Origin of the sequence: Salmonella sp. SAL04213 (assembly GCF_046550535.1) — a bacterium.
Lineage (GTDB): Bacteria > Pseudomonadota > Gammaproteobacteria > Enterobacterales > Enterobacteriaceae > Salmonella > Salmonella enterica.
Genome location: NZ_JBGDXS010000009.1, coordinates 1 through 57,671 on the forward strand (window position 1 = coordinate 1; position 57,671 = coordinate 57,671).

The 57,671-nt window shown below is 52.5% G+C and carries 52 protein-coding genes, 2 tRNA genes and 5 pseudogenes (1 of these 59 running past the window's edge); 47 read left to right on the plus strand and 12 right to left on the minus strand.

Annotated features, from left to right (window positions below):
• Window positions 1-259 precede the first annotated feature (259 nt).
• A tRNA-Asp gene (locus ACLJPQ_RS18595) sits at window positions 260-336 on the plus strand.
• A 164-nt stretch (window positions 337-500) separates the two neighbouring features.
• On the plus strand, window positions 501-1,304 hold the full coding sequence (dkgB, locus tag ACLJPQ_RS18600) for a 2,5-didehydrogluconate reductase DkgB (protein WP_080185185.1): 804 nt from the start codon (window positions 501-503) through the stop codon (window positions 1,302-1,304).
• 20 nt (window positions 1,305-1,324) lie between these two features.
• Here dkgB and yafC read toward each other — a convergent pair whose 3' ends face one another.
• Window positions 1,325-2,239 (minus strand): DNA-binding transcriptional regulator YafC, encoded by a 915-nt coding sequence (gene yafC / locus ACLJPQ_RS18605; protein WP_001647892.1) that lies wholly within the window; start codon window positions 2,237-2,239, stop codon window positions 1,325-1,327.
• A gap of 104 nt (window positions 2,240-2,343) precedes the next feature.
• On the opposite strand from yafC, the gene ACLJPQ_RS18610 reads away from it, so the two are divergent.
• The 3 genes from ACLJPQ_RS18610 to ACLJPQ_RS18620 all read left to right on the plus strand — a co-directional run bounded on the left by ACLJPQ_RS18610 (window position 2,344) and on the right by ACLJPQ_RS18620 (window position 5,299).
• Window positions 2,344-3,519 (plus strand): MFS transporter, encoded by a 1,176-nt coding sequence (locus ACLJPQ_RS18610; protein ID WP_080185184.1) that lies wholly within the window; start codon window positions 2,344-2,346, stop codon window positions 3,517-3,519.
• Between the two features lie 131 nt (window positions 3,520-3,650).
• Window positions 3,651-4,451, plus strand: a complete 801-nt coding sequence (locus ACLJPQ_RS18615) for an endonuclease/exonuclease/phosphatase family protein (protein ID WP_138010027.1) — start codon at window positions 3,651-3,653, stop codon at window positions 4,449-4,451.
• 77 nt (window positions 4,452-4,528) lie between these two features.
• Window positions 4,529-5,299 (plus strand): class I SAM-dependent methyltransferase, encoded by a 771-nt coding sequence (locus ACLJPQ_RS18620; RefSeq protein WP_000207236.1) that lies wholly within the window; start codon window positions 4,529-4,531, stop codon window positions 5,297-5,299.
• A gap of 55 nt (window positions 5,300-5,354) precedes the next feature.
• On the opposite strand, the gene mltD is transcribed toward ACLJPQ_RS18620, so the two are convergent.
• Both mltD and gloB read right to left on the minus strand, forming a co-directional pair.
• Complete coding sequence (mltD, locus tag ACLJPQ_RS18625) at window positions 5,355-6,722, minus strand: murein transglycosylase D (RefSeq protein ID WP_000644706.1); 1,368 nt, start codon at window positions 6,720-6,722, stop codon at window positions 5,355-5,357.
• A 71-nt stretch (window positions 6,723-6,793) separates the two neighbouring features.
• Window positions 6,794-7,549 carry a hydroxyacylglutathione hydrolase gene (gloB, locus tag ACLJPQ_RS18630; protein ID WP_001052773.1) on the minus strand — a complete coding sequence of 252 codons (756 nt, stop codon included), beginning with the start codon at window positions 7,547-7,549 and terminating at the stop codon, window positions 6,794-6,796.
• Between the two features lie 34 nt (window positions 7,550-7,583).
• Here gloB and ACLJPQ_RS18635 point away from each other — a divergent pair, with 34 nt between their 5' ends.
• Entirely contained in the window at window positions 7,584-8,306 is a 723-nt protein-coding gene (locus ACLJPQ_RS18635) for a class I SAM-dependent methyltransferase (protein ID WP_000801238.1), read from the plus strand.
• On the opposite strand, the gene rnhA is transcribed toward ACLJPQ_RS18635, so the two are convergent.
• Window positions 8,303-8,770: a ribonuclease HI gene (gene rnhA, locus ACLJPQ_RS18640; protein WP_000917872.1), complete on the minus strand. Its 468-nt coding sequence runs from the start codon at window positions 8,768-8,770 to the stop codon at window positions 8,303-8,305. The genes ACLJPQ_RS18635 and rnhA overlap by 4 nt on opposite strands.
• Window positions 8,771-8,833: 63 nt before the next feature.
• Between rnhA and dnaQ the strand changes: the two genes are divergently transcribed.
• A complete protein-coding gene (dnaQ, locus tag ACLJPQ_RS18645; protein WP_001670675.1) occupies window positions 8,834-9,565 on the plus strand; it encodes a DNA polymerase III subunit epsilon in 732 nt (243 codons plus the stop codon).
• A gap of 133 nt (window positions 9,566-9,698) precedes the next feature.
• Window positions 9,699-9,775: transfer RNA gene (locus ACLJPQ_RS18650), tRNA-Asp, on the plus strand.
• A gap of 319 nt (window positions 9,776-10,094) precedes the next feature.
• Here the strand turns inward: ACLJPQ_RS18650 and ACLJPQ_RS18655 are convergent.
• From ACLJPQ_RS18655 to tagK, 6 genes are read right to left on the minus strand one after another with little or no spacing between them, the layout of a single operon-like run.
• Window positions 10,095-11,150 carry an ImpA family type VI secretion system protein gene (locus ACLJPQ_RS18655; protein ID WP_080185183.1) on the minus strand — a complete coding sequence of 352 codons (1,056 nt, stop codon included), beginning with the start codon at window positions 11,148-11,150 and terminating at the stop codon, window positions 10,095-10,097.
• A 10-nt stretch (window positions 11,151-11,160) separates the two neighbouring features.
• Complete coding sequence (gene tssG, locus ACLJPQ_RS18660; RefSeq protein WP_000145239.1) at window positions 11,161-12,156, minus strand: type VI secretion system baseplate subunit TssG; 996 nt, start codon at window positions 12,154-12,156, stop codon at window positions 11,161-11,163.
• On the minus strand, window positions 12,153-14,036 hold the full coding sequence (gene tssF / locus ACLJPQ_RS18665) for a type VI secretion system baseplate subunit TssF (protein WP_000371508.1): 1,884 nt from the start codon (window positions 14,034-14,036) through the stop codon (window positions 12,153-12,155). Before tssF ends, tssG begins: the two co-directional genes overlap by 4 nt.
• 15 nt (window positions 14,037-14,051) lie before the next feature.
• Window positions 14,052-14,546: a type VI secretion system baseplate subunit TssE gene (gene tssE, locus ACLJPQ_RS18670; protein WP_000108007.1), complete on the minus strand. Its 495-nt coding sequence runs from the start codon at window positions 14,544-14,546 to the stop codon at window positions 14,052-14,054.
• Window positions 14,543-15,367, minus strand: a complete 825-nt coding sequence (locus tag ACLJPQ_RS18675; protein WP_000750546.1) for a type VI secretion system accessory protein TagJ — start codon at window positions 15,365-15,367, stop codon at window positions 14,543-14,545. Before ACLJPQ_RS18675 ends, tssE begins: the two co-directional genes overlap by 4 nt.
• Complete coding sequence (tagK, locus tag ACLJPQ_RS18680; RefSeq protein ID WP_000806680.1) at window positions 15,354-16,256, minus strand: type VI secretion system-associated protein TagK; 903 nt, start codon at window positions 16,254-16,256, stop codon at window positions 15,354-15,356. Before tagK ends, ACLJPQ_RS18675 begins: the two co-directional genes overlap by 14 nt.
• Before the next feature lie 367 nt (window positions 16,257-16,623).
• On the opposite strand from tagK, the gene tssH reads away from it, so the two are divergent.
• The 30 genes and pseudogenes from tssH to ACLJPQ_RS18830 all read left to right on the plus strand — a co-directional run bounded on the left by tssH (window position 16,624) and on the right by ACLJPQ_RS18830 (window position 46,010).
• Window positions 16,624-19,263 (plus strand): type VI secretion system ATPase TssH, encoded by a 2,640-nt coding sequence (gene tssH / locus ACLJPQ_RS18685; protein ID WP_080185182.1) that lies wholly within the window; start codon window positions 16,624-16,626, stop codon window positions 19,261-19,263.
• A 99-nt stretch (window positions 19,264-19,362) separates the two neighbouring features.
• The gene (gene tssB / locus ACLJPQ_RS18690; protein WP_000996815.1) at window positions 19,363-19,905 is read left to right on the plus strand and encodes a type VI secretion system contractile sheath small subunit; all 543 of its coding nucleotides are present in this window, start codon (window positions 19,363-19,365) and stop codon (window positions 19,903-19,905) included.
• Window positions 19,906-19,928: 23 nt separating this feature from the next.
• Window positions 19,929-21,437, plus strand: a complete 1,509-nt coding sequence (gene tssC, locus ACLJPQ_RS18695) for a type VI secretion system contractile sheath large subunit (RefSeq protein WP_000013884.1) — start codon at window positions 19,929-19,931, stop codon at window positions 21,435-21,437.
• A gap of 14 nt (window positions 21,438-21,451) precedes the next feature.
• Window positions 21,452-21,610 carry a BPSL0067 family protein gene (locus ACLJPQ_RS18700; RefSeq protein WP_223228256.1) on the plus strand — a complete coding sequence of 53 codons (159 nt, stop codon included), beginning with the start codon at window positions 21,452-21,454 and terminating at the stop codon, window positions 21,608-21,610.
• Window positions 21,611-21,622: 12 nt separating this feature from the next.
• A complete protein-coding gene (locus ACLJPQ_RS18705; RefSeq protein WP_312038673.1) occupies window positions 21,623-22,069 on the plus strand; it encodes an STY0301 family protein in 447 nt (148 codons plus the stop codon).
• A gap of 253 nt (window positions 22,070-22,322) precedes the next feature.
• Window positions 22,323-22,808, plus strand: coding sequence for an Hcp family type VI secretion system effector (locus ACLJPQ_RS18710; protein ID WP_000312802.1), 486 nt, complete (start codon window positions 22,323-22,325; stop codon window positions 22,806-22,808).
• Between the two features lie 67 nt (window positions 22,809-22,875).
• Window positions 22,876-23,068: pseudogene (locus tag ACLJPQ_RS18715) on the plus strand (type VI secretion system lipoprotein TssJ); the annotation flags it as partial.
• 42 nt (window positions 23,069-23,110) lie between these two features.
• Window positions 23,111-23,596, plus strand: a complete 486-nt coding sequence (locus ACLJPQ_RS18720; RefSeq protein WP_001081550.1) for a type VI secretion system amidase effector protein Tae4 — start codon at window positions 23,111-23,113, stop codon at window positions 23,594-23,596.
• Window positions 23,581-23,964, plus strand: a complete 384-nt coding sequence (locus ACLJPQ_RS18725) for a type VI secretion system amidase immunity protein Tai4 (RefSeq protein WP_000379146.1) — start codon at window positions 23,581-23,583, stop codon at window positions 23,962-23,964. The genes ACLJPQ_RS18720 and ACLJPQ_RS18725 overlap by 16 nt, the downstream gene beginning before the upstream one ends.
• 142 nt (window positions 23,965-24,106) lie before the next feature.
• The gene (locus ACLJPQ_RS18730) at window positions 24,107-24,592 is read left to right on the plus strand and encodes an Hcp family type VI secretion system effector (RefSeq protein WP_000119443.1); all 486 of its coding nucleotides are present in this window, start codon (window positions 24,107-24,109) and stop codon (window positions 24,590-24,592) included.
• A 66-nt stretch (window positions 24,593-24,658) separates the two neighbouring features.
• Window positions 24,659-25,195: a type VI secretion system lipoprotein TssJ gene (gene tssJ / locus ACLJPQ_RS18735; protein ID WP_020898423.1), complete on the plus strand. Its 537-nt coding sequence runs from the start codon at window positions 24,659-24,661 to the stop codon at window positions 25,193-25,195.
• Window positions 25,196-25,198: 3 nt separating this feature from the next.
• Window positions 25,199-26,542 (plus strand): type VI secretion system baseplate subunit TssK, encoded by a 1,344-nt coding sequence (gene tssK, locus ACLJPQ_RS18740; RefSeq protein WP_000118732.1) that lies wholly within the window; start codon window positions 25,199-25,201, stop codon window positions 26,540-26,542.
• Window positions 26,539-27,843, plus strand: a complete 1,305-nt coding sequence (tssL, locus tag ACLJPQ_RS18745) for a type VI secretion system protein TssL, long form (protein WP_000132483.1) — start codon at window positions 26,539-26,541, stop codon at window positions 27,841-27,843. Before tssK ends, tssL begins: the two co-directional genes overlap by 4 nt.
• A gap of 4 nt (window positions 27,844-27,847) precedes the next feature.
• Window positions 27,848-28,621 (plus strand): Rap1a/Tai family immunity protein, encoded by a 774-nt coding sequence (locus ACLJPQ_RS18750; protein ID WP_080185181.1) that lies wholly within the window; start codon window positions 27,848-27,850, stop codon window positions 28,619-28,621.
• Between the two features lie 202 nt (window positions 28,622-28,823).
• A complete protein-coding gene (sciR, locus tag ACLJPQ_RS18755) occupies window positions 28,824-29,255 on the plus strand; it encodes a Shiga-like toxin A subunit SciR (protein WP_077905250.1) in 432 nt (143 codons plus the stop codon).
• A gap of 33 nt (window positions 29,256-29,288) precedes the next feature.
• Window positions 29,289-33,158, plus strand: coding sequence for a Type VI secretion protein IcmF (gene icmF / locus ACLJPQ_RS18760; protein ID WP_079959425.1), 3,870 nt, complete (start codon window positions 29,289-29,291; stop codon window positions 33,156-33,158).
• Window positions 33,158-33,925, plus strand: coding sequence for a TagF domain-containing protein (locus ACLJPQ_RS18765; RefSeq protein ID WP_080185180.1), 768 nt, complete (start codon window positions 33,158-33,160; stop codon window positions 33,923-33,925). The genes icmF and ACLJPQ_RS18765 overlap by 1 nt, the downstream gene beginning before the upstream one ends.
• Window positions 33,926-33,967: 42 nt before the next feature.
• Complete coding sequence (locus ACLJPQ_RS18770; RefSeq protein ID WP_000528839.1) at window positions 33,968-34,438, plus strand: glucosaminidase domain-containing protein; 471 nt, start codon at window positions 33,968-33,970, stop codon at window positions 34,436-34,438.
• Window positions 34,423-34,896: a hypothetical protein gene (locus ACLJPQ_RS18775; RefSeq protein WP_000491748.1), complete on the plus strand. Its 474-nt coding sequence runs from the start codon at window positions 34,423-34,425 to the stop codon at window positions 34,894-34,896. Before ACLJPQ_RS18770 ends, ACLJPQ_RS18775 begins: the two co-directional genes overlap by 16 nt.
• Before the next feature lie 163 nt (window positions 34,897-35,059).
• Window positions 35,060-35,470 (plus strand): glucosaminidase domain-containing protein, encoded by a 411-nt coding sequence (locus ACLJPQ_RS18780; protein ID WP_138010028.1) that lies wholly within the window; start codon window positions 35,060-35,062, stop codon window positions 35,468-35,470.
• Window positions 35,455-35,916 (plus strand): hypothetical protein, encoded by a 462-nt coding sequence (locus tag ACLJPQ_RS18785; protein WP_023198935.1) that lies wholly within the window; start codon window positions 35,455-35,457, stop codon window positions 35,914-35,916. Before ACLJPQ_RS18780 ends, ACLJPQ_RS18785 begins: the two co-directional genes overlap by 16 nt.
• Before the next feature lie 8 nt (window positions 35,917-35,924).
• A pseudogene (locus tag ACLJPQ_RS18790) lies at window positions 35,925-36,053 on the plus strand (cytoplasmic protein); the annotation flags it as partial.
• Between the two features lie 49 nt (window positions 36,054-36,102).
• Window positions 36,103-36,834 (plus strand): hypothetical protein, encoded by a 732-nt coding sequence (locus ACLJPQ_RS18795; RefSeq protein WP_000040883.1) that lies wholly within the window; start codon window positions 36,103-36,105, stop codon window positions 36,832-36,834.
• 89 nt (window positions 36,835-36,923) lie between these two features.
• Window positions 36,924-37,265 (plus strand): hypothetical protein, encoded by a 342-nt coding sequence (locus tag ACLJPQ_RS18800; protein WP_000872892.1) that lies wholly within the window; start codon window positions 36,924-36,926, stop codon window positions 37,263-37,265.
• A 201-nt stretch (window positions 37,266-37,466) separates the two neighbouring features.
• Window positions 37,467-37,593, plus strand: a pseudogene (locus tag ACLJPQ_RS18805) (hypothetical protein); the annotation flags it as partial.
• A 35-nt stretch (window positions 37,594-37,628) separates the two neighbouring features.
• Window positions 37,629-37,763: a hypothetical protein gene (locus tag ACLJPQ_RS18810; RefSeq protein ID WP_001518591.1), complete on the plus strand. Its 135-nt coding sequence runs from the start codon at window positions 37,629-37,631 to the stop codon at window positions 37,761-37,763.
• A gap of 534 nt (window positions 37,764-38,297) precedes the next feature.
• On the plus strand, window positions 38,298-40,523 hold the full coding sequence (locus tag ACLJPQ_RS18815) for a type VI secretion system Vgr family protein (RefSeq protein ID WP_138010029.1): 2,226 nt from the start codon (window positions 38,298-38,300) through the stop codon (window positions 40,521-40,523).
• 2 nt (window positions 40,524-40,525) lie between these two features.
• Window positions 40,526-40,948: a DcrB-related protein gene (locus ACLJPQ_RS18820; RefSeq protein ID WP_023181850.1), complete on the plus strand. Its 423-nt coding sequence runs from the start codon at window positions 40,526-40,528 to the stop codon at window positions 40,946-40,948.
• 41 nt (window positions 40,949-40,989) lie between these two features.
• Window positions 40,990-45,561: a DUF6531 domain-containing protein gene (locus ACLJPQ_RS18825; protein ID WP_080185201.1), complete on the plus strand. Its 4,572-nt coding sequence runs from the start codon at window positions 40,990-40,992 to the stop codon at window positions 45,559-45,561.
• Window positions 45,561-46,010: a hypothetical protein gene (locus ACLJPQ_RS18830; protein WP_080091385.1), complete on the plus strand. Its 450-nt coding sequence runs from the start codon at window positions 45,561-45,563 to the stop codon at window positions 46,008-46,010. Before ACLJPQ_RS18825 ends, ACLJPQ_RS18830 begins: the two co-directional genes overlap by 1 nt.
• Window positions 46,011-46,254: 244 nt before the next feature.
• On the opposite strand, the gene ACLJPQ_RS18835 is transcribed toward ACLJPQ_RS18830, so the two are convergent.
• The gene (locus ACLJPQ_RS18835; RefSeq protein ID WP_223229579.1) at window positions 46,255-46,662 is read right to left on the minus strand and encodes a SymE family type I addiction module toxin; all 408 of its coding nucleotides are present in this window, start codon (window positions 46,660-46,662) and stop codon (window positions 46,255-46,257) included.
• 136 nt (window positions 46,663-46,798) lie between these two features.
• Here ACLJPQ_RS18835 and ACLJPQ_RS18840 point away from each other — a divergent pair, with 136 nt between their 5' ends.
• The 8 genes and pseudogenes from ACLJPQ_RS18840 (at window position 46,799) to ACLJPQ_RS18875 (ending at window position 57,105) form a co-directional block, all read left to right on the plus strand.
• On the plus strand, window positions 46,799-47,215 hold the full coding sequence (locus ACLJPQ_RS18840) for a DUF2195 family protein (protein ID WP_001596567.1): 417 nt from the start codon (window positions 46,799-46,801) through the stop codon (window positions 47,213-47,215).
• Between the two features lie 23 nt (window positions 47,216-47,238).
• The gene (locus ACLJPQ_RS18845; protein WP_023994364.1) at window positions 47,239-47,760 is read left to right on the plus strand and encodes a DUF2778 domain-containing protein; all 522 of its coding nucleotides are present in this window, start codon (window positions 47,239-47,241) and stop codon (window positions 47,758-47,760) included.
• Window positions 47,761-48,156: 396 nt separating this feature from the next.
• On the plus strand, window positions 48,157-50,391 hold the full coding sequence (locus ACLJPQ_RS18850; protein ID WP_023138335.1) for a type VI secretion system Vgr family protein: 2,235 nt from the start codon (window positions 48,157-48,159) through the stop codon (window positions 50,389-50,391).
• 59 nt (window positions 50,392-50,450) lie between these two features.
• A complete protein-coding gene (locus ACLJPQ_RS18855) occupies window positions 50,451-50,909 on the plus strand; it encodes a DcrB-related protein (protein WP_000186513.1) in 459 nt (152 codons plus the stop codon).
• Between the two features lie 15 nt (window positions 50,910-50,924).
• The gene (locus ACLJPQ_RS18860; RefSeq protein WP_170917823.1) at window positions 50,925-55,613 is read left to right on the plus strand and encodes an RHS repeat-associated core domain-containing protein; all 4,689 of its coding nucleotides are present in this window, start codon (window positions 50,925-50,927) and stop codon (window positions 55,611-55,613) included.
• 1 nt (window position 55,614) lies between these two features.
• Window positions 55,615-56,121, plus strand: a complete 507-nt coding sequence (locus ACLJPQ_RS18865) for a hypothetical protein (RefSeq protein ID WP_000472591.1) — start codon at window positions 55,615-55,617, stop codon at window positions 56,119-56,121.
• Between the two features lie 62 nt (window positions 56,122-56,183).
• Window positions 56,184-56,672, plus strand: a pseudogene (locus tag ACLJPQ_RS18870) (RHS repeat-associated core domain-containing protein); the annotation flags it as partial.
• 1 nt (window position 56,673) lies between these two features.
• Window positions 56,674-57,105 carry a hypothetical protein gene (locus tag ACLJPQ_RS18875; protein WP_170917822.1) on the plus strand — a complete coding sequence of 144 codons (432 nt, stop codon included), beginning with the start codon at window positions 56,674-56,676 and terminating at the stop codon, window positions 57,103-57,105.
• Window positions 57,106-57,171: 66 nt separating this feature from the next.
• Here the strand turns inward: ACLJPQ_RS18875 and ACLJPQ_RS18880 are convergent, their stop codons facing one another.
• Complete coding sequence (locus ACLJPQ_RS18880; protein WP_080184620.1) at window positions 57,172-57,429, minus strand: SymE family type I addiction module toxin; 258 nt, start codon at window positions 57,427-57,429, stop codon at window positions 57,172-57,174.
• 136 nt (window positions 57,430-57,565) lie between these two features.
• Here ACLJPQ_RS18880 and ACLJPQ_RS18885 point away from each other — a divergent pair.
• Window positions 57,566-57,671, plus strand: a pseudogene (locus tag ACLJPQ_RS18885) (RHS repeat-associated core domain-containing protein); its annotated part runs 67 nt beyond the window's last position; the annotation flags it as partial.

Consider the following 57,671-nt stretch of genomic DNA (forward strand, 5'->3'; position numbering starts at 1 on the left):
GAAGTGAAACGCCGTAGCGCCGATGGTAGTGTGGGGTCTCCCCATGCGAGAGTAGGGAACTGCCAGGCATCAAATTAGAAGTATGGCATTAACTTTCGGGGCAGTTCACTACTCGACAGAGAGTAGGACAAAAGCGAAAGCTTTTGAACGTTGCGAAGCAACGGCCCGAAGGGTGAATCACGAAGTGATTCATAAACTGCCAGGCATCAAATTGCAGTAAACCGGGATGAAAATCCGGATTGTGACAAAGAAATTCGGTGGAGCGGTAGTTCAGTTGGTTAGAATACCTGCCTGTCACGCAGGGGGTCGCGGGTTCGAGTCCCGTCCGTTCCGCCACTTATTAAGAGCCCTGAGCATTAGCTCAGGGCTTTTTCTTTGCATGTCATTTAATTATTGCTCAATTCGCAAAAATCCTCTGCATTTCTCGCTCTTTTTCTGCAAAGCGCTGAAGGTCATAATCCCCTCAGTTAACGAACATAGTGATTAAAAAGAGGAATTCTATGACTATCCCTGCATTCGGTTTAGGTACTTTTCGCCTGAAAGACGACGTGGTTATCGCTTCTGTTAAAACGGCGCTTGAACTGGGCTACCGTGCTGTCGACACTGCGCAAATCTATGATAATGAAGCGGCTGTTGGACAGGCGATTGCTGAGAGCGGCGTACCGCGTAATGAGCTGTACATCACCACCAAGATCTGGATTGAAAACCTTAGCAAAGACAAGCTAATCCCAAGCCTGAAAGAGAGCCTGAAAAAACTGCGTACCGATTATGTCGATCTGACGCTGATCCACTGGCCATCTCCGGGTGATGCCGTGTCTGTCGAAGAATTTATGCAGGCATTGCTGGAAGCTAAAAAACAAGGGCTGACTCGCGAAATTGGCATTTCAAACTTCACCATTCCGTTGATGGAAAAGGCTATTGCCGCGGTGGGCGCAGACCATATAGCCACCAACCAGATTGAGCTATCTCCGTATCTGCAGAATCGTAAGGTGGTTGACTGGGCGAAAGCGCACGGTATCCACATCACCTCTTATATGACGCTGGCATACGGTAAAGCGCTGAAAGATGAAGTGATTGCACGCATTGCGGCTAAACATAATGCGACCCCGGCGCAGATTATTCTGGCATGGGCAATGGGTGAAGGTTACTCCGTGATCCCTTCATCCACCAGGCGTGAAAACCTGGCAAGCAACCTGCTGGCACTGGAACTGCATCTGGATGCCGAAGATAAAAATGCGATCGCGGCACTGGACCGCAACGATCGTCTGGTTAGCCCGGAAGGACTGGCTCCTGACTGGGATTAATTACCCGATCCTTTGTACCTTTAACCCTCTTTCACAGCTCCTGCGGGAGCTGTTCTTATATATTCGCTCAAAAAGTCGATAAATGCCCGAATGCGTGTGCTGACGGCGCGATCGCTGTAGTAAACGGCGCTGAAAGGCATTTCTACCGGCAGACGTTTATCGGCCAGCAGTTCCACCAGTTCTCCCCGTGCGATCTCTTTATCAATCATATAATCTGAAAGACATGCAATGCCGTTACCGTTCAGGCAAAGCTGTTTTAACGTTTCTCCGCTGTTGGAAGAAATCCCACATTCGATCTCATGGAGCTGCCCATCGCTACAGGCTATTGGCCAGGTATTGAGCGAGATGGGTTCAGAGAACCCCAGGCACAGATGCCGTTTTAACTCTTCAACGGTCTCTGGCTTGCCAAAACGGGCAATATAATCCGGTGAGGCGATAATCTTACGATAACTGGTAAATAACGGACGCGCGCGCAGACTTGAATCTGTCAACGTGCCTGCGCGTATCGCAACATCCACTTTTCGTTCAATAAGATTGATGAACGTTTCTGAGGAGACAAGAGACAACGTTATTTCCGGATACCGTTCACGAAAAGGTTTAATCAGCGGCATCAGGAAATGCAGCATTACCGGCGTTGCCGCATCAATACGCAGTAAGCCGCGCGGGGTATTACGCGACTCCATGATTTCCGTTTCTGCGGCGGCCATTTCTTGCAGTATCTGCTGCACGCGCCTGAAGTATCGCTCTCCTTCTTCAGTCAGGCTCAGCTGTCGGGTCGTACGATTAAGCAGACTGACGCCGAGCTTCATCTCCAGCTTTTTAACTGCCCGGCTGACAGCGGAATTGGCCTGTCCAAGCTGCTCTGCCGCCCGGCTGAAGCTGCCGCTTTCCACGACAGCGACAAAAATTGCGAGTTCTTCGGAGGTGGCTTTCATTTTTGCTCCTGAAGCAAAATTAAATTGATATTTTGGCTATTTTTGTCATTAAAACATCCAGGCATACTGCGTGTCATCTGATTACTGCTGTTATGGAGTTATGTATGCCTCTCGCTTTATTTGCACTGACTATAAGTGCTTTCGCTATCGGTACGACTGAGTTTGTGATTGTCGGCCTGGTGCCGACCATTGCTCAACAACTGGCTATCTCGTTACCTTCCGCCGGAATGCTGGTTTCAATCTATGCGCTGGGTGTGGCTATTGGCGCGCCGGTGCTAACCGCGCTGACCGGACGCCTGCCGCGTAAACAGTTACTGGTCGCGCTGATGGTCTTGTTTACGGCGGGGAATTTGCTGGCATGGCAGGCACCGGGCTATATGACATTAATCGTCGCCCGTCTGCTGACGGGCCTGGCGCACGGCGTGTTCTTCTCGATTGGATCTACCATCGCGACAAGTCTGGTGCCAAAAGAGAAAGCGGCTTCTGCGATCGCTATTATGTTTGGTGGTTTAACGGTAGCGCTGGTCACGGGCGTGCCGCTGGGAACATTTATCGGTCAGCATTTTGGCTGGCGTGAGACCTTCCTTGCGGTATCACTGTTAGGCGTGATTGCGCTGATGAGCAGTCAACTGCTGATCCCGACCAACATTCCCGGTCGGGCGGCCGCCAGCATTCGTGACCAGGTAAAAGTACTGACTCATCCTCGTCTGTTGCTGATTTACGCCGTTACGGCGCTGGGCTACGGCGGGGTATTCACGGCATTCACCTTCCTGGCGCCGATGATGCAGGATCTGGCGGGATTCTCCCCGGCAGCAGTAAGCTGGATCTTACTGGGGTATGGCGTATCAGTGGCTATCGGCAATATCTGGGGCGGTAAACTGGCAGATAAGCATGGTGCCGTGCCGGCGTTGAAATTCATTTTCGCCGCGCTGTTTGTTCTGCTTATGGTCTTCCAGGTGACGGCCTCCACGCAGTATGCCGCGCTGGCTACCATTCTGGTGATGGGGGTCTTTGCCTTCGGTAACGTACCGGGTTTGCAGGTCTACGTGGTACAGAAAGCGGAACAATTTACGCCCAATGCCGTTGATGTGGCGTCAGGTCTGAACATTGCGGCGTTTAACATTGGTATTGCGCTGGGCTCCGTGATTGGCGGGCAAACGGTGGCGCATTACGGTTTGGCGCAGACGCCGTGGATTGGCGCCCTCATTGTTCTGGTGGCTTTCCTGCTGATGGGTGTCAGCGGACGTCTTGATAAACCTGTACGCATTGCACTGGAGTAAATTATTGATGTAAGCGCCTACTTACAAAACAAACTGCAATTGTTCGTTGAAAGTGAGTGCTAAAATCCCTATAACAGAAGAACCAGTCCGGTTGAGGACTGGTTGACGTTACAGAGGTTTGAAAGTCAAAAGTGCGAAAAAATACCTATGCGATGCGCTATGTTGCCGGACAGCCCGCCGAGCGGATTTTGCCGCCAGGGTCGTTTGCGAGCATCGGCCAGGCATTGCCCGCCGGGGAACCGCTAAGCAGTGAAGAGCGGATCCGTATCCTCGTGTGGAATATATTCAAGCAGCAGCGAGCCGAATGGTTATCGGTGCTGAAGAACTACGGCAAAGATGCGCATCTGGTCCTGTTGCAGGAGGCACAGACGACGCCTGAACTGGTACAGTTTGCCACCGCTAACTATCTTGCCGCCGACCAGGTTCCCGCTTTTGTACTACCTCAGCATCCGTCTGGCGTCATGACGCTTTCTGCCTCCCATCCTGTTTACTGCTGCCCTTTACGGGAAAGAGAACCGATTTTACGTTTGGCGAAATCAGCCCTGGTGACGGTATATCCCTTGCCGGATACCCGTTTATTAATGGTAGTAAATGTTCATGCGGTAAATTTTAGTCTGGGCGTGGACGTGTACAGTAAGCAGTTACTTCCGATCGGCGACCAGATTGCGCACCATAGCGGCCCTGTCATTATGGCGGGGGATTTTAATGCCTGGAGCCGCCCACGTATGAATGCGTTGTACCGCTTTGCACGTGAGATGTCGCTGCGCCAGGTGCGTTTCACTGACGATCAGCGCCGTCGTGCGTTTGGACGACCGCTGGATTTTGTTTTTTATCGTGGTTTAAACGTGAATGAAGCCTCCGTACTGGTGACGCGCGCTTCCGATCACAATCCGCTACTCGTTGAATTCAGTCCCGGCAAACCTGAGCAATAAAGGTGCGTCAGGTCTGCCGTGGGGCAGGCCTCTGCGGGTGCTGCCCTCTATTTTTCTCATAACAGAAGGGCACTACCATGACAACGCATTCCCACCATGACAATGTTGAAAAGCAGTTTGGTTCACAGGCGAACGCCTATTTACATAGCGCCGTTCACGCATCGGGTCGTGACTTAGCGCGGCTGGCGCAAAGGTTGTCTGATTTTTCCCACGCGAACGTACTGGATATGGGATGTGGGGCTGGACACGCGAGTTTTGTCGCTGCGCAACATGCCAACTCGGTCGTGGCATACGATTTATCCGCCAGCATGCTTGAGGTTGTCGCTGGAGCGGCGGAAGAAAGACATTTAAGTAATATTACTCTCCGCCAAGGCTATGCCGAAAAACTGCCCTTTGAAGATGCATCGTTTGAGGTGGTGATTAGCCGCTATTCCGCGCATCACTGGCACGACGTTGGTCAGGCATTGCGTGAGGTTTATCGTGTATTAAAACCCGGCGGCGTGCTGATTATCATGGATGTCATGTCGCCTGGACATCCTGTACGCGATATCTGGCTGCAAACGGTGGAGGCGTTACGCGACACGTCGCATGTCCGTAACTATTCCAGTGGTGAATGGCTGGCGATGGTCAATAACGCGATGCTGGTAACGAATACCGTGATAACCGATCGTTTATCGCTGGAGTTTCGCTCATGGGTAACGCGGATGCGTACGCCAGCGCCGTTGGTTGAGGCGATTCGATTATATCAGGCGAGTGCCCCGGTAGAGGTGAAGCGTTATTTTGAGTTGCAGGATGACGGCTCGTTTAGCAGCGATACTATCATGCTGGAAGCGCATAAAGCGGTATAGCAATTTAAAAGGCGCCGGGGGAAGCGGCGCCTTTTGGCTTTTTCGTCGGACAATATCAGGAGTCTGGCGTGCTATTGTCCTTCACAAACAACGTAAGCTGATCGCCCGGTTGTAGATTATCCGTATCATGGTTCCAGCGCATCACATCTTTGATATTCACCCCGTGACGTCTGGCGATACTGGAAAGCGAATCGCCTTTACGGACACGATAGGTAATGCTATCGCTATTGTTTGCCAGTCGTTGCGCGCTGCTGCCAGCGCCTACGGTCAGGCTTTGCCCGATTTTCAGGCGCGAACCACGCAGGTTGTTCCACTGCTGCAAGTCCTTCGTGCTTACGCCAAGCCGCGAAGCAATACCGGAAAGCGTATCGCCAGAGCGCACCTTATAGCTACGGCTATTCAACGGAGTATTGTCGGCGATCAGTTGGGACTGAACGGCGTCAATCTCACCGGAAGCCAGCGACTCACGCAACTGCTCGGCATGCTTTTTGGGCACCATAACATATTGCGGACCGCTTACGCCTAAGGTAGACCCTTTTACACCGGCATTAAACGTCTTCAGCTTGCTGATAGACATGCCCGCCATATCCGCAACCTGGGCCATTTCAACTGGACTGTTTAAACGAACTCGTGCCAGCGCTCGGCTTTCATCTGTTGTTGGCAGACGTACGCCGTAGCGTTTGCTGTTTTTGAGAATTTCACTCAATGCCAGCATCTTAGGTACGTAGAGTTTCGTTTCCCTGGGCAAAGAAAGCGACCAGAAATCCGTCGGTTTTCCACGCGCTTTGTTTGCTTTAATTGCCCGCATAACACGGCCTTCGCCGCTGTTATACGCTGCAACGGTTAACAGCCAGTCGCCGTCAAACATTTTGTTCAGACGCTGCATCATGTCTAACGCGGCGGTCGTAGAGGCTACAACATCGCGACGCGCGTCATAATTACGGGTCTGCTTTAAACCATAATTGCGCCCTGTGCTCGGTATGATCTGCCAGATGCCTGCGGCATTGGCGCCAGACGTTGCGTGAGGATCAAAAGCGCTCTCCACTATGGGTAGTAGTACCAGCTCCATAGGCATGTTACGTTTCTTAACCTGCCCCGCTATCCAGTACATATACGGCTCTGCCCGTAAAGTTACATCGTGGAGATAGCTCTTATTGCGTAAATACTTCTGTTTCTGTTCGCGAATCCGGCTGTTTTCCGGAATTCCCATCTTTAGCTCGTCGCCAATGAAAGCCCACAAGTCCTGATCTGGCGCGATAGACGTTCCGTCGTCCATCCATCGTGCCTGACTCGTAAACTTTCCTGCTTCCCCTTGACCAGCTGCAGAAAGGCTCTGTGCGTGCTGTTGGACGTTGCCAGTGTTCTGAGACGTCTGGCACCCCACAAGCAGGACAGAGGCGAGTAATATCGCTTTTGCCTTCATGTGTGTGTCAATAGTTGCTTAAAAGACGACCGATCATAACGGCGAAGTTAGCGAATGACAAGTAAGAATTATCAGAACGTGTCTTTCTTTGACCTTAACCATGCAAAACGCGCTTCTGGTTGTTGCAATATTGTTTCTTTGTTGATTTCGTTAATTAAATCAATATCTTCAGTTCTTAAAAAAAGATTAATCTTACGCTCATTTTTAAGAATAACGGGTAATGTCATTTGTTTTTTTACACGTAACTCTTTAACTTTACGATAATATTCATTTATGAACGAATCGTGCGGAAGTATGCTCAATGCGAACTTAATGTTAGCTAAAGTGTATTCGTGAGCGCAGCAAATGAGCGTGTCGTCAGGCAGAGAATTAATTTTCATAAGTGACTGATACATCTGTGATGGCGTGCCTTCAAACAGTCGACCACAGCCGCCAGAAAACAGCGTGTCGCCGCAGAATAAGTAAGGGTGGCTAAAGTAACAGACGTGTCCTAACGTGTGGCCCGGCGTGGCAAAAAGAGTAAATTTCTCGCCTAAAACGCGAATAGTATCGCCATCGCCAACAAGATGGGTTGCTCCCTTGTCTTGCGTTTCCGCCGGTCCATAAACCGTCATTTGCGGGAAGTGTTGCAACAGCTCTTTGACTCCGCCAACATGGTCGTGATGGTGATGCGTCAGAAAAATCGCCTCCGGCATCCACTTATGTTCAGCAATGGCCTTTAAGACGGGGGCCGCTTCGCCGGGATCAACAATCACACAGCGGCCTTCATCATTGGTCAGCACCCAGATGTAATTGTCCTGAAACGCGGGAATACTGTTAAGATTCATATATTACCTCTCAAATAATTAGCGGAAGGTTGCGATGAAACCGGCAAGGCTCTCTCAAACTGTCGTTGCGCCCGGATGTTGGGGTGAGTTGCCCTGGGGCAATTACTACCGTGAGGCGCTGGAACAGCAGCTCAATCCGTGGTTTGCAAAAATGTATGGTTTCCATTTGCTTAAAATCGGTAATTTAAGCGCAGAAATCAATTCCGAAGCGTGCGCGGTCTCTCATCAGGTGAATGTTTCATCGCAGGGGTCGCCGATGCAAGTTCTGGCCGATCCGCTACACCTTCCTTTTGCAGATAAATCCGTCGATGTTTGTCTGCTGGCGCATACTTTGCCGTGGTGTACCGACCCGCACCGTTTATTGCGGGAAGCCGACCGCGTATTGATTGATGACGGTTGGCTGGTCATCAGTGGATTTAACCCGCTGAGTTTGATGGGGTTACGTAAACTGGTACCTGTTTTACGTAAAACACCGCCCTATAATAGTCGGATGTTTACCCTTATGCGGCAACTGGACTGGCTGTCTTTACTCAATTTTGAAGTGCTACATTATAGCCGTTTTCATGTCTTACCCTGGAAAAAGCAGGGGGGGCGGCTTTTAAATACGCATATCCCGGCGCTGGGCTGTTTACAGCTTATTGTGGCCCGTAAGCGGACCATCCCGCTTACGCTTAATCCGCTGCGACATAATAAAAGTAAAACCCCTATCCGCCAGACCGTTGGCGCCACCCGGCAATATCGCAAACCGGATGGCTAAGCCTCCGCCTGGTAGCCACTATCTTCCTGCGTGGGGTTCATTGCCGCGGCGCGCGCCAGTTCATCACAACGCTCGTTTTCGGGATGGCCTGCATGGCCTTTGACCCATACCCATTTGATCTGATGCTGACCTAACGCAGCATCGAGACGTTTCCACAGATCGACATTTTTTACGGGTTTCTTTTCCGCTGTTTTCCAGCCGCGTTTCTTCCAGTTATGAATCCATTGGGTAATTCCTTGCCGCACATATTGACTGTCGGTGCTCAATGTCACTTCGCAATGTTCTTTTAACGCTTCAAGCGCGACGATCGCCGCCATCAGTTCCATACGGTTATTGGTGGTCAGCGTGTAACCTTCACTAAACGTTTTTTCATGACCGCGATAGCGTAAGATAGCGCCATAACCACCAGGCCCTGGATTCCCCAGGCAAGAGCCATCGGTGAAAATTTCTACCTGTTTAAGCATCTCTGGTAGACTTCCTGTAATTGAAATCGATAACAAAACGCAAGTCTGACATAAATGACCGATATGAGCACTGCAATTACACGACAGATTGTCCTCGATACCGAAACCACCGGTATGAACCAGATAGGCGCGCACTATGAAGGTCACAAGATTATTGAGATCGGTGCGGTTGAGGTGATAAACCGTCGTCTGACCGGCAACAATTTTCATGTTTACCTGAAGCCGGATCGGCTGGTGGATCCGGAAGCGTTTGGCGTACACGGTATTGCCGATGAGTTTCTGCTGGATAAGCCGGTTTTTGCTGATGTGGTCGATGAGTTTCTTGATTATATCCGCGGTGCGGAGCTGGTCATCCATAACGCATCGTTCGATATCGGCTTTATGGATTATGAGTTTGGTCTGCTTAAACGCGATATTCCTAAAACCAATACTTTCTGCAAAGTTACCGATAGCCTGGCGTTGGCGCGGAAAATGTTCCCCGGCAAGCGTAACAGCCTTGATGCGCTGTGTTCGCGTTATGAGATAGATAATAGCAAACGTACTTTGCACGGCGCATTGCTCGATGCCCAGATCCTTGCCGAAGTGTATCTGGCGATGACGGGCGGACAAACGTCCATGACGTTTGCGATGGAAGGAGAGACGCAACGGCAGCAAGGTGAAGCGACCATTCAGCGAATCGTTCGCCAGGCCAGCCGGTTACGGGTCGTTTTTGCCTCTGAGGAAGAGCTGGCTGCGCATGAATCGCGGCTTGATCTGGTGCAGAAAAAGGGCGGAAGTTGCCTTTGGCGGGCGTAATTTATTCCTTTTTAGGCTATAAAAATCATCCTTCGGGCGATTTTTGCAGCAACTGATTCAAAAGGTGAGAAAAAGCGTTGACGGGCGACACCGCAAACCGTAATATTCGCCTCGTTCCCAGCAGGAACATCACGGAGCGGTAGTTCAGTTGGTTAGAATACCTGCCTGTCACGCAGGGGGTCGCGGGTTCGAGTCCCGTCCGTTCCGCCAGATACAAATCTCAGGGTGTTTTTATACATCCTGTGAAGTAAAAAAACCGTATCACTGTAAAAGGGATACGGTTTTTTTTCGTCTTCAAGAAGTTCCACCGCCTATCGTGGAATCTAACGCAAATGGGCCTACGCCTGGATGACGAACAGGATATTACCGCCCCTTCTTTCACTGTCATGGTTATTTTGTCCCACTGACATTTAAGGCGCGGCCTCATGGCGGTGCTTAACCGGGATCGGGACATGTTCAGCGCAGAAGCAGACTGCGTAATGTTGATGTCACTCAGATAATCACGGAGAACCGCCAGACATGCGCATCATCATTCCAGGGCATCCCACTTCTCCAGCAACTCCACCGGGATCTCATTGATCACCTCCGAGAACCGTTTTCCCACCAGTCTTTCAGCCTGGCGTAACAGTGGGATGGTCGGGCTACTGGGTTCACTGCTCTCAAACCAGCGACGAATGCACCGCAGGCGCTCCAGCGCATCATTACGATCGCGAATTGGCCCCGGTTCAGCATTGTGTGGGAGGGATATACCGGGTGGCGCGTTGACAGGCGGCACATCCTCTGCCCGTGCCGGAACGGCATTATCCATAACCGTGCCTGCGGGAGCTGGCACTGGCGCTGGCGACGGAGGGATTTCCGGTGTGGTTGTCTGTACCACGTCAGGCAGCAGCGCTAACAACTGCCGCAGGCGTGAAAAATCTGGAGCCAGATCGCCTAATGTCTCACGCGCCCACACTTGCAGGCGTTCTGCGCTTTCCTGCGCTTCGCGAAACGCCGCCAGCGGTAATGCCCCACGGGCTTCGAGGTCGGCCAGTTGCTGGCGGACAGATTCGGGGGCCAACGCATCAGCCGGGCGGGGAGCGGATAACGCGCGCTCGACATCCCGTACCTGCAGGCGCAGGGCGGCACTGTTTGACAGCGTGATACCGCGAATGTCTGCCATCACGCCTTCGTGATCCAGCAGCGCCGCCAGGGCATTACTGCGCGCCAGCGCCGCATCTTCAATAGACTCTGCGGATGCGTCTTCGCCGGTAAGCAGCTGCGGATGGAGTGCATCAGACCAGATTACGCTCAGTTCTGCCAGTTGCGTGAGCATTTCCGCCAGTCCCTGTGCGCCAGCCTGCTGGATGCGACTGCGCAGCAGCAGGATCAACACCCGGATATCCTTACTGCGCGTGAGCAGACGGCGCGCATCACGCTCAATTTCCGGCCAGTTCACGGCTTCCGGCGTACTGACAAAATCACCATATTGCGCCTCCGCCTGGGGGGCGGCGCGGCTGAACAGCAGCAGGTACTCCGGATCGTACTCCGGATCGGGGCCGCAGGGTTGTTCCGCGCTTACCGGTTTAGTCAGGGACATATCCATATCATTACTCTCAGTGGGTTAAGCCGTGTTCAGGTTCAAAAATCATGCCGGTCACCGGACGGTCATGCATGGCTTTACCTGCCCAGGCCGTCCAGCCAAGCCGCTGCGCGCCGCCGATCACCGCAGGCGGTGCGGCATGAGGCTTCAACTGCAGCTCAATTTCCCAGCAATATTCAAAACCGATGAACGTACGCACCAGTTCTGTCAGCACGGGCAGATTGTTGCCGCCGGGCAGAAAACGCAGGTAATCCTCCAGCGTGAGCGGGCCGATAATTAGCCGGAATTTGTACTGCATATCCGGTACGGCCTGGCCGATAAGCGCCCCGTTGCCCAGCACCGAAGACTGCGCAGGCGTGCCCAGACGGGTGATTTCATCGTTCGCCACCGTTATCCAGTGCAGGGCGAACTCTTTCACCGCAAAAGGTACGCTGAAATAGTGCGCCAGCGTGGCGGCCAGCCCGTCAGGATTGCGCGATTCGCGTACCAGATGGGCGGAGGCTGCCAGGCGAACATGATCTGACAGCGGGCTTTCGGCGCTTTCCCGTAGATCCTGCCCGCTGAGACTGGCGATATAAAACGCAAAACGGTCGTGTTCCGGTTTGTCCAGCCCGCCACCAGCGGACTGGGCGCTGCGCCATGCCTGCCAGAACTGCGTCAGCCAGCGGTGGTGAAAAATATTGGAAAAATGAACCAGCGTCGGATCGTGACGACTCTCTGAGCGGTTCAGTGCCAGCTCGGTATAGTGCAGCGGCAACGGGCCGTTTGGCCCCCATAGTCCGAGGCTGTACAGGCTCAGGTGCAGGCGTCCATCCTGCCAGCTGACCTGGGCGATTTCCCGTGGCGCAAAGGTCATCGTCGGCGTCTGTCCCAGACGGAATTTTTCCATCCGTGGCTGCCAGATACTGCCTGCCGGAGTATCACAGAGCTGGGCATCCACGCGCCGCATCAGGTTCAGGAATCCGTAACGCCAGGGGGTTTTCTGCGCCTGGTCGAGAGCGCCGGTCATACGCTCCCCCGTTGCCCGGTTCTGACCGGCCAGGTCATGACATGCCCGCGTTGCATCGAGTGCAGCGTCATCTGCGAGAAGGTATTAATGGAAACATGGCGGGCAATATAGTGTTCCAGCACCAGACCGAACAGGTAAGGACTGATACCGGAAAATCCTTCTTCGTCCACGGTCAGTTCGCAACTGACGCCCCGGCCATAAACCAACAGGCCGGAGCCGGGCAGGCGGCGGGTCACTGGGGTGGTTTTGCAGCCAATCAGGCTGCGCACCTGGCGCGACTGCGGGCTGTCGTGAGCCGGGATAAACAGGTTCAGCAGATCGCGCAGCGCCTGGCCGCCGGTGCGGTGATCCAGATCGGCCAGCGGCAGATAATTAAACGACAACTGCCGGATCAGCCGCCAGGCCATTTCGCGTTCAGCCAGCGGCGGCTGCGGCGGGCGCGGCGGTCTGATAAGACCCACGCCCGCCACCGGAATCGCCGCATCTACGGTCAGATCATCCCGGCCATTACGTGGAATAAGGCAGGGCAGATCGCGGTTAGTCACCATTGCCGTGACGGTGATATGGCGCAGATTTTCCGGGTAGGGCGCTTCATGCTGATCAACCAGCGACAGGAAGACTTCCGAGCCGGTATAGGGGGTTCGGGTGCCATAGCGGCGGGCGTTTTCTGACGAGCGGCGCGGCTCACGACGCAGTGAAAAATAACGCCCGTGGTTGCCTTCGTCATTATTACGGGTGTGATACAGCGGACGAAAAATCATCTTCCGTGTGGTTTCCGCTTCCAGGCCTTCGACTTCCTGAACAGAAAACACCTCGTAATCCAGCGGACGGGTACGATCCACCACCAGATGCTGTTCCGTCACGCTGTGAGTAACTTCAATCCGGGTGGTGGTGCGGGGAAACAGGTTGATCACCGGCGTACAGAACAGGCTGAACTGTGCAGCGTCCGTCTGATGAATCAGCCAGTCCGGCGGCAGGCGGTTAAGCAGTATGACAATTTCCGCCACATTGCCCTGCACCTTTTGTAACCCGGCAGACAATCCGGTCGGGGTGAAGAAGTAAAACCGTTCCGGACAGGCGAAAAATTCATGCAGCAGATTATGGCCGTGAAACACGTTCCAGGCGAGCGGCAGCAGCCCCTGCCCTGGCTCCAGCCCTTCGTGCGCCACCGGGTGTTGAAGATTCACATTCAGTTCGCCGTCAAAGTGACCGGGTTCACCGGCCAGTGTGGCGACGGCGCTGGTATGCAGCAGCTCAAACAGGTGTGATGCAATGCGTTCTTCGCCGCAGAGGTAAAAGGGCAGCCGTGCCGGACCGGCCAGCTCGCTGAAAGTCAGTTCCCCGAAGGTTCGCAGGGTGATGCGCAATGCCCCGGCGACATGAATATTAGGCGGCAGATAGCGGTGCAGGGCGGGCATATCCGGCGGCGCGGCGGTCAGGCGTACCTCCTCGATGGACAGCGGCCACAGCGTGACGTCCTGGCTGCTGCGAAACTGGCAGGCGGTATTTTCGCCTTCCGGGATGGGGGAAACGAACGCGGTATCGCGCGGCACGGTGACCCCTTTCGCCAGGTCGCCTTCCTGCGTATCGGGATACAGCTTTACCACTGCCATCGATGGCGTGGGGGTGACGTAATTGGGGCTGACGACTTCCAGTAACCGCTGTGTGAAGCGGGGAAACTCGGCGTCAATTTTTAGCTGAGTGCGGGCGCTCAGAAAGCTGAACGCCTCGATCATGCGTTCCACATACGGGTCGGCAATATCGGTTCCCTGCATCCCCAGCCGGGCGGCAATTTTGGGATGGAGGGTGGCGAACTCAGCACCGGTCTCCCGCAGGTAGCTCAGTTCGCGGTTGTAATACTCCAGTAGCCGTGGATCCATGAATAATGCCCTGTATTAAAAGAACGTAATGCGGCTCAGCTCCATATCCAGCGCGCTGCGTACCAGAAACTCCGTGGGATACGGCTGCGTCAGAATTTGTCCGCGAATTTCAAACTGTAGCGTGTTATAGCTACCCTGCCGGGTTTTATCGAGCAAGGGCGTGACCCTGAGTGTGGCGGCGTTCAGCCGGGGTTCGAAACGGATAATGGCGCGCCGGATCGCCTCGCTGATATCGTCCCACTTATGCTCATACATAAAGCTGCCCGCCAGCGGCGGCAGGCCATAGTTGAGCACTGACGCCGCCGCCTGCGGATAGCGCCGGGCGTCGATGTCACCTTCGTGGCTAATGGTATTGAGCAAAAAGGAGAGATCCCGACGAATGATCTCCTTCAGTTGTACCGGCGTGACGCTGATATCCCGGTCAATTTTCTGATACGGAGCATTGTCACACAGCCGATCAAATAGGGTGGGCAGCAGGTGGTTAGCGGGTGTAAAACGAGACGTGCTCATGCGCCATCGTTTTCCTGAGCATGAAAGGTACAATGGGCCATGTCCAGCAGGCTGATATCGCCGTGGCTGGTCAGCCACACTTTCTGCCCCAGCGCCCGCACGGTGGTTTCGCCGGGGCCGTCCTGCCAGGCGGTTTCCCGGCACAGACGCAGGGCGTCAGATGCACTTTCCGAACCGCTGTAACGGGTAAAGAGCCAGGCGCCGTGCGTATCGCCATTCATCAGGGTAATATTAATGGGTTTCCACAGCAGATCGGTCAGGCGCGTCGGTTGCGGCGATTCCAGCGAGCGTATTTGCGAAAACGGTAGCCAGATATACACGCCGCCGGTGACCAGCTCAAGTACCGGGCCAAGGCGGGAATCGCTGTCGCTCGCCCAGTCAAATGCGCCGCCGTTCCACTGCCCGCCCGTGTCTGTTATGGCTTCCAGTGCGGTATTACGGTGTTTATCAACCTCACCGGTATCGTCATGACAGGCGAGTGCCGCCAGCAGTGACTCCACCCAAACGGGCTGCGGCAGAAGAAAACCTGGTCGTTGTTCACCCTGAAAAACGGTGTGGCGGAACATTTCGCAGCGAACCAGCTCCCGGTACAGCCGGGCCTCCTGGGTATAATTGGCCTCCATCCTGGCACATAGCTGAAGCTGGTGTAGCGCCCGCGACCAGTCTCCGGCCACACACAGCAACTGAAACAGGCTGTGGCGGCAGAGCGCCTTCGCCGGATTTTCCCGAACCTGCTGCTCCGCCATCTGAATCCCCTCCGCAATAGAGTATTCCTGTAGCAGCGCGGACAGGGTAGCAGGAAGCGTGTCAGTTTTTTTCATGGGCGGTATTTCCATTTTTCTGTGTCGGAGTGATTCGGTAGTGGCTATCGATGCCAATAATACGATGCTCACGGCGGGTCAGATCGGGCAGTATCTCGCTATGTGCGGTTTTCCCCGCCAGTTCCGGCGAGAGCAGTTGCAGGATATCGGGCATTGATTCCATCGCCAGCCAGTGCATTTCACCCTCACCGGTCGTGTCCAGCGTATCCAGAATGGCATCAATACCGGGCGCGCCTGCCACCATATCCTGTAACGTGTCGGTGTCGCCCTTTTTATCGTATAACGACGTCAAATCCTGGGTGACAGCGTCTTCATTTCGGGGAAACGGTTTAGCACGGAGGGGCTTTTCCTGCCCGGAGGGCCGCAATGCCTGCTGATATTCCTGGTAAAGCTGGTGTAGCGTGCTATCCGCTTCATGGCCGGTGTAAGAGGATGCGGTTTCCCGGACGGGAATAATATCGAACGGGTTCTGCGGATTGAGCTGTTGTTGTTTAAACCAGTCCAGATCCAGGTACTCAGCAACGGATTCAGATGACTGAACCAACTGAGGAAACGAAACATCGGGACGGGACTCATCATTGGTGCGGGCAAGGCACCAGGATGACAGACCCCATTCAATCGTATCTCCATCATTCAGCCGCATACGGTGATGAGGTTCCATCACCTGCTCATTGACGGCACAGCACAGTTCATCAGAGTGATTAACAATCCACCACGCCTCTTCGTGGCGAACAAGACTGAGCGCGATATCGTCTTTCCCATGTTGCTCAAAAAGCGGAATGTAGGGGGCGGCGGCAGTAAATACGATGTATGTCCCTGCGGGATACTGTGCGTTATCCGTTATACCCTGCGACTGTATTTTCCGTAATTCCCACATGTCTTGTTTCATTATGTCCCTTAAATGTATTTATTTTTCTGGAGGAAACGTTTAGGGAGTTTTAATTCATAAATAATTTTAACTAAATTCATAGGGAGTCATTATTGATGACACCCTTTTTATTATTTTCGTCGTGAATGCATTGTTGTATGCATAGATGTCTTTTTTGAAATATTATTTCTTTTAATTCTGCAATTGCGATTTTTATCTTGCTGTTCATTGATTATTTAATATTAACGGCTTAGTTGCTAATTAGTCCCTGATCTGTATCATTGTTTTGTTTCGATATTTTTTCGAGGCTATCAATAAAGAATTGTTTATATATTTATATGCATTGATGCATTATTTTTATGAATTTTTATGTCACAAGGCATAACACATGGAAACTCCTGTTTCACGCAGTGCGTTGTATGGAAAACTGGCCGGCCCACTATTCCGGTCGCTGGAATCGGCAACGGCATTTTGCAAACTACGCTCTAATCCCTGGGTTGAGCTGACTCACTGGCTGCACCAGTTAACACAGCAGCCCGATAACGATATTCTCCACGTTCTTCGGCATTACCAGATCCCTCTTTCTGATGTGGAGAAAGCGTTACTCCGGCAACTGGATATGCTGCCCGCCGGGGCCAGCGCCATTAGTGATTTTTCTCACCATATCGATCTCAGCGTTGAAAAGGCCTGGATGCTGGCGAGCGTCCGTTACGGCGATAACAAAATTCGCAGCGGCTGGTTGCTGCTGGCCTTGTTGACCACGCCAGAACTGCGTCGGGTACTGAGCAGTATCTGCGCGCCGCTGGCCACGCTTCCGGTTGATGAACTGACGGAAATACTGCCCTCGTTGATCGAAACATCGCCGGAAGCGCAGGAGCGCCCTTACGACGGCTCCGGCCTGGCATCAGCCATTCCCGGTGAAAGCAGTCAGGCGATTCCCAACGGCGGGCAGGACGGTAAATCCGCGCTGGCAAAATACTGTCAGGACATGACGGCACAGGCGCGCGACGGCAAAATCGACCCGGTGACGGGGCGTGAGCATGAAATCCGCACCATGACGGATATTCTGCTGCGCCGTCGCCAGAATAATCCACTACTGACTGGTGAGGCGGGCGTCGGGAAAACGGCGGTCGTCGAAGGTTTTGCCCTCGCGATTGCGCAGGGGGAAGTGCCGCCCGCGCTGCGGGAAGTACGGCTACTGGCGCTGGACGTTGGCGCTCTGTTGGCCGGAGCCAGCATGAAAGGCGAGTTTGAATCGCGTCTGAAAGGGTTACTGGAAGAGGCCGGGCGCTCGCCGCAGCCGGTTATTCTGTTTGTCGATGAAGTTCACACTCTGGTGGGCGCGGGCGGCGCATCCGGCACGGGCGATGCCGCTAACCTGCTGAAACCGGCGCTGGCGCGCGGCACCCTGCGGACTATCGGCGCCACCACCTGGAGCGAATACAAGCGCCATATTGAGAAAGATCCGGCGCTGACCCGGCGTTTTCAGGTGTTGCAGATTGCCGAACCGGAAGAGATCCCCGCAATGGAAATGGTGCGTGGTCTGGTGGATACGCTGGAAAAACACCACAACGTACTGATTCTGGATGAGGCGGTACGTGCGGCGGTACAGCTTTCTCACCGCTACATTCCCGCCCGGCAGTTGCCGGATAAGGCCATCAGCCTGCTGGATACCGCCGCGGCCCGCGTGGCGCTGACGCTGCACACGCCGCCTGCCAGCGTACAGTTCCTGCGCCAGCAGCTAAAAGCGGCGGAAATGGAACGGTCGCTGTTGCAGAAGCAGGAAAAAATGGGGATTCAGTCAGATGAGCGGCGCGATGCGCTGACGGCGCGAATTTTCTCGCTCAACGATGAACTGACTGCATCCGAATCCCGCTGGCAGCGGGAGCTGGAACTGGTACATACGTTGCAGGAACTGCGTGTCGCAGAGTCTGATGCTGATGACAAAACCACGCTGCAACAGGCCGAAACGGCGCTAAGGGAGTGGCAGGGCGACGCGCCGGTGGTGTTCCCGGAAGTCAGCGCGGCGGTTGTCGCGGCGATTGTCGCCGACTGGACCGGTATTCCTGCCGGGCGCATGGTGAAAGATGAGGCCAGCCAGGTGCTGGAACTGCCTGCCCGACTGGCGCAACGCGTTACCGGGCAAGACGGCGCGCTGGCGCAGATTGGTGAACGTATTCAGACCGCCAGGGCGGGACTGGGCGATCCACGCAAACCGGTGGGCGTGTTTATGCTGGCCGGGCCGTCCGGTGTCGGTAAAACCGAAACCGCGCTGGCGCTGGCGGAGGCTATCTACGGCGGTGAGCAGAACCTGATTACCATCAATATGAGCGAGTTCCAGGAGGCTCACACCGTTTCCACGCTGAAAGGCGCGCCCCCCGGCTATGTGGGCTATGGCGAGGGTGGTGTGCTGACGGAAGCGGTGCGTCGCCACCCCTGGAGCGTAGTGCTGCTCGACGAGATCGAAAAAGCGCACCATGACGTCCATGAACTCTTCTATCAGGTGTTTGACAAGGGCGAGATGGAGGACGGTGAGGGAACACATGTCGATTTCAAAAACACCACGCTATTACTCACCACCAACGTGGGTTCCGACCTCATCAGCCAGATGTGTGAAGATCCGGCCTTAATGCCCGATGCTACGGGGCTTAAAGAGGCGCTAATGCCGGAATTGCGCAAGCATTTCCCGGCGGCATTTCTGGGCCGCGTGACGGTGATCCCTTACCTGCCGCTGGACGAAACGTCGCGTGGCGTGATTGCCCGTCTGCACCTTGACCGGCTGGTGGCGCGGATGGGTGAACAGCACGGCGTGACGCTGACGTATAGCGAGGAACTGGTCGCACATATTGTGGCGTGCTGTCCAATGCATGAAACGGGCGCGCGGTTGCTGATTGGCTACATCGAACAGCACATCCTGCCGCAACTGTCGCGCTACTGGTTGCAGGCCATGACGGAAAAAGCCGCGATCAGGCAGATTGATATCGGCGTTAATGGTGATGAGCAGATTGTTTTTGAGATCGTTTGCTGAAACCGGCCGTTCGAAGTGTCCGTAGTGCGATTTTAAAAACTGTACCGGTATACCGCTCCCCTTGCGGCAACCAGTTGACTAAAAAGGAAATGAAGGATTATGGCTATCAACAATAGCGCGCAGAAATTCATCGCGCGCAACCGCGCGCCGCGCGTGCAGATTGAATATGACGTAGAGATTTACGGCTCTGAGAAAAAAATCGAGCTGCCGTTCGTGATGGCGGTGCTGGCCGATCTGGCCGGGAAACCGCGTGAAGAACTGCCGCCGGTGACGGATCGCAAATTCCTCGATATTGATATTGATAACTTCAATGAGCGCATGAAAGCCATTGCGCCGCGCGTGGCGTTCGCTGTGCCGAATACGCTGACGGGTGAAGGTCAGTTGATGGTCGATATCACGCTGGAAAATATGGACGACTTTTCGCCGGCACAGATTGCCCGCAAGGTGGACGCCCTGAACCAGTTACTGGAAGCCCGCACCCAACTGGCGAACCTCCAGACCTACATGGATGGTAAGGCCGGGGCGGAAAATCTGGTCAATAAACTGTTGCAGGACCCGACCCTGCTGAAAACGCTGGCGAATGCGCCGAAACCGGCCGCTACCCAGCAAGGTGTGTCAGCGGATAATGAATCAGCGGAATAACGTCGAATTTTTAAGGAATTTTCATGGCAAACAGTAATATGCAGGCAACCGACGCGGTTGCTCAGGATACCGTCTCCGCATCCGGTGAATTTGATGCGTTGCTGAATCAGGCCTTCCGACCCAAGACTACCCAGGCGGCAAAAGCCGTGGAAGCCGCGGTGCAGACGCTGGCGCAACAGGCGCTGGCGAACACGATCACCGTCAGCGATGACGCCTATAAAAGCATCAGCGCTATTATTGCGCAGATCGACTTTAAGCTGACCGAACAGATCAAACTGATTCTGCAACATCCCGACTGGCAGAAGCTGGAATCCTCGTGGCGCGGTATGGAGCATCTGGTTTACAACACCGAGACCGACGAAAAGCTGAAAATTCGCTTCATGAATCTGTCAAAAGATGAATTGCGGCGCAACATGAAGCGTTACAAGGGCATCGCCTGGGATCAAAGCCCGATGTTCAAGAAACTGTATGAAGCTGAATACGGCCAGTTAGGCGGCGAACCTTATGGCTGTATCATTGCGGATTACTACTTCGACCATACACCGCCCGATGTGGATCTGCTTGGCTCTATCGCCAAAGTCGCCGCGTCGGCCCATGCGCCGTTTATTGCCGGGGCTTCCCCCTCGGTACTGCAAATGGACTCCTGGCAGGAGCTGGCGAATCCTCGCGACCTGACTAAAATCGTCACTCAGAACCTGGAATATGCGCCGTGGAACTCCCTGCGGGCCAGCGAAGACTCCCGTTATATTGGCCTGACGATGCCGCGTTTTCTTGCCCGCCTGCCGTATGGCGCAAAAACCAACCCGGTGGACGAGTTTGATTTTGAAGAAGATGCGGATGGTTCTGACCATACTAAATACGTCTGGAGCAACGCGGCCTACGCGATGGGCGTAAACATCAACCGTTCCTTCAAACACTACGGCTGGTGTACGTTGATTCGCGGTGTGGAATCAGGCGGTGCGGTGGAAAATCTTCCCTGCCATACCTTCCCGACTGACGATGGCGGCGTGGACATGAAATGCCCGACCGAAATTGCCATCTCTGACCGCCGCGAGGCTGAACTGGCGAAAAACGGTTTTATCCCGTTGATCCACCGTAAAAACTCAGACTATGCTGCCTTTATCGGCGCACAATCGCTGCAAAAACCACAGGAATACTACGATCCGGACGCGACGGCCAACGCCAACCTGTCCGCCCGTCTGCCGTACCTGTTCGCCTGCTCGCGCTTCGCTCACTTCCTCAAATGTATCGTCCGCGACAAAATCGGTTCCTTTAAAGAGCGTGAGGATATGCAGCGCTGGCTAAATGAATGGATTATGAATTACGTCGACGCCGATCCGGTGAACTCCTCGCAAGAAACTAAAGCCCGTCGTCCGCTGGCTGCCGCTGAAGTAGTGGTGGAAGAGGTGGAAGGCAATCCAGGTTATTACGACGCGAAATTCTTCCTGCGTCCGCATTTCCAGCTTGAAGGGCTGACGGGATCGCTGCGCCTGGTGACAAAACTGCCGTCAGTGAAGCAGGGCAATGCCTGATATATATTTTATGAATGTTTAAGCGAGTGAAGACAGAGAAGATAGAGAATATAAAGAGGGATATGAAGAAAAGAATTTCGTCTCGCCCACTTTCTCGTAAAGGTGGGGTACGTAATGATGACACATATCCGAATGCCAGTAACAATGCCGAAGCTTTTTATATCATTGAGTAGGAAATACATATTATGACCATAAGCCCAACTTTTCATCTGTTACCTGGTATTGTTCTGCTCTTTTCACAATATGCTGTAGCCTGGGAAGTCAGTTGTCCGGCTGTTATTGATACTCAGTCTTCTGCTGTGAGCCTGAAGTCTGATGTCCCAGCGCCGTGGCAGCTTTCTCCCCGATATATGTCGCGTTTATGGTTAAGTAGTATTGGGGTAACGCAGGGTAAACCTGAAAACCTGATGGATCTCAAACCAGAGACTAAAAAAGTAAACGGTGAAAATTGGTCTGTATGGGAAACAGAACGTGTTAGCGATAAAGAAACCGATTGCTATTGGGTTTCGTGTATTTATGGTCATGAACAGATATGGTTGACGCAACCAATACCTGCTTCTTCTACTCGCTGTAAGACTCGTAATTTTGAGGGATCGCCAGAAGACCAGTCTGTATCTTTTATCTGTAATTAGCGATTTGAGACGTGAAAATTTCAGTACAGGTTATGGTTTTTATTATCGGAAGTTATGAAGCATTATTTATATGCATTAAATAATGCAAATTCATAAAATAACTAAATACATTATCGGTACCGGAAAAATATACAGTCTTCTGTTCTCCTGAAGTTATTGGAGAAGGATTCTGTACGGCAATGATTTATCTATAAACAAAAAGATATAGATAAAATCAGGTTTATTTTAAGTAAAACTTAATAAGGATATAAAAATGGCTTATGACATTTTTCTGAAAATTGACGGCATCGACGGTGAGTCGATGGATGACAAACACAAAAATGAAATTGAAGTACTGAGCTGGCGCTGGAATATCCATCAGGAATCCACCATGCACGCCGGTAGCGGCCTCGGCTCCGGTAAGGTCTCCGTCACCAACCTGGATTTTGATCACTATATCGATCGCGCCAGCCCGAACCTGTTCAAATACTGCGCCTCCGGCAAGCACATTCCGCAGGCCATTCTGGTTATGCGTAAGGCTGGCGGCAATCCGCTGGAGTACCTCAAGTATACCTTCACCGACCTGATTGTCGCCGTGGTTTCCCCGAGCGGCAGCCACGATGGTGAAATCGCCTCCCGTGAAACGGTGGAGCTCTCCTTCAGCACCGTGAAGCAGGAATACGTGGTGCAGAACCAGCAGGGCGGCAGCGGCGGCACCATCACCGCAGGCTACGACTTCAAGGCGAACAAAGAAATTTAACGGCTGTTTTCCCGGCCAGATGTTATGTCTGGCTGGTTTTATTATTTTGATTTTAAAGGAATTTACAGTGAATAAATGGCGTAACCCACTCGGTGGTTATGTGCGGTAGCTATGCCTTTTGCCTGCTCCTGCTTTCCGGATGCGGCAGTAGCGATTCGCTACCTGACCCCTAATCGCAGCGGCCTGACTTGAGCGTGAAAGCGTTTTACAAGGTGAATTCTGACAATCAGAAGAAAGCGGCGTCCATGAAGATACGTGTTGAGAATTAATGACCTACACAGAATTTTTAGAGGGTAAGCAAAATGAACAGACCTTCATTCAATGAAGCGTGGTTAGCTTTTAGGAAGGTGAATCATTCCGTCGCTGATGTGGGTAGCATTATTGGTGGAAACGTTGGGAAAAATATAACTGGTGGTTATTTTCAAAATGCCTGCCCTATTCGAATGAGCTATGTTTTGAATGCGACAGGATTCCCAATAGCCCGTAACTCTCCGTATGCAAAGGTTAGTGGTGCCGATAATAAATTCTATATTTATCGCGTGAATGATATGATTGATTATCTTACTCATACTATGGGCAAGCCTGATCTTATTGTTAATAATCCGAAACAGAGTGACTTTATAGGGAAGAAAGGAATTATCGTAGTAAAAGGGCATGGCTGGAGCAATGCCAGAGGACACGTTACATTATGGAATGGCAGTATCTGTTCAGATCAGTGCCACTTATTAAATGACCCAGATAATGGACCATTTGTTCCTGAAGTTGGGACTCTGTGGATACTGCCGTGAAATGGTTAATATTAGTTACTTTCAGCATAAGTGGAATGCTGGTATGGCAGCCATCCTTTGCACAAGAAGCATTGACCACACAATATTCACAGTCGGAACTCTTAAAAAATTGGGCGCTGAGTCATTGTCTGGCATTAGTATACAAAGATGATGTCGTTAAAAACGATGCCAGAGCTACGGCCAGTGCTTACCTTGAATATGGTAAACAATCTGTGGAGATTTACCATGAAATTGATGAGATTGCGAAAAAATATTCAGGGTTGAAATATAACGGTTCGATATCATCAGATTTTAATACCATGAAGTGCATAGATTTTATCCATGACAGGGAATTAAATGAATTAATTAAAAGGCGTGTCGAGAAGTAAAATTCAAAGATATTAAAAGCATACGTTCTCTTGCTCTGATGAATTTATGGGTAAGAAAGAGCTGTACAGGAATAGTTAATCTGTTCACCTAATAAAGCAGATAAATCAGGGCTTAATTTAGGTAGTTAAAAGGATAGTAGATATGTCTTATGACATTTTTCTGAAAATTGACGGCATTGACGGCGAGTCAATGGATGACAAACACAAAAATGAAATTGAAGTACTGAGCTGGCGCTGGAATATTCATCAGGAATCCACCATGCACGCCGGTAGCGGTCTCGGTTCCGGTAAGGTCTCCGTCACTAATCTTTCATTTGAACATTACATCGATCGCGCCAGCCCGAACCTGTTCAAATACTGCTCTTCCGGTAAGCACATTCCGCAGGCCATTCTGGTTATGCGTAAGGCTGGCGGCAATCCGCTGGAGTACCTCAAGTACACTTTCACAGATCTGATTATTGCAATGGTATCGCCCAGCGGAAGCCAGGGAGGGGAAATTGCGTCTCGCGAATCAATTGAACTCTCCTTCAGCACCGTGAAGCAGGAATACGTGGTGCAGAACCAGCAGGGCGGCAGCGGCGGCACCATCACCGCAGGCTACGACTTCAAGGCCAACAAAGAAATTTAACGGCTGTTTTTCCGGCCAGATTTATATCTGGCCGGATTTATTGTTTTGATTTTAAAGGAATTTACAGTGAATAAATGGCGTAACCCCACTCGGCGGTTATGTGCGGTAGCTATGCCTTTTGTACTGCTCCTGCTTTCCGGATGCGGCAGTAGCGATGCGTTACCTGACCTCGAATCACAGCGACTCGACCTGAGCGTGAAAGCCTCCGATAAGGTGAATCCTGACAATCAGAAGAAGGCCGCGCCCATTGAGATTCGTGTTTATGAACTAAAAAATGACGCCGCTTTCACGACAGCTGATTACTGGTCGCTCCATGACAACGACAAATCCGTCCTTACCGACGATTTAGTGCGTCGCGACAGCTTTATTTTGCGTCCCGGCGAAGAGAAAAAACTGCGTCGCCCGCTGAATGCGCAGACCACGGCAATCGGCGTACTGGCCGGATACCGTAACCTGGCCAAATCGGTCTGGCGGGTAACCTACAAAATCCCGGAAGCCCCGGAAAAAGCCTGGTACAGCAGCTTCATACCGGGGAAAGGAAAAGTGCAGTTGGAGGCGGAACTGGAACAAAGCGCCATTGTAATTACGGAACGGGATAAATGAATTATGAGCTGGAATGACCGCGTAGTCTGGAGTGAAGGACAATTTTTACTGCCGCAGATGTTTCAGCAGCAAGAGCGTTATCTGGAACACGTCATGCATTACCGCAGCCTGCCGCTGACCCCCTTTTTCTGGGGATTCAGCCACTACAATATTGATGGCGAAGCGCTGAACATCGGTAAACTGATACTGAAAGAGGCATCAGGGATTTTCCCTGACGGCACGCCGTTTAACGCACCGGACCACACCCCGCTGCCGCCGCCGCTGACCATCCTGCCGGAGCACCTGAACCAGCAGATTTGTCTGGCGGTACCGGTACGCGCGCCGAACAGCGAAGAAACCACGTTTGACAATAACCCGGAATCACTGGCGCGTTTCTCGGTACATGAACACGACATCCGCGACGCCAACTCGCTGGGACGTGGCGCGCAGTTATTACAGCTCAGTCACCTGCGCCTGCGGCTGCTGCCGGAAAAAGCGGTGACGGGCGCCTGGATTGGCCTGCCGTTGACCCGCATCACCGGGTTGAACCCTGACGGGCGGATAGATATCGACCACGACCTGATCCCGCCCATCATTAATTATCAGGCCAGTTCACTGATGTGTACCTGGCTGTCGTGGATCAACGATCTCATCCGGATGCGGGCCGATTCGCTGGCGGAACGGCTGACAGGCAGCGACAACCACGGCCATGAAGCAGCGGAGGTCTCCGATTACCTGCTGTTGCAAATTCTCAATCGCTTTGAGCCGCTGTTGACCCACCTGGCGAAAACGCCGCTGGCCCCGGAAGTGTTGTATCGCTACCTGTCCGAACTGGCCGGGGAACTCTCCACCTATGTGCGTCCACAAACGCGACGGCCCGCTGAATACAAAGAGTACAAACACCTGACGCCCTATGCCGGGTTGAAATCGCTGGTTGATGAGGTGCAGTTCCTGCTGAATGCGGTACTGATCCGGGGCGCGCAGCGCATCGAACTGAAAGAGGGGACTTACGGCATCCTGAATGCGGTGGTGGCTCCTTCCGATCTTGCCGATTTCAGCACGCTGGTACTGGCGATAAAGGCTTCAATGCCGACCGATGTGCTACTGCAACATTTTGCCGCCCAGACCAAAATCGGGCCATCCGATCGCCTGCCGGAACTGATCCGCTCGCATCTGCCGGGGCTGGCTTTGCAGGTTCTGCCTGTACCACCGCGCCAAATCCCGTTTCAGGCCGGATACATCTATTACGACATCCGCCGCGAGGGAGCATTGTGGGAACACATTGCCCGTTACGGCGGGATGGCCATGCATACCGCCGGGGAATTTCCGGGGCTGGAGACAGAACTGTGGGGAGTGCGCGATAAATGACAGACAGTACCCTGACGCCGCCAGCGGCGGACATGATGTCCTTTTTGTCCACCACGCCGGAGCATAAGGACAGTGAATATGAAACGCCGGTACACACCAGCCAGCGCACGGAACTCAATGTCATCGTTGAAGACGGTCCGGACAGCAAACTTCGGCTGGCTGAAATCAGCGCGGCGGCTAACCCGTTGCTCGCCGCTGCCCGGCCTTTATTGTGCGCTCTCGCAGCCATGCCCGCTAAACTGGATGCGGCCCTGGTAGAGCCTTATCGTAATCTGTTGGTACGCGAGATGCATCTGTACCAGACATTATGCGATCAGGCGAACCTGCGGCGCGAGCACGTACTGGCGGTACGTTACTGCCTGTGTACGGCGCTTGATGAAGCCGCTAATAACACAACCTGGGGACGGCGCGGCGTCTGGGCCGGAAAAAGCCTGCTGGTAACATTTCATGGTGAAAGCGAAGGCGGGATAAAACTTTTCCAGATCATCGGGCGTCTGGCGGCCAGCTTCCAGGAGCATGGCAACGTACTGGAGGTTATCTACCACCTGCTGGGGTTGGGATTTGAAGGCCGCTACAGCGTGCAGCCAGACGGGCGTAAGCAACTGGACAATATTCGCCAGCAACTGCTGACACAGCTTTCACAGCGTCGCGATCCGGTTATGCCCGCGCTCTCGCCTGACTTTCAGGGGGCGATAAGCGGACGACTGCGGCGGATGCGCCGGGTGCCGGTCTGGCTGAGCGCCGGGATAGCCCTGTTGGCGATGCTGACGCTGTTTGGCCTTTACAGCCACCGGATGGATGTGCAGACCGTCACCGTACAACAGCATATTGATGCGATTGGTATAAAACTGCCGCCGCCGCCCGTGCCGGTTCATAAGCTGCGGCTGAAAATCCTGCTGGCAAACGAAATCGCCCGTGGCCTGCTGACCGTGGACGAAGATGACCAGCACAGTAGGGTGGTCTTCCGTGGCGACGCCATGTTTGTGCCGGGACAGAAAACGGTGAGTGACGCAATCCGGCCAGTGATTAACAAAGCGGCGCGGGAAATCGCCCGCGTGGGCGGCGCAGTCACTGTAACGGGTCACACTGACAGCCAGCCCATTCATTCGGCTGAATTCCCATCCAACCTGGTGCTGTCGGAAAAACGGGCGGCGGAAGTTGCGGCGTTGCTGACCTCCGGCGGCGTACCTGCCGGACGGGTACATATCGTCGGCAAGGGCGATACGGTGCCGGTGGCGGATAACGGCAGTAAAGCCGGGCGGGCGAAAAACCGTCGGGTGGAAATTCTGGTAGTGGAGTGAATGAATGATGAAAAAATCAACCTATGATGTGTCTCATCATTCGGCAGTATGTGGCGTGACGGGGGATTATTATCGGATCTCAGCGACATATCACATAAAACGATCTATCCGTGTTTTTTTGATCATTTTATGTTGTTTATTACCCGGTGGCGTTTTTGCCGGGTCCCTGATTAACGCAGGATTCATTTCCCCCGATAATGTCAACCTCAGTATACGGGATTTTCTGGGATTTTATGCCAGTGATAACTTACAGGAAAAAGATAATACACTGATGTATGTGTTGGGGGTGGAGGATGCGACAGAAGGTAAAGCCTGGTGTGGATATGGTCAGGTTGACAGTATAACAATAAACCATACTGTGCTGACCTGGTTTGAACAGCACGCAGTGAAAAAGCCTGATGTAAGGGCTTCAATACTAATAGAGGAAGCATTAGTTAAAAATTTTCCCTGTCAGAGGACAGACTCCTCCATAAAAATTGCTTCCCGGTCATCTCCCATTTTATCCCTGACTCCGGATGCGCTTAATCTTTCAGGTAATGACTTTTTTAAATTTTGGGTGTCTGGTAATCAACGGGATAAACTCAGGGCGGGTGTCTATCTGCTCGGCGTGGAGGATGCGACAGAGAACAAACTGTGGTGTGGATACGCTTTATTTAAGACGCTAACATTAAATGAATTAGTCTATGTTTCTCTTAAAAATAAAACCAATGAGGAACTGAATTCTCGCGCGGCTGAACTTATCATAAATAAATTAATAGAGTACCCCTGTAAGATATAAAATCATTCAAGTTGCATCAAGGCGGCAAGGAAATAAATCCCCGGGAGCATACATTGGTTCGTGACTGGGGTAAGAGAGTAAAGCCAACGCACATGTAGCCTGAAATGTGACAGGTATACCCTGTGATAATGTTATCGCTGCCAGTTCAGATAAAGTCTTGGTGGTAAAGTCTTGGTAGTAAGGGATTGATATGTTTAAGATAATGGTCTGTCTGTTGGTGGGTATTCCTGCCATTTCTTATGCGCACGATTATGGGTGTGCTACGGTTGGAGCATCAATGGAGTCATCATTATTTGATGCCATAAAAAATGACCTGAATATAGATGTCGCTACTATTATAAAGGATAAAACAAAGGTAGAGATTCTTGATATCTCGCCTGTATCTAAGGTCTATGCAGAATCTCTGGCCAGGATGGATTATGAAAAAGATAAGGCCAAAAATAAAGTGGCAATATTAGATAAAAAATCCTATTTCGATAGTTACTATGAAAATCAGGTTAAATCTATCGTGGCAAAATATACCTATATTAACAAAGATAAAGAAAAAGATATTTTCATTGCATCCAGCTTCATGAATGCTGATGAGTGTTCTGTAAGATTTAATGGTTATATTACTTTATTCAGGGAATTTTAAAATATTGATTATTGGGTGGCGAGTCGAAATATAATGCAAAAATTTCTTAGTCTGCTTTTTTCCCGGCGCGCGCTGGCAGTTGTGGGCGTTCTGGTTCTGGCGCTGCTGGTCTGGTTTGTCGGGCCGCTGGTGTCATTTGATACCCTGCGCCCGCTGGCCTCCGTGGGTAGCCGGGTAGTGACCATTGCCCTGTTGCTGATGCTGCTGGTACTGTGGCTGGTCAACTGGTCGATGAGTATCATCGGCATCAGTGTCCTGTGCCTGGCGATTGGCTTCGTCACACCGCTGCTGGCCCTGGGCGATGTCCATCCGTTTGCGCCGCTGTGGGTCCGCCTGACCCTGATTGGTTTCATCCTGCTGATGTACGCGCTGTACGGCCTGTATCGGCTGTGGCGTGCGCTGCGTATGGATGAACAACTGCTGCGTCGCTTCCTGCATCCGCGCGGGGAAGAGGTACCGGTGGCAGGCGAGATCAAAGCCGACCTGCGCACCGTCAACCATATTGTCACGCAGGCCATCCGGCAGCTGCGGCAGTTGCGGGTGGATATGCCTGGCTGGCGTAAAATCTTCGAGGGAAAACGCTTTCTGTATGAGCTGCCGTGGTTCATGGTGGTCGGCAGTCCCGGCGATGGCAAAACCACGGCCCTGCTGAACACCGGATTGCAGTTCCCGCTGGCGGAGCAAATGGAGCAGACCTCGCGTATCCTGACAGTGCCGGGTGGCGGCACGCTACACTGCGACTGGTGGTTTACCAACGAAGCGGTGTTGATTGATACGGCCGGACGCTACGCCCGCCACGATGACGGTGGTGAAGCGAGCGCCGCGCAGCGTAACGCCGGAGAGTGGCAGGGCTTTCTCGGTCTGCTGCGTAAACATCGCCCCGGCGCGCCGCTTAACGGCGTGATCCTGACGCTAAACGTGGCGGATTTAACCGCACAGTCACCGGCGGAACGCCTGGCGGCCTGCGCCGCTCTGCGGGCGCGACTGGCAGAACTGCGCGAGACCCTGGGGATTCGCTTTCCGGTCTATCTGGTGGTCACCAAAATGGATTTGTTGCCGGGGTTCAGCGAGTATTTTCGCACGCTGACCAGCCATCTTCGCGCACAAATCTGGGGCTTCACGTTGCCGTACAGCCGCAGGCGAAAAGCGGGAGACCCGCAGGCGCTGCACGCCGCCTGCGCGCAGGAGCTGGCGCGCCTGACGCTGCGGTTGGATCAGGGACTGGATACCCGGTTACAGGAAGAGTACGACCTTAAAAGCCGCCAGCGGCTGTATACCTTCCCGCGTGAGTTCGCCGCCCTCGGCGAGCCGTTGCTGGAGGCTATTGAACAGATCTTCCTCGATTCAAAATTCGATGCCACGCAACTGAATAACACGCTGCGCGGGGTCTTTTTCACCAGCGCCGCGCAGGCGCAGGCCGACGCCGTGGCCGACCAGTTGAGTATCTGGCAGCGCTTTGTCCGGGCGATAAAAACCGCCCGTGGCGAATCCTCCGCCTCTCTCCCGCACGCTCTGCCGGACGGCAACCGCAGCTACTTCCTGCATGACCTGCTGACACAGTTTATTTTCCGTGAAGCGCACCTGGTGGAGCCAAACCTCCAGTGGGCCTGGCGTTATCGCCTGCTGCGCCTCGGCGGGCACCTGCTGGTACTGGTGCTGGCATTCCTGTTGTGGCAGGGGATGCAGACCAGCCAGCAGACCAACGGCGACTATCTGAATGAAATCAGCGCCCGCGCGACCCGGCTGGACGGTGAAGTGAAAGCCTACACCGGTAAACCGGCGATGGCTCCCGTCCCGGCACTGCTGGACAGCGCAAGGGAACTGTCCGCCTGGCCGGAACTGGACCCGGACGCGCCGCCGCTGACCTGGCGCTACGGCCTGTACAGCGTACCGCCGGTAACCGACAGCGTGGCGTCGCTGTACAACCGCCTGCTGGATCAACTGCTGCTGCCGCCGCTGGTGAAACGGATGGAGTATGTGCTGGCGGACGCCATTGCCCGTCAGGACAGTAAAGCTGCGTATGATGCCCTGCGCATCTATCTGCTACTGAATCTGGATAAAGATCACGAAGATAAATACAACGCGGCGGAGATCCAGTCGTGGGTGATTAACGATCTGGGGAACAGCGACAGCGTGGCCGGGTTTGGCGGGCGCGCCGCCGTGCTGACGCATATCGAAGCGCTGTTTGACGGCAGCCGGGTGGTGCATTCACCGTATGAGAAAAATGAGGCACTGATCCGCCAGGCGCGGGCATTCCTCGACGGTCACACCAGTACCGAGCGTATCTATGCGCGGGCGCTGGCGGCGATGGAGAGCGAAGCGCCGCAGGAGTTCACGCTGGTACGCGCCGTCGGCGCGGATGCGGGAACGGTGTTTGTGCGTAGCAACGGCGCGCCGTTGGATCGGGGCGTGCCGGGTATTTTTACCCGTGAAGGTTACCGGGAGCTGTTCGACAAACGATTACCGGAATTTGTGGCGGCGGCGACGGCGAACGATGGCTGGGTGATGGGCCGGGAGAGTACGCCAAAAAAGCTGACTGACAGCCTGCGCAGCCAGATACCGGGGCAGGAGCAGTCTGTCGCCCGCGAAGTCCGCCGTTTGTACCTGACGGAATATGCCCGCCGCTGGCAGGATTTTCTGGACAGTATCCATAGTATCAACAGTGCCGGGGAAGAGGGCAGTTCCGGCCTGGCCTATGATTTACAGGTGCTGCGCACTCTGGCGTCGCCGGACTCACCGCTGATGCGGCTGGGAAAAGCGGTGGTGGAGCAGACCACGCTGGTGCCGCCGCCGGACCCGCAGGCCAGACAGAAACAACTGGCGCAGCGCGCATCCGGTAACGCGGGGAAAGTGGTACAGACGGCAAAACTGTTCCAGGATATTCACCCGGAAGAGCGGCTGGAAAAAACGCTGGTGGATGATCGTTTCGCCGCGCTGCGCGAGGTCATTGCCGGGCGGACGGACGGCGGACAGAGCGGCGGTGGGACGATGCAGATCGCTTCGCTGCTGACCATGCTCAACGAGTATTACACCCAACTGACCATTGCTGATAGCGCGCTGGCGGCGGGGACGTTGCCAGCGCGCATTACTGCCGCAGACAAGTTGCAACTGGAGGCGGCGAAACTGCCTGCGCCGCTGAAAAACATCCTGCTGGATCTGACGAAGCAGGGAACGCGCAAAATCAACGCCGGGACCGGCGACGTGCTGAACACCCAGATGGAGGCGATGATGGGCGACGACTGCCGTGACGCCATCGACGGGCGCTATCCGTTCGCCGACAGTCCGCAGGAGGTCAGCGCCGAGGACTTTAACCGCATCTTCGCCAGCGGCGGCGTACTGGATGCTTTCTGGAGCAAACAACTGGCTCCGCTGGCGGACACCGCCAGCGACCCGTGGCGCTACAAACCGACCGAAGGCAACATGACATTGCAGGGGCCGGATCTGACGCCGTTTCAGCAGGCGAAGCAGATCCGCAGCGTATTTTTTAACAGCGAGGGCGGGAAAAAATTTTCCTGGTCGATGCAGATTAGCGTGGTGGATATGGACCCGGCCATCACGGAACTGGTGATTGATATCGACGGCCAGGTGCTGCGCTACGCCCATGGTCCGGACCGGCCCCTGAAAGTGACGTGGCCGGGACCGCGCAACGGCTCGATGGCGGAAATCACCGCCAGCCCGCGTATTCGCCAGGACACCTCAACGCTACTGACCGGCGGGCCGTGGGCGCTGTTTCATCTGCTGGACGCCGGAATGGTACAGGAAACGGCGGTGCGGGGGCGTCAACTGGTGGAATATGATTTTGACGGTCGCCGGGTGGTGCTGGAAATCACCGCCGGGCGGGATTTTAACCCGGTCAGCCGGGAGCTGTTGCAGAACTTCAGTTGTCCGGCGAGGGCGTTGTAATGCGCCGGCCAGCGGTGGTATCAGCCCCGGCGATGTTCGGCAGGCTGCCGGACCAGCGCGACTATGTGCGCTGGCGGGTGGGCGCTGAAGAGGGACGAATATGGCAGGACTGGCTGAACCGCCAGACGTGGGTGGGCAGCGGGCGGCATATCGTGTTGCCGGAAGGCCAGACGACCGATGAAGAGCGTGACGGCTGGATGCACCTGTCGCCGCGTGGCGAACATGATATGCCCGCGCCGGAACACCATCCGCTGCCGTGGAGCTTTGTGATGTCGCCGGGATTTTTGCCGATGGGTGGGACGACTGACTGGCTGACCGGAGTGCTGATGGCGTCACGGGATAGCGTGGGACGCCCGTGGCCGCTGGTGATTTACCAGCGCTGCGGTCGGGAGTGGCTGGACGAGAGTTTGCAGGAGACGCAGGGCTGGCTGTACTGGCTGGCGAGGCTGGCGGCGCAGCATATCACGCCGGACACGATGCGGCGCGGGCGGCTGACGGAGCAGGTGGACCAGCTATGGGTGATGTGGCAGCCGGGGCCGTGGTGGGCGCAGTGGCTGCGCGGGTTACGACGTACATCGCAGCGCAGCCGGGAATTGACCGGGCTGCCGGATGAAGCACCGGTAGTAGAACTGCCGGGCGTGCGTTATCTGCCGTGGCCGGGCTGGCCGGGTAAGACGCTGGGGCAGGCAACACCGGGACAAGGCTGGTTCTGGCAGCAGAACAGTGAAGGGCGGTATGTGGATGCGCTGCGACTGGCGGAGAAATAATGAACATGGTGGTTTTAAAAACATCTGCTAAGGAATGAAGAAATGGGTAATTATGATAAAGCGTGTAATAACACAGAGGCGGTAAGGTTTATTCAAAAATATAAGAATGATTGTGAGATAATCGCTAATCAACTTGAAGTGCCAGTGGAATTTATACTGGCGGTTGCAGCAAAGGAAAGTCGTTATGGGCAGGGAAGGATTGCAACTGAATATAATAATTTTTTTTCAATGCATGGTCCGGCACCATTGCAGTTGAGTAAAGTTCATCCTCAGGGAAGTCACGACGTGTGGGTTGCCACCTATACGTCTTTTTTAAATTGCGCGAAATCATTCGCCATCAGGTTTGGTAGTGCAGTCAGAAAGATAAAGGACCCTAAACAATTTGCACAAGCATTGATTGAGTCACGATTTAATTCAGGTAAAAGTAGTAATGGAGGGCATACCGGATACGCCAGTGAACTGGTGGCTATGATTGGTATGGTTAAGCGGAGAATGGCGTGTTCAGTAAAATAGTGTCATTGCTTTTGTTTACTATTTTATCCGTGAGCAGTTATGCCCAGGTTCTTGTATCAAATATCCCGGTGTTTGATTTGACTAAATTAAATCAGGAAGGGCTTACCGAGACACAGGCTCAGGCATTATTGGTTTTATCATTAAAAAATAAAAAATATAATATTACATTGCCTGGCGTTTTTATGGACGAGGCCTTAAAAAATGATCAGGGTAAACCATTTCATTCTGGATATTATAGCTTTGGTGTGGGCTATGACTCTCCTTCTGCCGGTGCTACGGATATCTGGGGATTATTCTCCGTCAGTCCGAAAACAGGAGATATCTGGGAAGAATATTCATGTGAGAGAATATCATTTCCGGCGCTACAAAAAATACAACAAGAAATAATGAAAAAAACTGGCGCGACATTTGCCAGTGAAGTGGTACAGCGCCGGGGGCTGGGCTGTACAGATGAATAGTGGGATAGTTGGATCTACCGGGCATACGTTACCTGCCAGGGCAAGGCTGGCGGAGAAATAATGAACATGGTGGTTTTAAAAACATCTGCTAAGGAATGAAGAAACGGGTGCTTATGATAAAGCGTGTAATAACGTGGGTGCGGTAAGATTTGTCCAGGAGCACATGAAGGTTTGTGAGATAATTGCAAAAGAGCTTGACGTACCGGTAGAGAATATACTGGGTCTTGCTGCTGCCGAAAGTCAATATGGTACAGGTCGTATTGCCAGGGAATATAATAATTACTTTTCTCTCCAGGCTCCTGCATCATTTCAGTCAGGTCGGGTTCATCCAAAGGATAGTAACAAAACTTGGGTGGCTATTTTTTATTCGTTTTCAGTTTGTGCACGATCTTTTGCTGTCAAGTATGGTGACGCTGTTCGGGGGAAAAAAGATGCTCTGGCCTTCTCTGAAGCTCTGGTAGTTGCTGGGTTTAATTCAGGATCTCATATTACTGGTGGTACGGATAATTACGCCAGGATAACTGCTGGAATAATTATTATGGTCGGACGGAGAATAGCATGCCCCGTAAAATAATGCTTGTTTTTTTTCTCTTTATATCTGAGTTCTGTAATGCCCAAGTGGTTGTATCTGAATTTAATTTGTCAGATATAAATCGCGGTGGAATGACGAAAGCACAGGCAGAAAAACTACTCATTATTGCACTTAAATATCAAAAATATGATTTATCGCTGGATGGCGTTTTTGTTGACGGTGATTTGCAGGATAAACACGGAAATCCTCCCCATCCGGGATATTATGATTTTAGCCTTGGCTATGATACACCGACTGCCGGAGCAATAGATTATTGGGGGCTTTTTTCAGTAAGTTCTCAAACTGGTGATATATGGGAAATAAATAAATGTGAGAGAGTTATATTTCCGCAGTTGCAAAAAATACAACAAGAAATAATGAAAAAAACTGGCGCGACATTTGCCAGTGAAGTGGTACAGCGCCGGGGGCTGGGCTGTACAGATGAATAGCGGGATAGTTGGATCTACCGGGCATACGTTACCTGCCAGGGCAAGGCTGGTTCTGGCAGCAGAACAGTGAAGAGCGGTATATGGATGCGCTGCGGCTCATCACGGAAGTTGATAATTCAGGTGATGTCCGAAGATAAAAGGTATGGCATCAATGCGATATGCTTCGGGGATCCCTAAGGAAATCGAATGAGTAAGTTACAGTTTGACCCTCATAGCCCATTGGCTGAATATTTTTCCAGAACAAAGATAGACGGGGAGTTTATCAAAAACGATTATGGTGATAGAGGTGAATTTGTCATAAATAGTGAAACGGGAGCTATTTCATTATTGTTAAAATGTAAATATACATGGGTTAAAAATAGCGATGTGAAGGACGACTGGACGTTTATAGAAAAATCATTGTTTATCATTAATGTTTATACGACAGTTTGTTCCGAATGGAATGGTAAAATATTTTTTTCTGTTTCAGGAAGTTCAGATTTCGCCAGGAAGTTTCAGGGGAAGCCTCTGCCATTTGATATACAGATGATCCCTGTCAATCATGGCGAGCACTGGGATGTGACTGCATTGAAAGTGAGACCAGGGGATGATGTAAGGACTTATGTTATCTGGGGTTCTCGTATCCTCCATATTGACTCCGAAGATGTGGTCGCAGTGCGGAAATGTCTTGATCCAGCCCAGACAGTTTGCTCTAACCAGATAAACGTACCTCATGAAATTGGACATATGATTGGTTATCATGACGATGAGTATGCTCTGGATAAATCAGGTAAAGCAACAACGGCATATAGATCGGATGCTGCCGCATTAATGAATATTGGAATGGAGCTTCGAAGTCGTTACCTGGAACATGTTAACACATTTCTGAATGTAATAATTCCTGATACTTACTTTACAGTTTTGAGTGTAGGTAAATGATACAAACATGTATTCTGCTCATTCATTTTCTGATACATGGCGTAATGTTTAATCCCCACCCTCAACCCTCTGTCACTGCGATAAATGGTATGAAATATGATCTGGTAAATGTAACAAAAAAAGATGATCAGGTAACTCAATATTATGAAAAAAATAATATACAAAACGGAGGGGTTGATGCTTCTTTTGTTGAAAAATATGGCAGGCCTGAACATGAGTTTGTCAGACCTCGCTATATGTTTGTTGGGGAGTATTATATTGGGCTGGAAAAAACCTATAGGTCAACGGACCCCAGATTTAGCAATGTACTGATTAAAGAAATGTTCTGGCATCTCCATGATGATTTGAACTTGACATGTTGGTTTCATTATAAGGACGAGCAGTGGCGAGTGTTCTCCTATATTTTTTGGCCACCCGGCGCTGTATTCTAGTTTACTGTAAAAATGGGGGGGCTCTCATTTTTAAATATATCTGTTTCAGCGGGGGATATTTCTCGGTTGCCGGATGCTGCGCTTAAATTTAGCATTAAAGGAACAATAAATCCGGTATGGGGGTTGACGACAATCACGCCGCCGATAACCGGTGAAAACATTGGAACTACAGCAGGTTCTGTTGCCGGTAGTGCTCAGTAATTTACTTATACCGTACAGCTAAAAACTCCCGGACAATCTGAATCTCGACCGTATCTCCTCCGCCGCGAACTTGCCACTCAAATCTATGGTGAGTAAAGACCTATGTGTCAGCATTGAACTGGACGGGGCGGCATAAGGAAGGACGAAAACAGGATAAATAATTTGCCGTGGTCGACCCGGCCAGGTAAGACGCTGGCGCGCGTTACTGTGGCCAGGATGCTACTGGCAGCAGAACAACAAGGGACGGTATGTGATGCGCTGCGTCTGGGGATAAAAAATATGACGCTAAATGTGTAGAGTGGAAACAAATATAGCAATATACGAAGGTGAATATGGACAATCTTCGTGATGAGGCTATTCGGTGGGCATATGATACTTATGACGACATCAGGCTGGATATGCCACTTTTTTTTCGGGTTTGAAGTGATGAGGTGCAATTTTGTTATTTTTTATGGTGTGGAGTATGGCTTCGATATGTATTGCGTACACTTCTTAATTACCACTAAATTTTGAATATTACGACAACGGGAATGAGGTGAAAACAGACGGCAGTGAAAACATTCTTGTGGGTGAATATGGTCATCCTGAGCATTGATTTATAAAACCACGACATAAATTTGTTGGTATTTACTACAGGGGAATAGAGCAGATTTATCCTTCAAAACATCCTGAATATAAAAATATTCCCATTAAAGAAATGTTCTGGCACCTGAAAGATGATCTAAAACTGACATGCTGACTTCATTACAAAGACGGAGAGTGATAGTTATATCTTATGTTTTCTGGCCACCTGGTTCTGTATTTTAATCCGATATTTAAGGAGTAAATATCATGAGTTTTGTATCTACGGGTAATAAATCAGCTGGAAATGGTGGACCCGTCATCACCACGCCGCCAATAACTGGCGAAAGTGGCGATATGAGCACAGGTTCAGTCGCAACCGGTGTTGCTGATGCAGCCGAACAGATGGCAGAACAGGCAGCGGCGGAGCTGTTTGGTGCGCTGCCGGAGCCGTCAGGGCTGGTGAAAGCGGCAGTAACCGCAGCGCAGGCCGCCGCAGCGGCGGCAGGGATATCGGATATAGTTAGTGCTGCCCAGGATGCGGCGGCGTCGCTTGCTGCCGGTGGGCCGGGAGCGCACAACGTCACGGTAAGCGGTAGCGCTGTGCCGCCGCAGATGCTGCTTTTTGCTGGTATAAATGGTTCGGAGAAACTTGGCAGCCTGTTTACCTACATTGTACAGCTAAAAACGCCCGACACCCTGAATCTGGGCTATGTCTCCCCGGCGGCCAACCTGCCGCTCAAACCGATGGTGGGCAAAGATCTGTGCGTCAACATCGAACTGGATGGTGGCGGTAAACGACATATCAGCGGGCTGGTCACGGCGGCGCGGGTGGTGGGCCATGAAGGGCGTTCGGTTACCTATGAGCTGCGTATGGAGCCGTGGGTAAAACTGCTGACCCATACCAGCGACTACAAAGCATTCCAGAATAAAACCGTGGTGGATATTCTGGATGAAGTGCTGGCGGAATACCCCTACCCGGTGGAAAAGCGGCTGGTGGAAAGCTACCCGGTACGCACCTGGCAGGTGCAGTACGGTGAAACTGATTTTGATTTTCTTCAGCGACTGATGCAGGAGTGGGGCATCTACTGGTGGTTTGAGCACAGCGAGGACAGCCACACGCTGGTGCTGGCGGATGCCATCAGCGCCCACAAAGCATGTCCGGACTCGCCGCTGGTCGAGTGGCACCAGGAAGGGCTGAAGCTGGATAAGGAGTTTATCCACACCATTACAGCCAGTGAGCGACTGCGCACCGGACAGTGGGTGCTGGACGATTTTGACTTTAAAAAACCACGCTCGCGGCTGGCAAACACAGTGGCGGACCCGCGCGAAACCGGTCACGCGAACTACGAGCACTACGAATGGCCGGGCGATTATTTTGACAAAGGCGAGGGCGAGATGTTGACGCGCATCCGTATGGAAGCGCAGCGCAGCCCCGGCAGCCGGGTTCACGGTGCCGGGAATATCCGCACCCTGATGACCGGATATTCGTTCACGCTGACGAACCACCCCACTGCCGAGGTCAACCAGGAGTACCTGCTGGTTCAGACTACGCTGTTTGTGCGGGACAACGCGCAGCACAGCGGCCAGGAGCAGCACTTCACCTACGTCAGCACGTTCGAACTGCATCCCACCCGCGAAGTCTACCGTCCACAGCGAACAATAGACAAACCGCACACTAAAGGCCCGCAGAGCGCCATCGTCACCGGCCCGGCGGGCCAGGAAATCTGGACGGATCAGTACGGGCGGGTAAAGGTACAGTTTGGCTGGGATCGCTACGGCAAAATGGATGAAAACAGCTCCTGCTGGATACGCGTCAGCTACCCGTGGGCGGGCAAAGGCTTCGGGATGATCCAGATCCCGCGTATCGGCCAGGAAGTGCTGGTGGATTTCAAAAACGGCGATCCGGATCTGCCGATCATCGTGGGGCGCACCTACAACCAGGACACCATGCCGCCGTGGGGACTGCCGGGAATGGCGTCGCAGAGCGGGATCTTCAGCCACTCGCTGTATGGCGGGCCAACGAACGGCAACATGCTGCGTTTTGATGATAAAACCGGCGCGGAGGAAGTGAAGTTCCACGCGGAAAAAGATCTCAACACCACGGTGAAGAATAATGAAACGCATACGGTAAATGCTGACCGGACGAAAACCATCATTCATAACGAAACGTCCACGGTAAAAATTGATCGCACAGAATTTGTTGATGGCAAGCATACCGAAACCATTAAAGGCAACCGGGGCATTACCGTGACGGAAGGCGACCAGTTTCTGACGGTGAAAACGGGTAAACGTGAGGTGAAAGTAGAAACGGGAACCTGTACGGAGACGGTAAAACAGGATATATCGGTGACCTCTATTAGTGGTGAAATCACGCTGACAGCCGCGAAAAAAATTACTTTTGTGGTAGGGAGTAGCAAGATTGTTATGAATGCAGACGGAACAATAAAAATATTGGGGCCATCGAGAGTAGATATTAACCCGGGAGAGAAATAAAAATGAAATATATCTTTCAGGAAGGCGAGCTGGAATTAACGGGACGCTGGCAGGATAAAAGTATGAATGTACTCATGCCCGTTATGAGTGAGGTTGCAGGAGCTAATTTAGTTATCACCCGAGATAGCCTACCAGAAGAAGCAGAGTTCAGTGATTATCTTGCCGTCCAGAAGAAAAAGTTTCGGCGCGAACTTACCGACGTTACTTTCACGGAAGAGCGTTTCTGTCAGCTTGAAGGTCGTCCGGCGGAATATTGGGAATTTAGCTGGAAAATGAAGGGTACCTCCGTGGCGCAAATCATGCTGGTTGTTCGCAATGGTCGTCAGATACTGAGCCTTGCATATACTGCTCCAGGGGGAATGCCGGAAGATAATCGACAGGCAATGAGAAATATTCTGTTGAATTTTCGATTTAGTCCAACATAAGGAAATATCAAGCAGGCCGATTAATACAAGGAATAATAATTATGGATGAATCGGAAATAACAACCACACCTGAAATATCACCAGAAATAGCAGAGATATCGAAGGATTACAGCAGTAATCAAACGACTGTCGATACTATAGCTTCCACGGGAAGCATGGCTGCTATTGGCGTACTTCTTTATGGTACGGGAGTAGCACTTTCTAATGGAATTGTGGCTAGTGTAGCTTTTATTGCTCCCGTTGGCGCAGCGATGGCTGGAGGATATTTGGGAAATATGGCCGGAAATGCCCTGATGGATACGTTATGCAGTGGGCATGACGTAGCTAAGGCCAGTAATATTCCCGCCTGTAAAGGACATAAAGTTGTACATAATAATGCTTTTTTGGGGGCATTAGGGGCGCTAGCTGCGGGTATTATCGGGGCGGTAGCAATTGGTGCAATCATTTTTTTTACTGGGGGTATCGGCCTCGGGGCGCTGGCTTTTATTGGTTTCGGTAGCGGTCTTATTGGCGGGGCAAGTATAGCTATAGGTAATCGCTGGGCATCGGAAACGGGTGAAATAGCTCATGGCTCCCCAAATGTATTTTTTGAAGATAAACCAGTAGCGCGGGTAACAGATATTGTTTTATGTGAAGATCATCCGGGAGAGCCAAAACCGCGTATTGCTCAGGGCAGCACGACGGTTTATGTCAACAATCAGCCTCTGGCCCGTAAGGGCGATAAGATTACTTGTTCTGCTGTAATACAGGAAGGATGTAAGACCATTTTTGCTGATGACTCATCACGCTCATATCTGCCAATAGATGCAGATATGAGCGTGACTGAGCAGCTTATTATCAGTGGCGGGGAGATTTTCTCTACTTTTTTTGGTGGGAAAATACTAAACAAGCTGTTCAAAGGGTTACAGTGCCTGGGTGATCCTGTAGATACAGGAACCGGTGAATATACTGAAAGCCGTACTGATTTTCAGTATGCGCATATTCTTCCACTGACGCTCAGACGTATGTATACGAGTCGCCATCCCGTCGGGGGGCTGTTAGGTAATCGCTGGTTGTGTAACTGGTCGCAGTATCTGGTATTTGACAGTGATGAGCAGACGGTGACCTACGTTGATGCTGAAGGATTATGTCCCGCTTATACCACCACGTCAGAATTGTATAACTGTCGTAACCTGCTGGTGCCACAGTATCGGCTACTGGGAAGCCGTAACCGGGCAATTATTTTTGATGAACAGACGCAACAGAGTTACGTATTTACACCCGTTTCATTAGGTGACAGACATCTACGTTTGTCTGCCATCAAGGATCGCAACCGTAACGAAATTCACTTCCTTTATAACGCCATCGGCCATCTGACAAACGTAACCCATAGTAGCGGCCTGAGTTTACGTGTGATGTGTGGCCCACAGGGGCAGATATTTCGTGTCACCGACGAATCAGACGGCAGCGAACTAGTGCGTTACGACTATATCAGTTACGGCGATGAACAGCGACTGAGCGATGTACAGACCCGTTTTAATGGTGCATTGCACTATACCTACACCGAACAGGGCTGGCTGAGTTCCTGGCGCGATAACGGCCCGACGCATTTCCACCTGCGCTACGACGATGAAGGGCGGGTGGTGGCGACGGGCACCGAAGAGGGGCTGTATAACGATACCTTCCGTTACTTCCCGGCAGAGCGCAAAACCGAGTACACCGATGCAACCGGAGCCGTCACCACGCTGTGGTTTGATGAAACATGGCTGCTGATAAAACAGCGAGACCCGTTGGGGCGCATCACGGAATGGATGCGCGATGAATATGACCATCCGGTGAGTATCCGGCAGCCAGGCGGGCGTGTCACACAGATTAAACGCGATTATGCCGGACGCATCCTGAGCGAAACGGATGCCGACGGGCGCAAGCGGGAATGGCAGTGGGACGAGTTCGGCCTGTTAACCGCTTATCAGGACCACCGCACCACGGCAACGTACCGCTATAACGCCGAAGGGAACCTTATCCGCCGGGAGGTGAACGGGCAGAACTGGCGGTACCGTTACACCGAAGATGGCCAGATAAAGGAGGTCATTTACCCGGACGGCATCCGCGAACAGTGGGCTTATAACGCGCAGGGTAGCCTGACGGCGCATACCGATGCGGCAGGCCGGACGACACATTATGCGGAAGACCGCTGGCTGCGGCTGACGGGCGTGACGGATGCGGAAGGGCGCAGCACGTACTGGCAGTACCGTCCGGGAGAGAGCAACCCGCATGAGAAGGTCAGCGCGGTTATCCGGGCTGACGGCAGCGCAGAAACGTTCCGCTACGACGGCGAGGGAAAAATCGCCGTCCATACCGGCGCGATGGGCCAGACCACGCGCTACCGCCACGGCGCATTCGACCTGCTGCGCGAAGTGGAGGACGCTGGCGGGCAGCGCATTGTCTGCGACTATGACGGCGCGGCGCGGCTGACACAGTTAACCCGCTCCGGCAACCAGCGCTGGCGGCTGCATTATGATGCGGCGGGGCAACTGGCGGGGGAGGATGACTGGTCGGGACGGCGGACGGTTTACCGCCGGGATGAACAGGGCAGGCTGGCGGAGAAAGTGCGCCCGGACGGCAGCGTGTGGCGCTATGCGCGGGATGAATTCGGTCGGGTGACAACCATCACGGGTGAGCACCAGCAACTGCGCTACGGCTGGGACCGTTATGACCGGATGGTGAGCACGGAGGTGTATGAGTGCAGCGACGCCACGCAGAAGGATTATACGCTGACCAGCCGCATCACGCTGGAATGGGATGACCGGCACCGGCTGGTGGCGGAAGAGCAGGACGGTCAGCGAACGGAATACCGCTACGATGACGCGGGACGGCTGACGGGAACGAAAACCGCGGACGGCGAAACGCAGCGGGAATACGATGCCTCGGGCGTATTAACGGCTTACCGCAGCAACGGCCACCGGATGGAGTTTGGTCATACGCGGGCAGGGCAGGAGCGGAGCCGCCGCTACCGCCCGGAGGATGAAGAAAGCTGGCTGGCGCAGACGCCGCTGAACCACGCGGTCTACATCCAGGAGCAGGGGCATGATGCCTGTGGCCGCACGGCGTGGCAGCGGGCGGGGGCGGAGCGACTGACAGGCAGCCATGAGAGCGTGGCGTCATGGCGACCGCTGGGCGAACACCGTTACGCGTGGGATAAATCGGGCCGCCTGACGGGCCATGAGGTGTGGTCGAAAACGCGCAGCGAACAGGAAACACGCTACAGCTATGACAACCGCGACCAGATAACCAGCGTGCTGCGGCTGAACGCCGACGGCCCGGCACAGGAAGAGCGCTACCGCTACACGGTGAACGAGCAAATCGCGGAAAGCCGGATAAACGGCATTCTGTCACAGCATGACTACCGCAACGAATGCGTGACGCAGGCGGGAGACAGCCGCTACGAATACGACGCCTGCGGGCGGGTGATAAAACGCACGGAACAGAAACGGGGCTTCCGGCCACAGGAATGGCGCTACCGCTGGGATGACTTCGACCGTCTGCGGGAGGTGAGAACGCCGGACGGGGAAGTGTGGCAGTACCGCTACGACGCTTTCGGACGCAGAACGGCGAAGCGTAATATTATCCGTGCGGCGTGGAAACAAAATCACCACACTGTCAGCGAGGTGCGTTACCAGTGGCTGGGGATGGCGCTGTCGGCGAGTGAGAAGCGCTACGCGGACGGCAGCCCGGCGCTGCGTGAGCAGTGGCATTACCGGGGCGGTTTTGAGCTGCTGGCGAAGGAGGCGCGGGCGGCGAACGACGACAACAGCGATTTTTATCCCATACTCATCGGTCCGGATGGTGCGCCGCAGGAGATGTACAGCGCTAACGGGCGAAAGGTGTGGCGGCGGCAGCGAAGCCTGTGGGGGCAGTCGGCGGCGAACGACGCGTCGCCTGACGGGCGTGAAAGCTGTGACGCGGGCTTTATGGGCCAGTGGCAGGACGAGGAGAGCGGGCTGTGGTATAATTTACACCGCTACATGGACTCACGGACGGGGCAATATTTAAGCCAGGACCCGCTGAAACTGGGCGGCGGGCTGAACACGCAGTCGTATGTGAATAACCCGGTGGGGGTATGTGATCCCTGTGGATTGTTGGGTTGCCCTACTGATTTTGGTAGTATTCCAGAAGAACACCACTGGCGCTATGAAAGATATTTAAAAGGTGGTGGTACACTCGAACCTGATACCTGGTACGCCAAAGCGCAGACTGCCTGGCAAAATAATGCAGCAGGAAATGGTTTTGAACAGAGTGTGAGGAATGATCTTGGTCTTCCGGTGGGGGCTGGTTCTAAGCCAGTATCTATCAATGGACATGTACCTGACTTGCCTGTAAATTCACAGTATGGTGTGACAGATATTAAGAATGTTACGTATCTGACTAGCTCTCCTCAACTGGAGGCATTTTCTGCTTATGCGAAGGCGAATGATATGCCATTTAATTTGATTATAAGCCCTAAAACTCAGTCTATTTCTGGGCCATTACTTGATAGTGTTCGTGCAACTGGTGGTAGTGTGTCTGTATATGATCCTAGTGCAAAAGTATTGAGTCCAGTTGATATTGGAAGTCAGGGGGCATGGAGTAAATAATGTCTTATTTTATACATGTGTTACTAGATAATGGTGTTGAACCAGATCTGAATATAAATACTCTTAAGGAAAAATTAAATATGCAGTACTTAAGAGAATGGAAAGGTGATAAACCTTCTATAGTTTTTCGACGTGAAATTCTGGGGCCTCGTAAAAATTATGACCATTTAGAGTTAAAATGGTCAGATTCATGGCACCTCCGGTTGTATTTTGAGACAACAGAAATGAACGAGAGTGTTGAAATTGATGCCTGCTATATTTCAGGTCTTGAGAAAGATAAAAATAAATCGAAATTGATTAAGGAAATGAAGCGTAGAGTGGTTATCTTATCCAAAGATGACCCTGATAATGAACATTCTGATTACATAGTCGAACTTATGGCTTTTTTTGAAAATATACCAGGTTCCGTTTTTTTTGATCCAAACAACAAAAGAATACTAAATAGCTAGTGCGATGATATTGTTAGAAAAATTGAAACAGTCTCTGTGGGCTGTTTCAGGGTTATGCTTCCAATCCGTAGCTTGATGCAAAATCCTTTATTTTGGAAATTATCATTGATGGTTAAGATTTTAGTTCCTGGTCGGTTTAGCAGGAAATTCAAGGCCATACTCGCACAGCGAAAGATCCCGGTCCATCACCGGGATCATATCAATCATCTGCTGCGTTTAATCACCGGAATATCCCCGGTATTATTCAGCGCCCCAGAAAGGTTTTCAGCCATGCTTTAACTTTCTGTTTATTAATGTAGGCGACGCTCATACCTTCAATACAGCCCCACAGCTCACGGGTATTTTGCGGTGTGATCACGATGCAGTCTTTCATCACCCGAATTTTAACGGGCATCCCGTTAATAAACTCGGCCTGCGGCATCCATTCACCGCACAAACGAACCGAGCGACCCTCAACGCGTGAGTAAAATTCGCAGTGGCTAAAGCCTGGAACAGTATCAGGAGTTCGTATCGATCTCGCTTTTTTAACGGATTTTATCGGACCGGAATTTTCTGGCTGATGCTTGTTGTGATCAACGGGGATCTTAAGAGTGGCGTCAGTATTACAAGGATCAGAAAGCAAATTGTAGTCAGTGGTGAGGGTAGTAGCCATAAGGCAGCTTCCAGTGAATGATGAATAATGTTCACCACTGGAAATGCTAATTTCACAGGTGGTGGAACCAGACAGAGTTAGCATTACCGGCCTCACCACTGCGGCTGGTGGATGAAAAAAATAGAGGTCAGATGCTGTGAAAAAGTACGCTGTAGAGGTTCTGTTTATGTCTGCCTGTGCAGGAATGTTCCTGCCCGTATTTGCCTGGGGCGGAACAGATGTAAACATTGATAACCCGCTGGCGGAGTGTGTGGATATCCATCCCGTTCATCGTCAGGAAATGGATAACCTTACCATTCTGAAAACAACGGTCACACTGAAAAAAAGTACCGGTGAATGTGGCTGTTTCTCAACATTAATCAACTATACCAGCTTACTGGCGCAGGATGTTGAGGGTTACGGACGCGGAAGTGCATATTCCCTTCAGGAGGGGAATATTTCACTGGCGAAGATGCAGGGACGTTATCCTTTCAGCTTTGTATTATCGGTGGATAACCAGTCTGTACGGGATCAGAAGCTGGCGCTAATGATACGTTGTACACCACCGCTGTAATACACAGAATAGTCAGGGAGAAGATGATGGCAGTAAGACTGACTTTTGACGGGCAAAAGCTGACATGGCCTGGTATCGGGATATTTAAGGCGACCACGGGGTTACCGGATTTACAGTGGCCAGATAAACAGTGTGTGCCGGATGCGGCGATACCGGAAGGGAATTATAAATTGTTTATTCAGTTTCAGGGGGAGGCACCGATAAGAAATGCTGCGGATTGTGATCTGGGACCATCATGGGGCTGGAGTACCATTCCGCGAGGCCAGGCTGCCGGAACATGTGAGATGTACTGGGCTAACTGGGGATATAACCGTATCCGGCTGGAATCAGCGGATGAGAAGACCCGAAAAGCCTGTGGGGGCAAGCGGGGTGGTTTTTATATCCATGATTCCACCAAAGGTTACAGTCATGGTTGTATTGAAGTGGAACCGGTGTTTTTCCGTATTCTGAAACAGGAGACGGAAAAAGAAAATGGTGAAAAGACATTTACGGTTAATGTTAAGTATGTTTCTGGTCAGCAAACGAATGGTGGAACAAAACAATAATACCGTTAAAACCGGATGAAATTATCGTGTCTGAACGTGCTGTGGTTGACAATGATTACAATGGTGGCCAGATAAGTAATGAGCACCAATGATAAAGTATATGTCTGGCGGTGTGCTGGTTATTAATCAAATTTCTATAAAATGCAATGCGAATCTGGTAAGCGTAATAAAAATAAAATCATAATATTGTTATGTTCATTTCCTTATTTATGTAATTCAGTATTTATGTTATGTGCTAATTTTTGTGTTTTTATTTTCATGGCTCTTGTCAGCAATATACCCTGCTCTTCTGGTAAATATTTAAATATAACAGGCTGGTTGCATTATAAAGTGCGGGGCACTGTTTCCTGACGGTGAGTCTATTTATTTTAATCCGGTATTAAAGGAGTCACTACCATGAGTTTTGTATCCACAAATAATAAATCCGGTATGGGAGGGCTGACGACAACCACGCCGCCGATAACCGGAGAAAGTGGCGGTGTCACCGCAGATTCAGTCGCCGGAAGCGTGGCCGATGCGGCGGAAGCCGCCGTGGAACAGGCTGCGGGATCGCTGTTTGGCGCATTGCCGGAGCCATCAGGACTGGTGAAAGCCGCGGTGGCAGCGGCGCAGGCTGCCGCCGCCGCAGGTATGGCGCAGGATACGGTATCGGCCATCGTCTCCGCTGTTGCAGGCGGGCCGGGGGCGCATAATGTGACGGTCAGCGGCAGCGCCGTACCGCCGGGCGCATTACTGTTCGCCAGCCTGGACGGCGGCGAAACATTAAGTGAACTGTTCAGCTATGTGGTACAGCTAAAAACGCCCGACACCCTGAATCTGGGCTATGTCTCCCCGGCGGCCAACCTGCCGCTCAAACCGATGGTGGGCAAAGATCTGTGCGTCAACATCGAACTGGATGGTGGCGGTAAACGACATATCAGCGGGCTGGTCACGGCGGCGCGGGTGGTGGGCCATGAAGGGCGTTCGGTTACCTATGAGCTGCGTATGGAGCCGTGGGTAAAACTGCTGACCCATACCAGCGACTACAAAGCATTCCAGAATAAAACCGTGGTGGATATTCTGGATGAGGTTCTGGCGGAATACCCCTACCCGGTGGAAAAGCGGCTGGTGGAAAGCTACCCGGTACGTACCTGGCAGGTGCAGTACGGTGAAACTGATTTTGATTTTCTTCAGCGACTGATGCAGGAGTGGGGCATCTACTGGTGGTTTGAGCACAGCGAGGACAGCCACACGCTGGTGCTGGCGGATGCCATCAGCGCCCACAAAGCATGTCCGGACTCGCCGCTGGTCGAGTGGCACCAGGAAGGGCTGAAGCTGGACAAGGAGTTTATCCACACTATCACGGCAAACGAGAGTCTGCGGACTGGCCAGTGGGTGCTGGATGATTTCGATTTTACGAAGCCACGTTCATTGCTGGCAAACACGGTGGCAAACCCGCGTGAAACCGGTCATGCCACCTACGAGCATTATGAGTGGCCGGGAGACTACTTCGACAAGAGTGAAGGCGAGATGCTGACGCGCATTCGTATGGAAGCGCAGCGCAGCCCCGGCAGTCGGGTGCTGGGGGGAGGGAATATCCGCACACTCATGACCGGTTATACCTTCACGCTGGAAAACTATCCCACTGCCGAAGTCAATCAGGAATACCTGCTGATGCAGACCTTGCTGTTTGTGCAGGACAACGCGCAGCACAGCGGGCAGGACCAGCACTTTACCTTTTCCACCCGTTTTGAACTGCACCCCACCCGCGAGGTGTTCCGCCCGCAGCGGACGGTGAGCAAACCCCACACCAAAGGGCCGCAGAGCGCCATCGTCACCGGCCCGGCGGGCCAGGAAATCTGGACGGATCAGTACGGGCGGGTAAAGGTACAGTTTGGCTGGGATCGCTACGGCAAAATGGATGAAAACAGCTCTTGCTGGATACGCGTCAGCTACCCATGGGCGGGCAAAGGCTTCGGGATGATCCAGATCCCGCGTATCGGCCAGGAAGTGCTGGTGGATTTCAAAAACGGCGATCCGGATCTGCCGATCATCGTGGGGCGTACCTACAACCAGGACACCATGCCGCCGTGGGGACTGCCGGGCGCGGCAACACAGAGCGGGATATACAGCCACACTATCGGCGGCGGACCGACCAATGCCAACGCTCTGCGTTTTGAAGATAAACCCGGTAGTGAAGAGGTCTGGCTACATGCTGAAAAAGATCAGCGTATTGAAGTTAATAATAATGAAAGTCACTGGGTGGGGAATAATCGGGTTAAGGTCATTGATCAGTCAGAAATAGCCACTATTGGCGCTGTCCGCGACCATAAAGTTCAGTATGACGATACCTCTCTGGCCGGAGGAAATAAAACCATTCAGACGGTAAAAGAGTTATATCTGGCAGCGGGTGATTCTATTACCCTGAGTTGTGGTGACACCGTTCTGTACATGAGCAGTAAGGGGGAATTTTACGTAACCTGTAAAACGTTCAATATTACTGCAACAGATGCCGATGGTCAGATTAATACTATAAAAGGGCAGCTGGATTTAAATATGGATAAAAGAGAACCCAAAGTGGGAACATTTGGTGAGTCAGAAAAAACAGCAATGGCAGCAGTAATTAAGGAAACTTTCCCACCCAAAGAATAGTTTTTATTTTAGTGCCGGACTTATCAACACTTTCAGACCAAAAAGGATTTTATATAATCATGACGAACTATTATATCAACGAAGCCATCTTGAGTTTCTCCGGTAATATATCCCAGGACAGCACCCTCAATATGATCCGCCTGAGCGATCCGGATGCGGCGCTGATTATCAGCCGCGGCAAAATGCAGGACGGTGATGAACTGGCGTCCCAGGTTGAACAACAGATGAAAAAACTGGAAAAGCAGGTTAAGGAACTGCGTTATACGCCAGCACAGGTTGTCCGGCTGGGTATTGACGGGAAAATGGAGGGGCTGGAAATACAGAGTCAGTTCATCCGGGGTAATGAGCATGTATACCAGTACCAGGCGGTATTTGTGCTACAGAGCAGCCGGGTAATGATGGCCCTGACCTATGCCCGCTCAACAGCGTTAACCGAAGCGGATAGGGGGCGCTGGGCGGATATCAAAAAGAATCTGCGTTTCAGGTTGGACCCAGAAAACACGGCAACCGGACAATAACACAGGGAGTGTGGTATGGGAGAAGCATTCTGGGCGGCAAGGGAAGGCGACGCGCTGCTGCATACGTCCTTTCTGGCAGATCTGGTGGGCAGTGCGCTGGAATTCGCCATCAATGCGGTTATTGATTTTGCGGCACTGGCTGTTGTGGCGCTGGCGACGGGGGCTACGGTGGCAACGCTGGGATGCAGCGCCGTATTACTTGTGGGGACCGTGGTCGGCGCGACGATGTTGCTGAGTGGCGCCGGGGAGAAAATCAGTAAAGCCTGTGAAGACATAGCCAACAGCCTTTTTCCGCCGAAAATTGAGGGATATATCCTGACCGGCTCAGGCGACACCCGGATTAACAGCAAACGGGCGGCGCGGGCGGCGGCAACGGCATTATCACGCCATGATGTAGAAACCCTGGATGCGCAGGCGCAGGCAGAGGCAGAAGAAGAAAAACGCAGGCAGGACGCCAAATCAATGTGGGATGTGGCCGGGGAATATCTGGATGCAGTAAAAGGCCGGGCAGAGAATATGGCTAAGGGCGTCGTTTCCGTGGTGAGCCGGATGGGATCAGCGGAAGGATGGGCCTCGCTGGGAAATGATGCTCTGGCAGAGGCGGGCGATATGCTTTCCGACACGGGCCACTTTATTTCAGAGATGTGGCAGCCCACGGTGGCAACGGCATATCCGGGGTCTGACCCGAAACAGGATGATAAAATCGACTGCCACAAACATCCCTCTTCATTCACCCAGTTTATGGCGCAGAAACTGCAGGCGCTGACGGATGACCCGGTGGGGACGGTACTGGGGGCGATGAACACTTTCGATGTGCTGGAAACCGGTTTTCAGGCGGCAAGCGCGCTTATCGGCAGCGTGTCGAACCTGTTCAAAGGCGACGATGAGCCGCCCGCAGCAGAATATATCGCCGAAGGGACGCGGGATGTGCGTATCAACAGCCAGCCTGCGGCGCGCAGCGGGGTACGCTGTACCTGCGAGGCAAAAGTGGTGGATGAGCCTGAGAACGGCGTACATGTATCCGGTGATGTACGTATCGGCGGGCCGCTTCTGGTGGTACGGGATATCAAAAGCGGTAAGTCACAAATAACCCTGGTGACCACCATTGCGCTGACGTTCATGCAGCCCGGACGGGCGTCAGCTAAAAGTGCCTGCTTTATGATGGGATTGGGCATTAACATGATGGTTCAGAAGGCGGGGAGTGCGCTGAACCGCCCGGTAAACGCCGCCACCGGAGCCAAGTACCTGGCAGGCGATGATGACGTTGATTTCAGTCTGCCCGGCCACTTCCCGCTGGAGTGGCAGCGGACCTACAGCAGCCGTGATGAACGGACGGAGGGGATGTTCGGGCGGGGCTGGAGCGTGCTGTATGAAGTGTGCCTGGAGCGTACGCCGGACAACCCGGATGAAAACTGCATGACGTATGTGGCCCCGATGGGACGGCGAATTGACCTGCAGGCGGTGGAGCCGGGGAGCGGTTTTTACAGCCCCGGCGAGGGGCTGGCGGTACGGCGCAGCGAACAGGGCCACTGGCTTATCAGCAGTGATGACGGCGTGTACAGGCTGTTTGAAGCGGACCCGTTCAGCCCACAGCGTCGGCGGCTGAAAATGCTGGGCGACCGCAACAGTAACTGCCAGCACCTGACCTACGACAACCACGGGCGTCTGGTGGAAATCAGCGGCGATCGGCAGCGCCCCTGCATCCGGCTGCACTATGAGCTGGCAGCGCACCCGCAGCGCGTGACGCGCATCTTCCGCCATCACCCGGAAGGGGAGCCGGAGCTGCTGCGGCGTTACCGCTACGATGAGGCGGGGCGGCTGAACGGGGTGGTGGACAACGCAGGTCAGTATCAGCGCGAGTTTGCGTACGACGACAACGACTGCATGACGATGCACCGGGAGCCGGGCGGCGAACGGTATTACTACACCTGGGCGTGGTTTGAAGGCCCGGACGATGCGGCGTGGCGGGTGACGGGCCATCATACGGACAGCGGCGAGCAGTACCGTCTGGACTGGAATCTGGCAGAACGCTCGCTGTGCGTGACGGATAGCCTGGGGCGTACGCGCTGCCACTGGTGGGATGCGCAGGGCCTGGTGACGGCGTACCGGGACGAGGCCGGGCAGATGACCACTTTCCGCTGGAGCGATGAAGAGCGGTTACTGCTGGGGATGACGGACGCGCAGGGCGGCAAATGGCGTTATGTCTATGACCGTCTCGGCCACCTGACGGAGACGCATGACCCGCTGGGCCGGGTTGAGCAGACGCAGTGGCATCCGGTGTGGCACCAGCCGGAAACGGAGGTGGATGCCGCGGGGGCGGCGTGGCGTTATGAGTATGATGAGCGGGGCAACCTGCAGGCGGTCATCGACCCGCTGCACCAGCGCACGGTATACGGGTATGACCGGCACGGCCAGGTGGTGCGGATAACCGACGCGCGGGGCGGAGATAAATACCTGCAGTGGAACGAAGACGGGCAGCTTATGCGCCACACGGACTGTTCTGGCTCGCAGACGGCATGGTTTTATGATGAACGCACGCGGCTGGAAAGGGTGACGGACGCGGAGAGTAACAGTACGCGTTACAGCTATGACGGCAACGGACATCTGACGGAGGTCATGTTCGCGGACGGGCGTACGGAGCGTTACCAGCCGGATGCGGCGGGACGGCTGGTGAAATACACCAGCCCGGCAGGGCAGATAACACGCTGGCAGCGGGACGGCCAGGGGCGGGTGCGCAGGCAGACGGATGCGACGGGTCGCAGAACGGCGTATGAGTACGACGCTTACGGGCGGCTGACCACGCTCACGAACGAGAACGGGGAAAGCTACCGGTTCCGGTACGATGTTCTGGACCGGGTGACGGAACAGACGGACCCCGGCGGCAGCCGCCGGGTATACGGGTATAACGCGCTGAATGCGGTGACGGCAGTGATATACGGCGGGGAGCGCGGGGGCGAAATCCGCCACGGTCTGGAGCGTGATGCGGCGGGGAGGCTGACGGCGAAAATCACGCCGGAGACGCGCACGAAATACCGGTACGACGCGGCGGACCGTCTGCTGGAAATCCGCCGCAGGCAGCATGATGCGGCGGAAGGCGGAGAGCCGGAAGTTATCCGGTTCAGCTACGACAGTGCGGGTAACCTGCTGAGCGAGGAGACGGCGCAGGGCGTGCTGCAGCACCGGTACGATGTTCAGGGCAACCGCACAGAAACGCAGATGCCGGACGGGCGGACGCTGCGGTACCTGTACTACGGGAGCGGCCATCTCCAGCAAATCAACCTGGGGCGTGATGTCATCAGCGAGTTCACGCGCGACCACCTGCACCGTGAGGTGCAGCGGAGCCAGGGGCGGCTGGACACGCGGCGGATGTACGACCGGACGGGCCGGTTAACGCGGAAACTGACCTGTAAAGGAATGCGCGGTGTGGTGCCGGAGACGTTTATTGACCGGGAATATGCGTATAGTGGCCAGGACGAGTTGCTGAAAAAGCGGCACAGCCGGCAGGGAGTGACGGATTATTTTTACGACACGACGGGGCGCATCACGGCGTGCCGGAATGAGGCATACCTGGACAGCTGGCAGTATGACGCGGCGGCGAACCTGCTGGACAGGCGGCAGGGAGAGACCGCGCAGGCGGGGGCAGGCAGCGTGGTGCCGTTCAACCGGATAACGTCATATCGCGGGCTGCATTACCGTTACGATGAATATGGCCGGGTGGTTGAAAAGCGGGGCCGCAACGGCACGCAGCACTACCGCTGGGACGCGGAGCACCGGCTGACGGAAGTGGCGGTCACCCGGGGGGACACCGTACGGCGTTACGGGTACGTGTACGACGCGCCGGGCAGGCGGGTGGAGAAGCACGAGCTGGACGCGGAAGGAAAGCCGTATAACCGGACGACGTTTTTATGGGACGGAATGCGGCTGGCACAGGAGTGCAGGCTGGGAAGAAGCAGCAGCCTGTATATCTACAGCGACCAGGGGAGCCACGAGCCGCTGGCGCGGGTGGACAGGGCGGCACCGGGCGAAGCGGATGAGGTGCTGTATTACCACACGGACGTAAACGGCGCGCCGGAGGAGATGACGGACGGCAGGGGCAATATTGTCTGGGAAGCGGGCTATCAGGTATGGGGGAACCTGACGCATGAAAAAGAAACCCGGCCCGTACAGCAGAACCTGCGTTTCCAGGGGCAGTATCTGGACAGGGAAACGGGGCTGCATTACAATTTGTACAGATTTTATGATCCGGATATCGGGAAGTTTATATCGGGCGACCCTATTTCGATCCGGGGCGGGATAAATCTCTATCAGTATGCGCCTAATCCTCTCTCTTGGATCGATCCTCTTGGATTAAGTACCACTTGTTTAAAAGCCGAGAATGGGTACTCAAGAGGGAAAAGACATGGGATGAAGTTACATCCTAATGCAGCTCAAGCAATTGCGGATAAAGAAAACAAACCTCATGGAGTTTGGAGAAGTAAGGATGATCTGAAATATGCTGGAGAACAAGCTGCCACACTAAAACCGGGGGAGATGAAAGATTTTCCTATAAATCCAAATAGTAAGAGTGAAGTTTATATTCCCGGAGGCAATGGAGTCCCTATTAAACCGGATAAAATTAGAGTCAGAAATAATGGCGATGGGACTTTTCACGGTTTTCCAATTGACTCAACGACGGCAGGACCCATTTTTGAAAAGGGCAAATGATATGTTCAAAATAGAAGTTGATGATACTTACGAAAAAGGACTTATGGATGAAGAGGATACTAGTTTGTCGGAAGCTATATTTTCCACATATCCCATATCATCCGGATATTTTTCTATAAACTGGAATGGCATTTATATCCCGCTAACACTTAATAGCCTGAGTGATATCATTGATGATATTATTAAAATGCTTGATAGTATCATCTCCGGGTTTGACTTTGAATGCAGTTTTTTATGTGAGTCTTTTTCGGTGATATTGAATTTTAAAATATATAAAAAGAATGTTATAATTACTTCAAAATGGATTTCCATAAACACAGATGAAATTTTTAATTTAAATTCAAGCAAGAGTGTATTGCTTATAAATAAGGATAAATATATCTGTGAATGGGTGAGATTATTATCTGTCATTAGTAATGATCTAAAATTAGTTGGGTATAGCTTTTTATTTTTAGATAAAAAATTATCTTTTTATAATGAATTTTTGAAACAGAAAGACAATATGTGACTTTATTAAAAAACAATTGAGTGGTGACACGTATCATCACACTACATGTGTTTTCATAGCGTGAAACGGGACTGCATTATAACCTGTTCAGGTACTATGATCCGGATTGCGGGAGGTTTACTCAGCATGATCCAATCTCGCTGAAGGGCGGAATAAACTTATATGCGTATGCACCGAATCCGTTAAGCTGGATCGATCCGTTAGGTCTTAAATGCTGGGATTCAGCCAGACGTGATTACTGGAAAGCAGAAGCTAAAGCTGCGCCAAAGGGCATGTATTCACCAGTAAATATGTTAAGAATGCGTTTAGGATTGGCTCCAAAAATAAGAGTTAGAGAGTTTCACTTTAAAACTCGAACAGAAAGGGTAAGAAATGTGTCATTGGAGTTGAACCATCGTCATTGGCCTCAACGTGATGGTAAGCATGTGGATATTCCATATAATCTTGAGAAAGTTACGCCCTGGGAACATGCCGCTAAGGATCCCTATAGATATCTGGGTAGTGAGTTACTTGAAATATTACAAAGTATTGGAAACTATAAGGGATTTTAAAATGAAACTAACTGAATTTATGCGATCAGATTTTTATTTGAGTTATCTTGATGATTTAGATAAGAAAATGCCAGTTAAAATTGATCGCGCCTCAATAGTGCAAGATATTATTCTAAAAATAGAACTAGATTCTTTAAATTATGCATCATTGACCTTATGTGATATAAAATGGCTAATTGAAAATTACAGATTTAAAACAATGCATTATATATTGAAAAAACAAGTAAAATATACTGAGCCAGATGGCGGCAAGGATAATATTGTCAATCTAGCACCTAAGATAAATTTTCCTATTGGTCATCTGATTGAATATTATTTATTATCGAAAAGACCGAGTGATTTGCTTGAGTATGTAAAAAAAATTCGGATTCCCGGCCCTAATAAATATGTAAAGGAAATTGAAAAGATATTTTCTGAAATACAAGAATCATAAGTTAAAAAGCCGGAAAGAAAATTAAATCTTTCCGGCTTTTTGTTTATTTAATCCCCGGTCAGTCCACTAAACAATCACGTCCCACATCCCCTTAACTACCTGTTCAGCCTGATAAAGCTGTTCGCACAGCTTCTGCACCTCGTTACCGTCCGCCATTAGCACAATACACCCGTCCGAAATCTTCACGGTCACGCTGCGCCCGGTCTCAAATCCCGCTTCTTCCTGCCAGTCACCCTTAAGGTGCTGGCTGGGGATTTGTGAGTAACAGGTGGTCATGCTGGTTTCGCTGTTGATGTGGCGGACGCTGACGCCGGAGGCATTCATATTTGCTGACTAAATAAATTCTTAATTCTCCGCCGGATGCTGGCTGATTGTGGAGCTCAGGGTGAGCGAGTATGGGCGCGACATCCTGGCACCGCGCCTCCCTCTCCCCGGCCAGTACCGGGCGGTGATGAGCAACCGGCTACCGGGGCCGTATTTTGACGATGAAACGGGCCTGCATTAAAATCTGTTCAGATATTATGCACCGGAGTGTGGCAGGTTCGTCAGTCAGGCCCGACAGGGCT

Bases quoted from the DNA above. Each gene is read 5' to 3' on its own strand.
- ACLJPQ_RS18830 (WP_080091385.1), top strand. From the start codon at position 45,561: ATGTCTTATTTTATACATGTGTTACTAGATAATGGTGTTGAACCAGAT.
- ACLJPQ_RS18865 (WP_000472591.1), top strand. From the start codon at position 55,615: ATGTTCAAAATAGAAGTTGATGATACTTACGAAAAAGGACTTATGGAT.
- ACLJPQ_RS18855 (WP_000186513.1), top strand. From the start codon at position 50,451: ATGACGAACTATTATATCAACGAAGCCATCTTGAGTTTCTCCGGTAAT.
- ACLJPQ_RS18795 (WP_000040883.1), top strand. From the start codon at position 36,103: ATGAGTAAGTTACAGTTTGACCCTCATAGCCCATTGGCTGAATATTTT.
- ACLJPQ_RS18770 (WP_000528839.1), top strand. From the start codon at position 33,968: ATGGGTAATTATGATAAAGCGTGTAATAACACAGAGGCGGTAAGGTTT.
- ACLJPQ_RS18815 (WP_138010029.1), top strand. From the start codon at position 38,298: ATGAGTTTTGTATCTACGGGTAATAAATCAGCTGGAAATGGTGGACCC.
- ACLJPQ_RS18880 (WP_080184620.1), bottom strand. From the start codon at position 57,429: ATGAATGCCTCCGGCGTCAGCGTCCGCCACATCAACAGCGAAACCAGC.
- tssG (WP_000145239.1), bottom strand. From the start codon at position 12,156: ATGACCGGCGCTCTCGACCAGGCGCAGAAAACCCCCTGGCGTTACGGA.
- ACLJPQ_RS18675 (WP_000750546.1), bottom strand. From the start codon at position 15,367: ATGAAAAAAACTGACACGCTTCCTGCTACCCTGTCCGCGCTGCTACAG.
- ACLJPQ_RS18835 (WP_223229579.1), bottom strand. From the start codon at position 46,662: ATGGCTACTACCCTCACCACTGACTACAATTTGCTTTCTGATCCTTGT.
- ACLJPQ_RS18785 (WP_023198935.1), top strand. From the start codon at position 35,455: ATGCCCCGTAAAATAATGCTTGTTTTTTTTCTCTTTATATCTGAGTTC.
- ACLJPQ_RS18850 (WP_023138335.1), top strand. From the start codon at position 48,157: ATGAGTTTTGTATCCACAAATAATAAATCCGGTATGGGAGGGCTGACG.
- ACLJPQ_RS18620 (WP_000207236.1), top strand. From the start codon at position 4,529: ATGACAACGCATTCCCACCATGACAATGTTGAAAAGCAGTTTGGTTCA.
- tssK (WP_000118732.1), top strand. From the start codon at position 25,199: ATGAGCTGGAATGACCGCGTAGTCTGGAGTGAAGGACAATTTTTACTG.
- ACLJPQ_RS18750 (WP_080185181.1), top strand. From the start codon at position 27,848: ATGATGAAAAAATCAACCTATGATGTGTCTCATCATTCGGCAGTATGT.
- tssC (WP_000013884.1), top strand. From the start codon at position 19,929: ATGGCAAACAGTAATATGCAGGCAACCGACGCGGTTGCTCAGGATACC.
- ACLJPQ_RS18845 (WP_023994364.1), top strand. From the start codon at position 47,239: ATGATGGCAGTAAGACTGACTTTTGACGGGCAAAAGCTGACATGGCCT.
- dnaQ (WP_001670675.1), top strand. From the start codon at position 8,834: ATGAGCACTGCAATTACACGACAGATTGTCCTCGATACCGAAACCACC.
- ACLJPQ_RS18705 (WP_312038673.1), top strand. From the start codon at position 21,623: ATGACCATAAGCCCAACTTTTCATCTGTTACCTGGTATTGTTCTGCTC.
- rnhA (WP_000917872.1), bottom strand. From the start codon at position 8,770: ATGCTTAAACAGGTAGAAATTTTCACCGATGGCTCTTGCCTGGGGAAT.
- tagK (WP_000806680.1), bottom strand. From the start codon at position 16,256: ATGAAACAAGACATGTGGGAATTACGGAAAATACAGTCGCAGGGTATA.
- ACLJPQ_RS18720 (WP_001081550.1), top strand. From the start codon at position 23,111: ATGAACAGACCTTCATTCAATGAAGCGTGGTTAGCTTTTAGGAAGGTG.
- mltD (WP_000644706.1), bottom strand. From the start codon at position 6,722: ATGAAGGCAAAAGCGATATTACTCGCCTCTGTCCTGCTTGTGGGGTGC.
- dkgB (WP_080185185.1), top strand. From the start codon at position 501: ATGACTATCCCTGCATTCGGTTTAGGTACTTTTCGCCTGAAAGACGAC.
- tssF (WP_000371508.1), bottom strand. From the start codon at position 14,036: ATGGATCCACGGCTACTGGAGTATTACAACCGCGAACTGAGCTACCTG.
- ACLJPQ_RS18780 (WP_138010028.1), top strand. From the start codon at position 35,060: ATGAAGGTTTGTGAGATAATTGCAAAAGAGCTTGACGTACCGGTAGAG.
- yafC (WP_001647892.1), bottom strand. From the start codon at position 2,239: ATGAAAGCCACCTCCGAAGAACTCGCAATTTTTGTCGCTGTCGTGGAA.
- ACLJPQ_RS18820 (WP_023181850.1), top strand. From the start codon at position 40,526: ATGAAATATATCTTTCAGGAAGGCGAGCTGGAATTAACGGGACGCTGG.
- ACLJPQ_RS18730 (WP_000119443.1), top strand. From the start codon at position 24,107: ATGTCTTATGACATTTTTCTGAAAATTGACGGCATTGACGGCGAGTCA.
- tssB (WP_000996815.1), top strand. From the start codon at position 19,363: ATGGCTATCAACAATAGCGCGCAGAAATTCATCGCGCGCAACCGCGCG.
- ACLJPQ_RS18635 (WP_000801238.1), top strand. From the start codon at position 7,584: ATGAAACCGGCAAGGCTCTCTCAAACTGTCGTTGCGCCCGGATGTTGG.
- ACLJPQ_RS18655 (WP_080185183.1), bottom strand. From the start codon at position 11,150: ATGGATATGTCCCTGACTAAACCGGTAAGCGCGGAACAACCCTGCGGC.
- ACLJPQ_RS18860 (WP_170917823.1), top strand. From the start codon at position 50,925: ATGGGAGAAGCATTCTGGGCGGCAAGGGAAGGCGACGCGCTGCTGCAT.
- ACLJPQ_RS18875 (WP_170917822.1), top strand. From the start codon at position 56,674: ATGAAACTAACTGAATTTATGCGATCAGATTTTTATTTGAGTTATCTT.
- ACLJPQ_RS18700 (WP_223228256.1), top strand. From the start codon at position 21,452: ATGTTTAAGCGAGTGAAGACAGAGAAGATAGAGAATATAAAGAGGGAT.
- ACLJPQ_RS18710 (WP_000312802.1), top strand. From the start codon at position 22,323: ATGGCTTATGACATTTTTCTGAAAATTGACGGCATCGACGGTGAGTCG.
- icmF (WP_079959425.1), top strand. From the start codon at position 29,289: ATGCAAAAATTTCTTAGTCTGCTTTTTTCCCGGCGCGCGCTGGCAGTT.
- ACLJPQ_RS18825 (WP_080185201.1), top strand. From the start codon at position 40,990: ATGGATGAATCGGAAATAACAACCACACCTGAAATATCACCAGAAATA.
- ACLJPQ_RS18610 (WP_080185184.1), top strand. From the start codon at position 2,344: ATGCCTCTCGCTTTATTTGCACTGACTATAAGTGCTTTCGCTATCGGT.
- tssL (WP_000132483.1), top strand. From the start codon at position 26,539: ATGACAGACAGTACCCTGACGCCGCCAGCGGCGGACATGATGTCCTTT.
- gloB (WP_001052773.1), bottom strand. From the start codon at position 7,549: ATGAATCTTAACAGTATTCCCGCGTTTCAGGACAATTACATCTGGGTG.
- ACLJPQ_RS18800 (WP_000872892.1), top strand. From the start codon at position 36,924: ATGAAATATGATCTGGTAAATGTAACAAAAAAAGATGATCAGGTAACT.
- tssH (WP_080185182.1), top strand. From the start codon at position 16,624: ATGGAAACTCCTGTTTCACGCAGTGCGTTGTATGGAAAACTGGCCGGC.
- sciR (WP_077905250.1), top strand. From the start codon at position 28,824: ATGGTCTGTCTGTTGGTGGGTATTCCTGCCATTTCTTATGCGCACGAT.
- tssE (WP_000108007.1), bottom strand. From the start codon at position 14,546: ATGAGCACGTCTCGTTTTACACCCGCTAACCACCTGCTGCCCACCCTA.
- ACLJPQ_RS18765 (WP_080185180.1), top strand. From the start codon at position 33,158: ATGCGCCGGCCAGCGGTGGTATCAGCCCCGGCGATGTTCGGCAGGCTG.